This is a genomic window from Bradyrhizobium sp. Gha (assembly GCF_900113735.1).
Taxonomy (GTDB): Bacteria; Pseudomonadota; Alphaproteobacteria; order Rhizobiales; family Xanthobacteraceae; genus Bradyrhizobium.
In genome coordinates, this window is sequence record NZ_FOQM01000008.1 from 109,444 (window position 1) to 165,972 (window position 56,529).

Sequence of the window (56,529 nt, forward strand, 5' to 3'; positions counted from 1 at the left end):
TCTTCCGGACCATCTTCATGCCATCTGGACGCTTCCAGGCGACGACTCTGACTTTTCCGTGCGGTGGAGACTGATCAAGACGCGCTTTGCCAAAACCTTGCCGAAGACGGAGCCGTTGAGCGTCGTGCAGATTGCAGGGAAACAGCGCGGTGTTTGGCAGAACCGGTTCTGGGAGCACCTCATTCGTGATGAGGCCGACTACGCACGCCATGTTGAGTATTGCTACATCAACCCCGTGAAGCACGGACATGTCACGCGCGTGCTGGATTGGCCGCATTCGTCATTTCATCGAGATGTGCGGGCGGGATTGTTCCCTGAGGATTGGGCGGGAGATAGTGGTGCAGAGGGAGAATTTGGCGAGCGTGGGTGATTGGCGAGAGCGTTTGGCGGATTACGCCTTCGGCTAATCCGCCCTACGATCGCACACAACAAAAGGGCGCCCCGAGGGGCGCCCTTCGCGTGTTCTGATCGTTCGAGCCACTTAGCCCGAATAATACATGTCGAACTCGACCGGGTGTGGGGTCATTTCGAAGCGGGCGACTTCGGTCATCTTCAGCTCGATGTAAGCATCGATGAAGTCATCGTCGAACACGCCGCCGGCCTTGAGGAAGCCGCGGTCCTTGTCGAGATTTTCGAGCGCCTCGCGCAAGCTGCCGCAGACGGTCGGGATCTGCTTCAGCTCTTCCTTCGGCAGATCGTAGAGGTCCTTGTCCATCGCCGGACCCGGATCGATCTTGTTCTTGATGCCGTCGAGGCCCGCCATCAGCATCGCGGCGAAGCCGAGATAGGGATTGGCGAGCGGATCGGGGAAGCGCACCTCGACGCGCTTGGCCTTCGGCGAAGCGGTGTAGGGGATGCGGCAGGAGGCCGAGCGGTTGCGCGCGGAGTAGGCGAGCAGCACGGGGGCCTCATAGCCCGGGACCAGGCGCTTGTAGGAGTTGGTCGAGGGGTTGGTGAAGGCGTTGATCGCCTTGGCATGCTTGATGATGCCGCCGATGTAATGGAGGCAGGTCTCCGACAGGTCGGCGTACTTGTTGCCGGCGAACACCGGCTTGCCGTCCTTCCAGATCGACTGGTGCACATGCATGCCCGAGCCGTTGTCCCCATAAACAGGCTTCGGCATGAAGGTGGCGGTCTTGCCGTAGATGTGCGCGACCTGATGGATGCAGTATTTGTAGATCTGCATGTGGTCGGCCATCAGCGTCAGCGTGTCGAATTTCATGCCGAGCTCGTGCTGGGCGGAAGCAACCTCGTGGTGATGCTTCTCGACCTTGACGCCCATCTTGGCCATGGCGCCGAGCATCTCGGAGCGCATGTCCTGCACCGAGTCCTGCGGCGGGACGGGGAAGTAGCCGCCCTTGGTGCGGATACGGTGGCCGAGATTGCCGCCTTCATATTCGGTGTCGGAGTTGGTCGGCAGCTCGGAGGAATCGACGCGGAAGCCGGTGTTGTAGGGGCCGGAGGAGAAACGGACGTCGTCGAACACGAAGAACTCGGCTTCGGGGCCGACGAACACGCTGTCGCCCACGCCCATCGACTTCACCATGGCCTCGGCCTTTTTGGCGATGCCGCGGGGGTCGCGGTTGTAAGGTTCGCCGGTGGTCGGCTCGAGCACGTCGCAGGTGATGACCATGGTGGTTTCGGCAAAGAACGGATCGATCGTCGCGGTCACCGGATCGGGCATCAGGCACATGTCGGACTCGTTGATCGCCTTCCAGCCGGCGATCGAGGAGCCGTCGAACATGGTTCCTTCGGCGAAAATGTCCTCGTCGATCATGCTGACGTCGAACGTCACGTGCTGCCACTTGCCGCGCGGATCGGTGAAGCGCAGGTCGACGTACTTAACGTCGTTGTCCTTGATCGATTTCAGGACGTCTTTGGCGGTCTTCATGCATACCCCTTTTGGCTCTGCGGGTCGGTTTCCAGATGAGCAGATTCGTTCTCGCTTTCGGCGAGTTTGCGCAACCGCACAAACGAAATCAGGCCGCCGAAGCAGCCTTTTTTCTTTCAGAGTGTCGCAAAATTCGGGATAGCACCCGGCTCATATAGCGTCCAGCCCGGATTCGCCGGTTCGGATGCGGATCGCCTCTTCGATATTGGAGACGAAAATCTTGCCGTCGCCGATGCGGCCAGTTTGCGCGGCGCGGCGGATCGCGTCTATCGCACGCTCGACCAAATCGTCGCCGATCACGATCTCGATCTTCACCTTGGGCAGGAAGTCGACGATGTATTCTGCGCCGCGATACAGCTCGGCGTGGCCCTTCTGACGGCCGAACCCCTTGGCCTCGGTCACGGTGATGCCCTGAAGGCCGACTTCCTGAAGCGCTTCCTTCACCTCGTCGAGCTTGAACGGCTTGATGATGGCTTCGATTTTCTTCACTGCGCGCCTCCCGGCCTTTCGATCAAATAGCAACGTCTTCGTCAGGATGCGCTTTTCTTAACGCACGAGCTTGTCTTCGTAATGCCGGGACCTGACCAGCCCGGCAACACCGGCCTGCCACACCCAGGAGATGTCAGTGAGCACGACGAACCGAAGCGGCTTCCTCGAAAGCAGGGTCTATGCCAAGTTGCAAATGCCCTGATTATTGGAGCGTTATCAGCCTTTTAACGAGCATCTCTGATAGGTGGAGCCGGACGGCTCAAAATACCGCAGACTACGAAATAGGCAAACGGTTCAATATCTGTGCAAACAGTCGTTCCGGAAGCCGAATCGGCACGGCAGGTGCTTGTTCAAGAGGCGTTTGGACCAGGGAAGTGGCATGGAAGTTCTGACCACCGCCGAGATGCAACGGGCTGATCAACTCAGCATCACGGCTGGCACGCCCGGCTTCAAGCTGATGCTGAGCGCCGGCCAGGCGGTCGCGGAAGCCGCCCAAGCGCTGGTCGAGGAGGGGCCGATCCTGATCGTCGCAGGGCCCGGCAACAATGGCGGTGATGGTTTTGTCGCAGCCGCCGAGCTCGCCGCGCAAGGCCGCGAGGTCTCGGTCATCCTGATGTGCGAGCGCGACCAGCTCCAGGGCGATGCGGCCTCGGCCGCGCGTGGCTGGAAGCATCCCGTGCTGCCGTTCAATCCGCAGGCGATCGGACGACCGGCGCTGATCATCGATGCGCTGTTCGGCGCGGGGCTCAACCGTTCCGTCCACGACGAGGCGCGCGCGATGATCGAGGCGATCAATGCCAATGGCGCGCCGGTGTTGGCCGTCGATCTGCCGAGCGGCATCAACGGCACCAGCGCGGCCGTGCTGGGCGCTGCTGTGAACGCTACCGAGACGGTCACCTTCTTCCGCAAGAAGCCCGCGCATCTGCTGCTGCCGGGCCGCATGCATTGCGGCCGCGTGCGCGTCGCCGACATCGGCATCGACGCGCAGGTGCTGGATGAGATTGCGCCGAAGACATTTGAGAACGATCCGGACTTCTGGGGCGCCGCCTTTCCGGTGCCGCGCATCGACGGCCACAAATATGCCCGCGGCCATGTGCTGGCCCTCTCGGGCGATGCGGCCGCAACCGGCGCTGCGCGATTGGCCGCCCGGGGCGCCTTGCGCGCCGGGGCGGGTCTCGTGACACTTGCGAGCCCGCGCGATGCGCTGGCCATCAATGCGAGCGCGCTCACGGCCGTAATGGTGCGTCCCGTCGACACCGTGGTCGAGTTCGGCGAGCTACTCGAGGACGTTCGCTACAACACCTGCATGATCGGCCCCGGCGCCGGGGTCGGTGAGCGCACAGCCGATATGGTTCACACCGCAATCACGGCACAGCGTAACGTCGTGCTCGATGCCGATGCGCTGACGAGCTTTGCGGCCTATCCCGAGCGGCTGTTTGAATCGATCAAGTCGTCGTCAGGGGGTCAGGTGGTGCTGACGCCGCATGAGGGCGAGTTTCCGCGGCTGTTCTCCGATCTCAGCAACAAGACTCCGGGCCGCTCGAAGCTCAAGCGCGTGCGGGCCGCCGCTGAACGATCCGGGGCCGTCGTGCTGTTGAAGGGCCCTGACACCACGATCGCCGCGCCCGACGGCCGCGCCACCATCGCCGCCAATGCGCCGCCCTGGCTCGCCACCGCCGGCGCCGGCGACGTGCTCGCGGGCATCATCGCAGGCCTCCTGGCGCAGGGCGTGCCGGCGTTCGAGGCCGCCAGCATCGGCGTCTGGATGCATGGCGAGGCGGCAAGCGAAGCGGGGCCGGGCCTGATCGCCGAAGATCTGACCGAGACGCTGCCCGCCGTGCACCGGCGGATCTATGGCGCGCTCGGGATCGAGTACTGATGCTGCGGCCGCTCGCGCTCACCGACATGGGCGCGGCGGCGCAACAACGAGGAGAAGGAGCCCGACGCGCGGTACCTATGGGTGCGAACGCGCCGGTAGCCTCACTCCACCCCGTACCACCGCACAAGCCGCGGCGCGGCCCAGTCGGTCAGGACGGATTCGATCAGCCATCGTCCCGGTGAAGTTGCGGCGAAGGCGATGCGCTGGGTCTGGCCGGGCTCGATGGCGAGCGTGTCGAGCCAATAGGGCTTCCAGCCATCGTCGAGCCGGTCGAGCAGGCGGAAATGGTGGCCGTGCAGGTGGAAGACGCTGGTGACGGGAGCGGGGTTTTTCACAGCCAGCACGACGGTCCGGCCGATCTTGGCGCGGAAGGCGGGCGCGGAGGCGGTGGAAAAATTGGCCGTCCGGGCCCAGCCTGTGTCGGCCGCGCCGAGCGCGACATCGCACCGCAGGGCGTCCTTCAGGTCGAGCTTCTCCGGAAGGTCGTTGGAGGGGAGCGGTTGCGGTGGCGGCAGAGGTGCGCGCCGCCCCGGCTTGCCGGACACCGCGAGGCGGCCGATCGGGCGCGCCTCTTTGCCGTCATGCAGCAGGAACGCGGCCGATGTGGCGGCATCCACGAAGGCATCGGCGCGAGCACCGGGAGCCAGTACCAGGGCGCCGTTGCGGGCCGGAAAGGGCTCGGCCGGCTGGCCGTCCAGGGCCACGACCTGGACCTCGTGGCCTTCCAATTTGATCGCCAGAACAGACCGTTGCGAGCCATTGATGAAGCGCAGCCGTAGCCGGTCGCCGACCGAGGCTGAGAGTTCGAATGAAGTCCGCCCATTCAGCGTGTAGATGGGGGTGGTGTCCTTGGGATCGCGGCCCGGTGGAATTGCGATGCCGTCCGGCCCGATGCGCCATTCTTCGAGCAGCAGGACCTCGTCAAGATCGACGGTGATGGGGCTGGTTTCGTCCGCGATGATCGGAAGCGGGCGCGCGGGCTGCTTCAGCCGGTCCTCAAACAGCCTGAAGTCGGCTACCAGGGTTCCGGCGCTGGGTATTGAAATGATTGATATTTCCGTCGCGTCCGGCGCGGTAGGCGCGCGGCCCCGCAAGGGATCGGCTATCGCCGCGCCGTTGAGCCCGGACCAGGCGGGCGCAAGCGGCACGGGCAGGGCGTTCCGGAAAGTCACCTCGCAGCGGTCGCCGCGCCTGAGATGGACGTTGCCGAGGTGGCTTACGGCAGCCAGTTCCCAGATCGGTGCAGGGGGCTGATCCGGCCTCAAAGCCAGCGTCGCAGGGCGGGCCTGGAGGGCGAGCTGCGTGGTCGTAACCGGTGTTGCGCCCCCGCCCAGCAGGCCTGCGGCCGAGCCGGCGAGGCCAGCCAATAGCTCGCGCCTGTTCAGGTCAAATATCCGCGGTTTCATGCAGCGATCCGGACCACGCGGCGCTGGATAAGTCCAGCCATCGTGCCTACTTGGAGACTGTCTCTATCAGGCCATTTTTTTGCTGCGAACAGTCAGGCACATGTTATAAGCCCGGCCGCCCGCGGCATCGCGGCCGGTCTAGATGCAAATTCACGCGGGCGTGGCGGAACTGGTAGACGCGCTGGATTTAGGTTCCAGTGACGAAAGTTGTGGGGGTTCGAGTCCCTCCGCCCGCACCAAGCGCTTTCAGCGTTTGCACGGATTACTGAGGAGCCTTGCTCCGCGCGGAAGCTTTTCCGTCCGGGGCCGGGCTCGATGAACCACCGGCGTTGAGGCGTTTTGCCTCGCGCTGGATCGATTAATGACAGCGTCCCGACGCGGGTAGCGGGCCGGGACCGAACGGGAAGAAGATTGGACGCCATGCAGGTCACAGAAACCCTCTCGGAAGGTTTGAAGCGCGAGTTCAAGATCAGCGTTCCCGCGTCTGATCTCGACGCCAAGGCTGGCGCCAAGCTCGTCGACCTCAAGGACAAGGTCCGCCTCAACGGCTTCCGCCCCGGCAAGGTGCCGGTCACTCACCTCAAGAAGGTCTATGGCCGGTCGGTGATGGCCGAGACCATCGACCAGACCATCCGCGACACCAACACCCAGCTGTTCTCCGAGCGCGGCTTCAAGCTCGCGACCGAGCCGAAGATCACGATGCCGACCGAGCAGGCCGAGGTCGAGGAGTTGCTGAACGGCAAGACCGACCTGACCTACACGGTTGCGATTGAAGTGGTGCCGGCCATCGCGCTCGCCGACTTCAAGACCTTCCAGGTCGAGAAGCCCGTTGCCGACGTGTCCGATTCGGATGTCGACGAGGCGATCAAGCGCATCGCCGACAGCAACCGGACCTATGCCGCCAAGGCCGAGGGCGAGAAGGCCGCCTCCGGCGACCGCGTCACCATCAACTTCAAGGGCACCATCAACGGTGAAGCTTTTGAGGGCGGCACCGGCGACGGCATCCAGGTCGTGATCGGCTCCAACACCTTCATTCCCGGCTTCGAGGAGCAGCTGATCGGCATCGGCGCGAACGAGACGCGCACGCTGAAAGTGACGTTCCCCAAGAACTACATGAGCGAGAAGCTCGCCGGCCAGCCGGCCGAGTTCGAAACCACTGCGACCCTGATCGAGGCGCCGCAGGATGTCGCCATCGACGACGCGTTCGCCAAGACGCTTGGCCTGGAATCGCTTGACAAGCTCAAGGAAGCCGCGCGCGAGCGGCTCACGGCCGAGTACGCCGGTGCAACGCGCCAGCGCGTCAAGCGCGCGCTGCTCGATCGTCTCGACGAGGCCCATCGCTTCGAGGCACCGCCCTCGCTGGTCGACGAGGAGTTCAATCTGATGTGGAACTCGGTCAAGGCCGAGATGGATTCGGCCGGCAAGACCTTTGCCGACGAGGACACCACCGAGGACAAGGCGAAGGAAGAATACCGCAAGATCGCCGACCGCCGCGTGCGTCTCGGTCTCGTGCTCTCCGAGATCGGCGAGAAGAACAAGATCACCGTGACCGACGACGAAGTCGGCCGCGCCGTGATCGAGCGTGCGCGCCAGATGCCGGGCCGCGAGAAGGAAGTCTGGGACTTTTACCGCAACAATGCCCAGGCGCTGGCCCAGCTTCGTGCACCGATCTACGAAGACAAGGTCGTCGACTTCATCCTCGAGCTCGCCAACGTGACCGAGAAGAAGGTCTCGCGCGAGGACCTGTACAAGGACGACGAGGAAAAGACTGCAGCCTGAGCGCCTTGAGCAGCTCTCTTTGAGAAAGTCCTCTATTAAGGATGATCAGCGAACAGGCCCAGCTAGCCAGATGGCCGGCTGGGCCTTTTTGCCAGAATCAGCTTCAAGTCCCCCAAAGGGCCAGGTGGATTCAGCCTTAATTCGCTCCGTACTTGTCTGGCGCGAATTGCGCTATATCTCTCGGTACCTACGCGTTCTACTTCTACCAACTTCCTGCATCACGGGACGTCCATCGGCCGACCGGCACATCCAGTCCGACTTGCAGGCAAGAACTGCAGCCAAGACTGGCGATGTCCGCCTCTTAAACCCTAGGTGACTCATGCGCGATCCGGTTGAAACCTACATGAACCTCGTGCCCATGGTGGTCGAGCAGACCAACCGTGGCGAGCGCGCCTACGACATTTTCTCGCGCCTGTTGAAAGAGCGCATCATCTTCGTGACCGGACCGGTCGAGGACGGCATGTCGACGCTGATCGTCGCGCAGTTGTTGTTCCTTGAGGCGGAAAACCCGAAGAAGGAAATCTCGATGTACATCAACTCGCCGGGTGGCGTGGTGACCTCGGGCCTTGCGATCTATGACACCATGCAGTTCATCCGCCCGCCAGTCTCGACGTTGTGCACCGGCCAGGCCGCCTCGATGGGCTCGCTGCTGCTTTGCGCCGGTGAGAAGGATATGCGCTTCTCGCTGCCGAACGCGCGCATCATGGTGCACCAGCCCTCCGGCGGCTTCCAGGGCCAGGCCACCGACATCATGCTGCACGCGCAGGAAATCCTGAACCTGAAGAAGCGGCTCAACGAGATCTACGTGAAGCACACTGGCCAGACTTACAAGACGATCGAGGACGCGCTGGAACGCGACAAGTTCCTGACCGCCAACGACGCCAAGGAATTCGGTCTGGTCGACAAGGTCATCGACAAGCGCGCCGAAGAGGCTGCGCCCGCGAAGCCCCAGTAGTATTTCCGGGACTGCAGCCTTGATCCCAGCGATGCGTGGGATCGTCAGCACGGCGTTCTTCTCGTCAAGGATGCGTTCGCGACGGCGCAAAAAACCCATTTTGCGCCCTGCGGCAGGCAGAAAGTTCCGCTTTCGTGCTGGTTCTTTCGTGGTAATCCAGCAACGCCGGGGTGATTTCGGTCACTTCGCCCGTGCCAAGACGTGAAATCACGGTATTGTCACGGGTAGCCAGCGAGCCCCCGATTAGCGAATTCTTGATAGTCGGGTGACAGCATGGTTGGCTACGAATGATGGGCTATGATCGCGGAGTATCGAGTGACCGTGATTCGCACGGGATGTAACGCGTAGGGTCTTTTTTGGTACGGAATTTGCTCTATTTGAATCCCTTACCCGCCAACGTTTCGGGATGGGACGATCGAGCGGACGGGATCGAACCGCGGACGGAGACATGAATGAGTAAGGTCGGCACGAGCGACTCCAAGAACACGCTATATTGCTCGTTCTGCGGCAAGAGCCAGCACGAAGTCCGCAAACTGATCGCGGGTCCCACGGTCTTCATCTGCGACGAGTGCGTCGAGCTCTGCATGGACATCATCCGCGAGGAGAACAAGTCCTCGCTGGTCAAATCGCGCGACGGAATTCCGACGCCGAAGGAAATCTGCAAGGTGCTGGATGATTACGTCATCGGCCAGAGCCATGCGAAGAAGGTCCTGTCGGTCGCGGTGCACAATCACTACAAGCGCCTCAACCACCAGACCAAGCACAACGACGTCGAGCTCGCGAAGTCGAACATCCTGCTGATCGGTCCGACCGGTTCGGGCAAGACGCTGCTTGCGCAGACGCTCGCCCGCATCCTGGACGTTCCGTTCACGATGGCGGATGCGACCACGCTGACCGAAGCCGGCTATGTCGGTGAGGACGTGGAGAACATCATCCTGAAGCTGCTCCAGGCCGCCGACTACAACGTCGAGCGCGCCCAGCGCGGCATCGTCTATATCGACGAAATCGACAAGATCAGCCGCAAGTCCGACAATCCCTCGATCACGCGCGACGTGTCGGGCGAGGGCGTGCAGCAGGCGCTGCTCAAGATCATGGAAGGCACGGTGGCTTCGGTCCCGCCGCAGGGCGGCCGCAAGCATCCGCAGCAGGAATTCCTGCAGGTGGACACCACCAACATCCTGTTCATCTGCGGCGGTGCCTTCGCCGGTCTCGAGAAGATCATCTCGGCGCGCGGCCGCTCCACCTCGATCGGGTTCGCCGCGCAGGTGATGGCGCCGGAAGACCGCCGCACCGGCGAGATCTTCCGTCACGTCGAGCCTGAGGATCTCCTGAAGTACGGCCTCATCCCCGAGTTCGTGGGTCGTCTGCCGGTCGTCGCGACGCTCGAGGATCTGGACGAGACCTCGTTGAAGAAGATTCTCACCGAGCCGAAGAACGCGCTGGTGAAGCAGTACCAGCGGCTGTTCGAGATGGAGAACATCGAGCTGACCTTCGCCGACGAGGCGCTCGGCGCGGTTGCCCGCAAGGCGATCGAGCGCAAGACCGGCGCGCGTGGTCTGCGTTCGATCCTCGAAGCAATCCTGCTCGAGACCATGTTCGACCTGCCGGGCCTCGAGGGTGTGGAAGAGGTCGTGATTTCCCGCGAAGTTGTGGAAGGCACGGCGCGTCCGCTCTACATCTATGCCGATCGCTCCGATCGTGCCGTCGAGAATGCCAGCGCCTGATTTTGCGGCGCTGGAACGCTCCTGTCGTCTGTCATGGTAGCGGCTGCGGATATGTTTCCGCAGCCGGATTTGCGTCGCTCATCCCAGTGCGTAAGCGCCTGATGGCGCGTGTTTTTCAATGACTTGACACCCCCCCGGTCGATAGCCACCTAATGTCGGCGGCGAGCAAGAATTCTGTTCAAGATTCGCCTCAGTTCCGATCCGGCAAGCCCGGTCCTACCTTCGAATGGTCGGCCGGATGTGTGGATCAAGTCGGCACCTTGTGGCGGTTGCGCATGAGAGAAGCGGACTGCGTGCGAGGGGGCAAAGCAAAAGGAAAAGGCCATGACTAGTCCAAAACCCAGGCCAACCATCGTTCATGGCGAGGCGCACGCCTATCCCGTGTTGCCGCTGCGCGATATCGTCGTCTTCCCGCATATGATCGTTCCGCTCTTCGTCGGTCGCGAGAAGTCGATCCGTGCCCTCGAAGAGGTGATGAAGAACGACGCGCTGATCATGCTCGCGACGCAGAAGAATGCGTCGGACGATGATCCGGCACCCAATGCCATTTACGAGACCGGTACGCTTGCCAGCGTCCTGCAGCTCCTGAAGCTCCCCGACGGCACCGTGAAGGTGCTGGTCGAAGGGCTTGAGCGTGCGCGCGTGGAGAAGTACACCGAGCGCGCCGACTATTATGAAGCGACCGCAATTGCGCTCGCCGACACCGATGCGAAATCGGTCGAGGCCGAGGCGCTGTCGCGCTCGGTCGTGTCCGACTTCGAGAGCTATGTGAAGCTCAACAAGAAGATCTCGGCCGAGGTGGTCGGCGTCGTGCAGGCGATCACCGATTTCGCCAAGCTCGCCGATACCGTTGCCTCGCATCTCGCCGTCAAGATCGCGGATCGGCAGGGAATCCTGGAGACACTGTCCGTCACCGGGCGCCTGGAGAAGGTGCTGGGCCTGATGGAGAGCGAGATCTCGGTGCTGCAAGTCGAGAAGCGCATCCGCTCGCGCGTCAAGCGCCAGATGGAGAAGACCCAGCGCGAGTATTATCTCAACGAGCAGATGAAGGCGATCCAGAAGGAGCTCGGCGACGACGACGGTCGCGACGAGCTCGCCGATCTCGAAGAGAAGATCTCCAAGACCAAGCTCTCCAAGGAAGCGCGCGACAAGGCGCAGCATGAATTGAAGAAGCTGCGCCAGATGTCGCCGATGTCCGCGGAAGCAACCGTCGTGCGCAACTATCTGGACTGGCTGCTGTCGATCCCGTGGAACAAGAAGTCCAAGGTGAAGAAGGATCTGGAGCAGGCGCAAGCCATCCTGGACTCCGATCACTACGGACTGGAAAAGGTCAAGGAACGCATCGTTGAGTATCTCGCGGTGCAGTCGCGCGCCAACAAGCTGACGGGTCCCATCCTGTGTCTCGTCGGTCCTCCCGGCGTCGGCAAGACCTCGCTCGGCAAGTCGATCGCGAAGGCGACCGGCCGCGAGTTCGTCCGCGTCTCGCTCGGCGGCGTGCGCGACGAGGCCGAGATCCGCGGTCATCGCCGCACCTATATCGGCTCGATGCCCGGCAAGATCATCCAGTCGATGCGGAAGGCGAAGTCGTCCAATCCGCTGTTCCTGCTGGACGAGATCGACAAGATGGGCGCCGATTTCCGCGGCGATCCGTCCTCGGCCTTGCTCGAGGTCCTCGACCCCGAGCAGAACGGCACGTTTGCCGACCACTATTTGGAGGTCGACTACGATCTGTCGAACGTCATGTTCATCACGACCGCGAATACGCTCAATATTCCGGGGCCGCTGATGGACCGCATGGAGATCATCCGGATCGCGGGCTACACCGAGAACGAGAAGGTCGAGATCGCGCGCAAGCATCTGATCCCGAACGCCGTATCCAAGCACGGCCTCGACTCCAAGGAGTTCTCGATCGACGATGACGCGCTGCTGCTGTTGATCCGCCGCTACACCCGCGAGGCGGGCGTGCGTAATCTGGAGCGTGAGCTCTCCACGCTCGCCCGCAAGGCGGTGAAGGAGCTGATGATCTCGAAGAAGAAGTCGGTCAAGGTCACCGAGAAGACTCTGGAAGAGTTGCTCGGCGTGCCGAAATTCCGCTTCGGCGAGATCGAGAGCGAGCCGCAGGTCGGCATCGTCACCGGCCTGGCCTGGACCGATGTCGGCGGCGAGCTCCTGACCATCGAAGGCGTCATGATGCCCGGCAAGGGCAAGATGACGGTCACCGGAAACTTGCGCGACGTCATGAAGGAGTCGATCTCGGCGGCGGCGTCCTACGTCCGCTCGCGCGCGATCACCTACGGCATCGAGCCGCCGCTGTTCGACCGCCGCGACATCCACGTGCACGTGCCTGAGGGCGCGACGCCGAAGGATGGACCGTCGGCGGGCGTGGCGATGGCCACCGCGATCATCTCGGTCATGACCGGCATTCCGGTCCGCCACGACGTCGCGATGACCGGTGAGATCACGCTGCGCGGCCGTGTGCTACCGATCGGCGGTCTGAAGGAAAAGCTGCTGGCTGCGGCCCGAGGCGGCATCAAGACGGTGCTGATCCCCGAGGACAACGCCAAGGATCTCACGGAGATTTCCGATGCGATCAAGGGCGGCATGGAGATCATCCCGGTCTCCCGTCTCGACGACGTCGTCGCCAAGGCGCTGGTGAAGACGCCGGTGCCGATCGTCTGGGAAGAGGACACCAAGGTGACGGTGAAGCCGGAAGGCGACGAAGCCGCCGGCGGCCTGACCGCTCATTGAGATCGCAACCCGGAAAGATGATAAAACGGCGCCTTAGGGCGCCGTTTTTGTTGGGAGGACGCGATGCAAGTCGACGGGCAATGCCATTGCGGACAGATCACCTTCAGGGCCGACATCGAGCCCGAGGCGGTCTCGGTCTGTCATTGCCGCGACTGTCAGGCCCTGACGGGCTCGCCGTTCCGTGTGACGGCGGTCTGCAACGCTGGTGATGTCAAGCTCACCGGCGGTACGCCCAAGGTCTACGGCAAGCGCGGCGATAACGGCCGGATGCGTTTCCAGCATTTTTGCGGCAACTGCGGCTCCCCGGTGTTCACCAGCGGCGAAGGCGACCAGGCCGACGATTGGGGCATTCGCTGGGGCTCGATCCGCCAGCGCGACAAATTGCGCCCGGTCAGGCAGATTTGGTGCCAGTCGGCCGCGGTCTGGATCGACGCAGTGCCGCTGCTGCCGGGCCGGCCGGGGGATTGAGAGCCTGAGGACCCTCGTTCCGGACTTGCCCGTACAGGGCGGGTAGGGATAAAGAAGCGCCGTGGGGCGGTTAGCTCAGCTGGTTAGAGCATCTCGTTTACACCGAGAGGGTCCGCGGTTCGAATCCGTGACCGCCCACCAGCCTTCGCTCGCTTCGCGAGCTTCGGCTTGGCAGGCCAGCCTCACCCATCGTGGCGCGAAGCGAGCGAAAGCGGGCGATATCGAGAGAAAGAGGCCTGCATGCAACAGCCCAGCGGACACGAGCAGAACGCCGATCAGATCGCCTATTGGAACGGCCCGAGCGGGCAGCGCTGGGCCGACCGCCACAGCGCGCAGGAAGCCCTGCTTGGGCCCATTGCCGACGTGCTGATCGACCGCGCCAGGCCGAAGCCGGGCGAGCGCGTACTCGACGTCGGCTGCGGCTCGGGAGGGACGACTTTCGCATTCGCGAAGGCGGTGGCGCCGGCTGGCTTTGCGCTCGGCCTCGATGTCTCCGGTCCGATGCTGTCGCAGGCGCGCGCATTCGCGCCCAAGGGCCTGCCGCTCGATTTCGTGCTGGCGGACGCGACGGTGCATCCGTTCGAGCCTGCCAGCTTTGATCTGCTGGCCTCGCGCTTTGGCGTGATGTTCTTCGCCGATCCCATCGCATCCTTCACCAACCTTCGTCGCGCGCTGAAGCCATCCGGGCGGCTCGCGTTCGTCTGCTGGCGCGAGCCGAAGCAAAATCCGTGGATGATGGCGCCGCTGATGGCGGTCTACAAACACGTGCCGAAGATGCCGCCGGTCGGACCGGAGGAGCCGGGCCCATTCGCGTTTGCGTCCGAGGAACGCGTGAAGCGGATCCTCGAGGGGGCAGGCTTCGCCGACATGGCGATGGAGCCGCATGATCTGCCGATGGACATCGCCATCGGCGGTGGCCTCGATGCGGCCGTCGACGGCTCGCTCCAGATCGGCCCCGCCAGCCGCGCACTGCAGGGCCATCCGCCGGAGACGGTCACGGCTGCCAAGGCCTCGATCCGCGAAACGCTCGCGCCGTTTCTGCAAGGGCAGAGCGTGGCGCTGCCGGGCGCGATCTGGATCGTCACGGCGAAGGCGGCGTAAGCGCGGCGGCTACGTCGCCATTTCCGGCGAGGCGGTTCTAATCCTCATTAACCACGGAGAAGTAGCCGCGCCCTGAACAACGCGCTGGACGGGGCAGGGAACTCCGGCGACACTGCTGTCTTGTCTGGTATTGTTCTGCGAGTTTGATTGCGCGTTCGATGCTGCATTTGCGTGAGGTTGATCTTTCAGAGAGTTTTTGCCCCCCGGCACCGCGTCCGCCGGACCAGCGGCTTGGGCTGTTCAAGCTGCTTGCCACGCTGAAACGCAATCCGCTGGAGTGCTGGAGCGCCGAATTCTTTCGCGAACCGATCGCGAGGGTCAGGCTGCCATTCACCGACGCGATCCTCGTCCACGACCCGGCGGCCATCAAGCACGTGCTGGTCGACAATGCCGGCAACTACCGCAAGGACCCGATCCAGCGCCGCATTCTCGCCAGCGGTCTCGCCGATGGGCTGTTGAGCGTCGAGGGCGAGCGCTGGGAGGTGCAGCGGCGGACGCTGGCCCCGCTGTTTGCGAAGCGTACGGTGACGTCCTTCACCTCCGCAATGCTGCAAGCGGCCGATCAGATGGCGCAGAGATGGTACAGCCTGGGACCGCGGGCAAGCATCGACGTCGCGGCGGAGATGACCCTGATCACGCTGAATGTGCTCGCCCTGACCATTTTTTCGGACGGCATCGGCGGCGACTACGATGAGTTTCGCGCCGCCATGAGCGCCTACTTCGCGGGGATCGGCCGTATCGGTGCGTTCGACCTGCTCGGCCTGCCTCAGTCCGCCCCGCGGCTGGGGCGTCGCCGCTTGCGCCGGACGATGGCTTATTTCGAGGGGGTCATCGACCAGATTATCGCGACACGGCAACGGAGATTGGCCGGCGTTGCGGCGGACGAGGGATCTCCCGATCTGCTGACGCTGCTGTTGCGCGCGCTCGATCCGGCGACCGGGGAAGCAATGTCGCTCGCGGACGTCAGGTCGAACGTCCTGACCTTCCTGTCGGCCGGCCATGAAACCACGGCCAACACCCTCGCCTGGTCGATGTTCCTGCTGAGCCAAGCGCGGGAATGGCGCGCGCGGGTGCGGGAGGAGGCGAGGCGCGAGCTTGCGGGGCCGGTCGAGGGTCTCGCCGACCGGCTGGTCGTGACCCGTGCGGTGGTCGAGGAGGCGTTGCGCCTCTATCCCCCGATCGCGGCGCTGAGCCGGACGGCGCAGGGGCCCGACAGGCTCGCGGGCGTCGCGATCAAGCCGCGCGCGCTGATCGTGATTGCCCCTTACGTGCTGCACCGCCACCGCCTGCTGTGGCAGCGGCCGGACATGTTCGATCCGGCGCGGTTTCTTCCCGATGTCCGCGGCACGATCCCGCGTTTTGCGTACCTTCCGTTTGGCAGCGGGCCGCGCACCTGCATCGGCGCCGCTTTCGCATTGCAGGAAGCGACGATCGTGCTCGCCGCGCTGGTACATCGCTTCGACATGGAGCTGCTGCCGGATGCCCGGGTCTGGCCGTCGCAGAAAATCACCTTGCGTCCGGCTTACGGACTGCCGATGCGCGTCACGGCGTACGATCGCTAGGCGGTCGCCGTTCAAGACATTCGCCGCGCTCGCAACGGAGACGGACGTGCAAGTCCTAAACGACGTCATCCCGTGCCAACGCGCAGCCATTGTCCGGATGCGTTTCGACCTGGAGTGTGGTGTGCCCGATGCGAAACGACGCCCTGAGCATCTCCGCGGTTTCCATCAGGAACGCGTCGACGGTGCCCGCGGGCATCACCAGATGACATGTCAGCGCCGTCTCGGTCGTCGAGATCGGCCAGACGTGGAGATCGTGGATCGCTGACACCCCCGGGCGCGCGAGCAGGAATGCCCTGATCGCAACGAGGTCCGTGCCCTTGGGCGCTGCGGCCATCGACATGTCGATGGAGCCGCGGAGCAGGCTGGTCGTGCCCCACAAAATGCTGGCGCAGATGACGAGGCTGGTGAGGGGATCGAGCCAGAGCCAGCCGGTCCAGATGATCAGCGCCGCCGAGACCACGACGCCGAGCGAGACCGCGGCATCGGCCGCCATGTGCAGGTAGGCGCCCTCGATGTTGATATCGTCCTTGCGGCCGCTCGCAAACAGCATCGCGGTGGACCCGTTGATGAGGATACCGATGCCGGCGACCACCATGACGGTGACGCCCGCGACCGGCTCCGGCTCGCGCAGCCGCAGGATCGCCTCCCAGCCGATCGCGCCGGTTGCGGTCAGCAGGAACACCGCATTGGCGAGCGCGGCCAGTATCGTGGAGGCACGGAAGCCATAGGTGAAGCGGCCGCTCGGCGCCCGCTTCGCCGCGATCGAGGCGCCCCAGGCCACGACCAGGCCGAGGACGTCTGATAGATTGTGCCCGGCATCGGCGAGCAGGGCGGTGGAGTTGCCGAGATAGCCGTAGATCGCTTCGGCAACGACCAGCGCGGTGTTGAGCGTAATGCCGATCGCGAACGCCTTGCCGAAATTGACGGGCGCGTGAACATGTGCGTGACCGAGGCCGTGCGAGTGGTCGTGATCATGATCATGCGCGTGGTTGTGGTCATGCTGGTGATGACCGTGATGGTCGTGGCCGCCCAAACCTAGCGCTCCTCAGCTTCAGCCAGATGAGGCCTCATTCTAGGCGTTTCGCCCGTTGGGTCACGCCGGAACAACACATAGAGCGCCGGCAGCACCAGCACCGTCAGCACGGTCGAGGAGATGATGCCGCCGATGACGACGGTCGCAAGCGGCCGCTGCACCTCGGCGCCGCGGGGCCCGTCGCGAGCGCCATCGGCACGAAGCCGAGCGAGGCGACCAGGGCCGTCATCAGCACCGGGCGCAGCCGCGTCAGCGCGCCCTCATGCACGGCCTCGGCAACGGATCGCCCCTCGCTGCGCAGCCGCTCGTCACGAAGTCACTCAGGTCCTGATGTGCCTGCGGTAGCATGGCCGCCAGAACAGTGTCGACCCGCAACAATGTTACGTGTGGGGAACGCGATGTCGCACCGCAAAGACGAAAAGGCCCCAGCCGGGGCTGACCGGCTGAGGCCTTGTGCTCACAATCTTCATCCGTTGGGACTTGCCCGGATAATTCGCGTCTCTTCGATTCGTTCCCGCGGTTCGCCAAAAAAAAGCGGGCGCGGCGGGACGAGCCGAGGCGGCCTACGCCTTCTCTTCCCAGATCATCGCGAGATGCACGATGGTCTGCACCGCCTTCTCCATGTCCTGCCGGCTGACCCATTCCAGACGCGAATGAAACGCGTGCTCGCCGGCAAAGATGTTGGGGCAGGGCAGGCCCATGAAGGAGAGGCGCGAGCCGTCGGTGCCGCCGCGGATCGCGGTCCGCATCGGACGCAGGCCTGCACGACGGATCGCCTCGATGGCGTATTCGAGGATGTGCGGGTGCCGGTCGATCACCTGCTTCATGTTGCGGTACTGCTCCCGCACCTCGAACTTGTAGGTCGAGCGCGGATAGTCCTTCATCACGTCCTTGACGATGGTCTCGAGCAGGACCTCCTTCTCCTGCAGCCCTTCCTCGGTGAAGTCGCGCACGATGAAGGAGAGGGTCGCCTGCTCCAGCGCGCCCTCGATCCCGACCGGGTGCAGGAAGCCCTGCTTGCCCGACGTGGTCTCGGGCGAGCAGCCTTCTTTCGGCAGACGCTCGACGATGGCGGCCGCGATCTTGATCGCGTGCTCCATCTTGCCCTTGGCATAACCGGGGTGGGCGCTGACGCCGTTGATGATGATGGTGGCACCGTCGGCCGAGAACGTCTCGTCCTCGACGCTGCCGGCGCTCTCGCCGTCCATGGTGTAACCGAAATCGGCACCGAGCTTCTGGATGTCGACATTGTCGACGCCGCGGCCGATCTCCTCGTCGGGCGTGAACAGGATCTTGATGGTGCCGTGCTTCACATCGGGATTGTTGATGAAGAAGTGCGCGGCATCCATGATCTCGGCGACGCCGGCCTTGTTGTCGGCACCCAGCAGCGTCTTTCCGTCAGTGGTGATGATGTCGTTGCCGATCTGGTTCTTCAGCGCGGGATGCTCCGCAAACCGGATCACCTGGCTGGTATCGCCCGGTAGTGTGATGTCGCCGCCGCGATAGTTCGTCACGACCTGCGGCTTCACGTCCTTGCCGGTGACGTCGGGCGAGGTATCCATGTGTGAGCAGAAGCAGATCACCGGTACCTTCTTGGTCGTATTGGCCGGGATGGTCGCATAGACATAGCCGTAATCGTCGAGATGGGCGTCGGCGACGCCCATGGCCTTCAACTCGGCCACGAGAACACGGCCGAGATCCTTCTGCTTCTCGGTCGATGGGGAGGCCGGGGAATTCGGATCGGATTGGGTGTCGATGGTGACGTAGCGCAGGAAGCGCTCGGTCACCGTATGCGCGAAGGTCAGGGACATGTCTGTTCAAACCGCCGGGTCTCTTGGGGAAGACGGGGACTATATCAGAAAAGCGGGCCAGTTGCGGCCGGACCGGCCGCCGATCAGGCTTAACGAAAAATGACCGGTTAAATTGCTTCTTTGAGTTCCTTGACCGGTCGGAACGCCACCTTCTTGCTGGCCTTGATGTGGATGGCCTCGCCGGTCGCGGGATTGCGGCCGGTGCGAGCAGCGCGCTTGCGGACCTGGAGGATGCCAAGCCCGACGATGCGGACGCGGTCGCCTTTCTTGAGGTGCTTGGTGATCAGCTCGACCATGTCGGTCAGGACCGCCTCGGCGCGCTTCTTCGAGAGGTCCTGGCTTTCGGCGATGTGGGCCGCCAGGTGCTTGAGCGTGATCGTGGCCGGAGCAGCTGCCTTCTTAGCCGGATCCTTCATTGCCATGTCCTGCCTCCTCGATTCTTGCCGGATCGTGGGAAAGAACCCGTGGAACCTCACAAGTTGAGAAAGGCGTAGACGATTCGGGACCGGACTGACTACGTCGCGGGACGCGGAGGAGCCGCTCCCTGCGAGCCGGCAGCGCGATACGGGACTATTCCGGCTTTGGACGCCAACGTCCTTGACTTCACCATGTCCCCCCTTTAAGTCCCCCCTCGTTCCGCGCGGACACATACGCGTCACGCGGGAGTAGCTCAGTTGGTTAGAGCGCCGGCCTGTCACGCCGGAGGTCGCGGGTTCGAGCCCCGTCTCTCGCGCCATTTTTGGCAACATCCCCTTCAGAATCTCCACCACGCTGCGGCGGCGACCCTGGCCGGTCGGGCGATGAATTTACTCGTTCCGTCAAAGTCTTGGGCGTTGATCTTCGGTCGATGCCAAAAGCAAAAGGCCACCCGAAGGCGGCCATGCGTCTCAAACCGGACCTTTTTCGCGCGCTTAGCGAATCGCAGAGGTGCCGGAGTTGGTGATCGCCACCGGCTTGCCCGCCTTGATCACGTGGGTGGACAGGGCGGTCTGGCTGTAATCGGCGTTGGTGCGGGCTGCAATCGCGAAGGCGGCCACTGCGATGCCGGCCACCAGCGCCACCACCACGATCTTCAGGTGGGTACCCCGATCTGCAGAGTGAATTGAGTGGTTCATCGAAGCCTCCCGACGGGCTTTGGCGCCGTCTGTAGGCCGATGTCTTAGGGAGCATCTGTTTCCGGATCGTTTCGCGGGTTCCGCAAAATGGTTTCATCTCGCGATTTCGCCGCTTCACCTTGCGCAGTCTTACCTGCCGCGTAATCGCGCAGCCCCAATCCCATCGTCCATGATCGCCTCCATCGGCCGCGAACAACGCGGCAAGGGAGAAGCACCATGAACCGTCCAACCATCCAAGCCTCCTTGCTCGAGACCGCCCAGCCGGCTGCGCGGTCACCCTATGTGACCGCCAAGGACGGCACGAAGCTGTTCGTACAGGACTGGGGCAACGGAAAGCCCGTGCTGCTGCTGGCAGCCTGGACATTCGACTCCAGCACCTGGGGCAGCCACATTGCAGCCCTCGACGCAAAAGGCTTCCGCTGTATTGCGCCCGACAGACGCGGCCACGGCCGCTCCGAGATGCCGTCATCGGGCTACGACCTGGAGACGCTGACCGATGACGTCGCTGATATCATCGAGGCGCGCGATCTGCGCGACGTCACCCTGGTCGGTTTCTCGATGGGGACAGTGGAGGCGGTCAACTATCTCGGACGATACGGCTCGGGCCGGATCGCAAGGCTGGTGCTGGTCGCGCCGACGACGCCGTTCCTGGTCCAGACCGAGGACAATCCGGATGCGGTTCCGAAGGCGATGATCGAAGCCGACAACGCGGCCGTCGCCCGCGACTTCGCCAAATGGATCGCCGCGAATGAAGCGCCGTTCTTCCTGCCCGAGACGCCGGAGATCACGCGGACCTGGATCCGCGAAATGATGCTGCGCGTGCCGCTGCCAGTGGCGCTGGCCTGCCGCAAGTCCAACTCCTTCGCCGATGTGCGCGCCGCTGCGGCAGGCATAGATTGCCCGACATTGATCCTTCACGGCGACAAGGACGCCAGCGCGCCGTTGCCCCTGACCGGGGCCAAGACTGCAAAGCTGATCAAGGGCAGCAAGCTCGTTGTCTACGAAGGCGGGCCGCATCCGCTGCCGCTGACCCATGGCGAGCGGCTGATTGCGGACATGCTCGCCTTCATGAGCCCTTAGCTGGCGCGCTTGATGCCGGCGCGGATGGTCCGCACCGCCGACGCCCTGGCCGAAGCAGGTCGCGGTGAGCGCGACGAGACGGGGCCGGCGAGGCCTGAGGTGATCGCCGGCGGTCGTCGGCGGATGTTGGCCACCACGAAGCCGCCGAGGATGAAGATCGTGCGGTCGATGAAGTTCAGTCCGTAGATGATGGTGAGCAGGCCCAGCACGTAATAGGCGCCGTGCCCCGGCTATCGTCGTTGGTCGAGCCCGGACTCGGAGCTGGCATATCAGCCTTCTCGGATGTAGTTCCCCGCTTCGAATTCCACCGGCGGCGCGCTTGCGTCGAACGATACGCCGATTGGATCGCGACCTGCTTCCATCGCTTCCAGCTGCTCCGTCAGCATGCGTCGGATCAACAAGATGCCGCGGTCGCTCTGGCCGAGATGCTCCTCGGAATGCACCGTGACCTCGCCTTGCCCGACCTGGGCCTCGTAATCTCCAGGGAATTTCTGGTGCTCTTGCTCCGTCATGTCCCACCAGAACTTGCCGTTGAACTTCGAGCGCATGCGGCCGATGTCGCCGGAATTCTTCACGCGGCCGGCGACGTAGATGCGGAACGAGGTGTCGTCGATCGGCAGCGTCCAGCCGATCGACTCGACCCGGGCGAACTGTGCCACGCGCGGGTTCGGCACAACGCGCAAGGTGGGCAGCGCCGCTTCGGTGACGCGGTAAAACTCGCGGCCGCCGTCCTGCTTGCGGATCGAGCGCACGGCGATCCCGCGCGGCGTCTTGTCGAACGTCACCTCCGGCATCGAGGCCATCATGTCGGTGAATTGCGGACCCGAGAACGAGCCATGCAGCACGGGCACGTGATAGGGATCGACCACGTTCTCGAAATGCTGCAGCCAGTTGCAGGGGATGACGGCCGGGCCGCCGCCGCCGATCGAGGAATCGTCGGCCTCGACGAATTCGCCGTCGTCCATGTTTTCAAGGCACTCGTAGCGCGGCAGCACCGGGCGTTTCTCCGCCGGACCCATATAGGCGAAGATCAGGCCGTAGCGTTCCTCGACCGGATACCAGGGCTGGCGCACCTTGTCCTTGAACTGGCCGCCGTCGGGCTCGCACGGCTGCTCGAGGCAATGACCTTCGGTGTCGAACTTCCAGCCGTGGTAGCAGCAGCGGATGCCGTCCTCCTCGACCTTGCCATAATAAAGCGTGGTGCCGCGGTGGCAGCAGCGGGCGTGCAGCAGGCCGGCTCGGCCATGCTTGTCGCGGAACAGCACCAGATCCTCAGCCAGCGCGCGCACTTTCTTCGGCGTCTCGGTGGCGTCACCGGTGAGGCCGACCGGATGCCAGTAGCGGCGGAGGAGTTCGCCCATCGGCGTGCCGCGCACGACGGAGGTGAGCTCGGTGCGCGTGTTCGCCGGCTTCATCGCATAAGCCGTGCCGAGATCGCGATCCCGCTGGGTGATCGTCATGCTCGTTCCTCCCGCAGGCGTTTGGATGGCCAGACCGTTCTTGTGTGTTGACCTAATGAAGATAATTCGATGACAATGTCAACGACATTTCGTGGTGCCTGTTGGCGCATTCCGATCACCGTGGGACGGTTGCGCTACCGGTACTTGGCACGTGTCGGCTTTCTTGGCAGAGGTGGACCATGAGCCAGACATCGAGCAGGGACGGGCGCGAGTCGTCCGCTACGGACGACGATCATTCGCCGGCGCCGATCACAGTGATGCTGTCGTCGCGGCTGATGGTGCTGGCCAATTTGCTCAAGCGCAGTGCGATCCTTCGCTACAAGCGTCTTGCCGGATTGTCCTCGGTCGAGTTCGGCTTGGTCGCCTCCCTCGGCCGGCGAGCGCCGATGAGCGTGGCTCGGCTCGCCGAGGCTGTCGGCCAGGATAAAGGCCAGATCAGCCGCGCGCTGGCCGAACTGGTCTCGCGCAAGCTGATCGCGAAGTCGGAAAATCCCAAGGACAGCCGTGAGGTGCTGGTGTCGCTGACGGCTGCCGGGCTCGCGGCGCATGACGCGATCGTCGAAGGCGCGCGGGAACGCAACCGGATGCTGCTCGAGCAATTGAGCAAGGACGAGTTGCAGGTCTTGCTCGCACAGATTGATCGTCTCACCGCGACCGCAGAAGCCATGCTCGAAGCCGAGAAGATCTCGCGCTGATGGCCAGGACGTCTTCCGAAAGCATCTTCGGAAATCATCTTACGTGCCAAAGCCGACGCATTCGCCAGACGAGCCCCGGTCCTGCCATGATGCATGGCTCCTCCTGTGAGCGCGCTGTGGATACGTGTCTTTGCTGCGCCTCGTCTGCTCGCCGCCGCGACCATCAAGGGCCTCCTGGCTACGGCTGCCCTGGGCTGGGAGCGGCCAGTATGTCGCTTGGGTGACAGTCGGGGCCCCAGGGCGGTCGCTGGCTGGGGTCTGGGCGAGCCGCCGCAGCGAAAAAAACTGGGCCCTTTTCACCGACGATCCCCAGCAATAGCTGATACGGTCGGTGCGCGGCGATGTCGGTACCGCTGCCCTGGAAACGGTGGGCCGCCCTTGTCGCGTCAGGCGATCTGCTCCATACCAGCCGCGGGGTGATTCCGGGATTCCCACCGGTCTGGGAGCAGCAAAGGGCCTGAAAAGAGCGTGTCTTGCGCCCATTGGTGCACTGCGCTAAGGCTCAGAATAATTCCAAATCGGACGAATCCGTGGCTGTCCCGAGGCTGCGGGAAAAAGGGCTCGTCAATGAGCGGCATTCTACAGAACTATCTTCCACTCGTCGTCTTTATAGGGGTAGCGGGCCTCATCGGCCTGGTGCTGCTGATCGCTCCGTTCATCGTCGCGTTCCAGCAGCCGGACCCGGAAAAGCTTTCGGCGTACGAGTGCGGTTTCAACGCCTTCGACGACGCCCGCATGAAGTTCGACGTCCGCTTCTACCTGGTCGCCATCCTCTTCATCATCTTCGATCTCGAGGTGGCGTTCCTGTTTCCGTGGGCAGTGGCGTTCGGCAAGCTAGGCGCGACGGGCTTCTGGTCCATGCTGGTGTTCCTCGCCGTGCTGACGGTGGGCTTCGCCTATGAATGGAAGAAAGGCGCACTCGAATGGGATTGAACCCTGCACCTTCAGCCGGTCCGGTCGTCGCGCCGGCCCCCAAGGGCATCCTGGATCCGTCGACCGGCCGTCCGGTCGGAGCCAATGATCCGTTCTTCCTCGAGGTCAATCACGAGCTGTCCGACAAGGGCTTCTTCGTGGCCGCGACAGACGACCTCATCACCTGGGCCCGGACCGGCTCGCTGATGTGGATGACCTTCGGTCTCGCCTGCTGCGCGGTCGAGATGATGCAGGTGTCGATGCCGCGCTACGACGTCGAGCGCTTCGGCTTCGCGCCGCGTGCCTCGCCGCGCCAGTCCGACGTGATGATCGTCGCCGGCACGCTCACCAACAAGATGGCGCCCGCGCTGCGCAAGGTCTACGACCAGATGCCCGAGCCGCGCTACGTCATCTCGATGGGGTCCTGCGCCAATGGCGGGGGCTATTATCACTATTCCTACTCGGTCGTGCGCGGCTGCGACCGCATCGTGCCGATCGACATCTACGTGCCGGGCTGCCCGCCCACGGCGGAAGCGCTGCTCTACGGCGTGCTGCTGCTGCAAAAGAAGATCCGCCGCACCGGCACCATCGAACGCTAAGGTTTTACGTCATGGACGACGCCAAGCTCGACGCCCTGGGGCAGACGATCGTGAGCGCGCTTCCGGGCGCCGCCACCGGTTATCAGGTGGCCTTCAACCAGCTCACGGTTGATGTCGAGGTCAGCAAGATCGTCGAGGTGGTCAAGTACCTCCGCGACGATCCGAACTGCCGTTTCGTGAATTTCACCGACATCACGGCTGCCGACTATCCGTCGCGCGATAAGCGCTTCGACGTGATCTATCACTTCCTGTCACCGAGCCTGAACGCCCGCATCCGTCTCAAGGCCCAGGCCGACGAGACCACGCAGGTGCCGTCGCTGATCGAGGTGTTCCCCGGCGCCGACTGGTTCGAGCGCGAGGCCTACGACCTCTACGGCGTGTTCTTCGTCGGTCATCCCGACATGCGCCGCATCCTCACCGATTACGGTTTCGAGGGGCATCCGCTGCGCAAGGACTTCCCGCTGACCGGCTTCCTCGAGGTCCGCTATGACGACCAGGAGAAGCGCGTGGTGTACGAGCCGGTCCGGCTCAACCAGGAATTCCGCAAGTTCGATTTCCTCTCGCCATGGGAAGGGGCGGACTATCCGCTTCCCGGTGACGAGAAGGCGAAGCAGTGAGTAGCGCGTCATGAACGAGCAACCTGAAAACCTTCGCAATTTTACCATCAACTTCGGGCCGCAGCATCCGGCCGCGCACGGCGTGCTGCGCCTCGTGCTGGAGCTTGACGGCGAAGTCGTCGCGCGCGTCGATCCGCACATCGGGCTTCTGCATCGTGGCACCGAGAAGCTGATCGAGCAGAAGACGTACTTGCAGGCGATCCCTTATTTCGACCGGCTCGACTACGTCGCGCCGATGAACCAGGAGCACGCCTTCTGCCTCGCCGCCGAGAAGCTGCTCGGCATCGAGGTGCCGCGCCGCGGCCAGTTGATCCGCGTGCTCTATTGCGAGATCGGCCGCATTCTCTCGCACCTTCTCAACGTCACCACGCAGGCGATGGACGTCGGCGCGCTGACCCCGCCGCTGTGGGGTTTTGAAGAGCGCGAGAAGCTGATGGTGTTCTACGAGCGCGCCTCGGGCAGCCGTATGCATGCAGCTTACTTCCGCGTGGGCGGCGTGCATCAGGACCTGCCGCAGAAGCTGATCGACGATATCGAGGCCTGGTGCGACCCATTCCTGAATGTCGTCGACGACCTCGATCGCCTGCTCACCGCCAACCGCATCTTCAAGCAGCGCAACGTCGATATCGGCGTGGTGCCGCTGAAGGAAGCCTGGGAGTGGGGTTTCTCCGGAGTGATGGTGCGCGGCTCGGGCGCGGCCTGGGACCTGCGCAAGTCGCAGCCCTATGAGTGCTACGCCGAGATGGATTTCGACATTCCGATCGGCAAGAACGGCGACTGCTACGATCGCTATCTGATCCGCATGGAAGAGATGCGCCAGTCCGTGCGCATCATGAAGCAGTGCATCCAGAAGCTGAACGCGCCTGACGGCAAGGGCCCCGTCGTCGTCGAAGACAACAAGGTCGCGCCGCCTCGCCGTGGCGAGATGAAGCGCTCGATGGAAGCGCTGATCCACCACTTCAAGCTCTACACCGAAGGCGTTCACGTGCCGGAAGGCGAAGTCTATGCCGCGGTCGAGGCGCCCAAGGGCGAGTTCGGCGTCTATCTGATCTCCGACGGCACCAACAAGCCCTACAAGTGCAAGATCCGCGCGCCGGGCTTTGCCCATCTCCAGGCGATGGACCACATCTGCCGCGGCCATCTGCTCGCCGACGTCTCCGCCATTCTCGGTTCGCTCGACATCGTGTTCGGAGAGGTCGACCGGTGATGGCGCAGGCGCCAATCCAGTTTGACCGCGCCTCGGGGGCCCTCGAAGGGGCCAACCTGTGGGAGCGGACGGCTGCCTTGGCGCTGGTGACGGGATCGAAGATCTCCTCGCACTTCTCGCATATGGGCTACATCGCCTGCGCCAATCTGCTGCGGAAAACGCTGCCGGAGCGCAACATCGCGATCAAGCTCAATCCGGACGCCGTGTTCGAATTCCCTTATGGCGACGGTTACTGGAGCAAGCTGCTCAACCGGTCCTATTGCTACGAGGACGAGCTGGAGCTGCTGTTCACCGACTCCATCGACGTCGACTACACGCTGCTCGATTGCGGCGCCAATTACGGCTACTGGTCCGTGCTGGTGTCGAGCGAGCCGTTCGGCGCGCACAAGGCGATCGCGATCGAGCCGTCGGGCCAGAACTATCCGAAGCTCGCCAACAATGCCCGCGTCAACGGCAATCGCTTCGAGACCATGAAGTGTGCGATCGGTGCCTCGCGCGGTACCGCGCGTCTGTCCGGCACCAAGCACGAGGCCTTCAGCATCGCCGGCGCCGCGTCGGCCGGTGGTGAAGAGGTGCCTGTGCTCGCGCTGGACGACCTGATCGACGACGGCAAGGTCGCAAGCACCGGCAAGTACCTGATCAAGCTCGATGTCGAAGGCGTCGAGATCGACGCGATCAAGGGCGGCGCCCGGCTGCTGCAGACCGACAGCGTCATCATGTGCGAGGAGCACGGCAGCGACCGCTCTCACGCCGTGTCGCGCTACATTCTCGAGCAGACGCCGCTGAAGCTGATCGTGCTCGATCCGCGCACCAACCGGCTGGAGACCGTCACCGAGCTGTCGATCCTCGACCGCATCAAGGTCTCGACCCACGTCGGCTACAACGTTTTCGGTACCGCAAGCGCATTCTGGCAGGACAGGATCAATGCCCTGAATGCGAAAACCGCGCGCCGCATGCAGTGAGAGATAAGACATGTCCGTTCGCCGATTAGCACCGAAGGAAGTCCAGCCCGCGAGCTTTGCGTTCACGGACGAAAACCTCGCCTTCGCCAAGCAGCAGATCGCGAAATACCCGGCCGGACGCCAGGCCTCGGCCGTCATCGCCATCCTCTGGCGCGTCCAGGAGCAGCATGAGGGCTGGGTGTCGGAGGCCGCGATCCGCGCCGTCGCCGATCTGCTCGACATGCCCTATATCCGCGTGCTCGAGGTCGCGACCTTCTACACGATGTTCCAGCTCGCCCCCGTCGGCAAGAAGGCCCACGTCCAGGTCTGCGGGACCACGCCGTGCCGGCTGCGCGGCGCCGAAGACCTCATCCACGTCTGCGAGAGCCGGATCCATCACGATCCTTTCCATCTCTCCAAGGACGGCAATTTCAGCTGGGAAGAGGTGGAGTGCCTGGGCGCCTGCGTGAACGCGCCGATGGTGCTGATCGGCAAGGACACCTATGAGGACCTGACCAAGGAGACCTTCGGCAAGGTGCTCGACGGCTTCGCCTCGGGCAATCCGCCGAAGCCCGGTCCGCAGAACGGCCGCCAGTTCTCCGCACCGATGGGCGGGCCGACCACGCTGAAGGAGACCTCCTGATGGGTCTTCCGTCTGACGCGAACCTGGGGAGCGAAGCCGTGCAGAAATGGGGCTTCGTCGCCATGCATGCCGCGCTTGCGGCCGCCTTCATGTTCCTGCTGCAGCGCTTCGTGATGAACGCGACGCAGGAAACCAGTCTGCTCTGGGCGCTGACCTTTGCCGTCTGCGCCGCCGGGCTTGCCTACAAGCAAGCCAACCGTTGATCGGAAAGCGCTGATATGCTCGAGGACAAGGATCGCATCTTCAAGAACCTCTACGGCCTCCATGATTGGGGGCTCGAGGGCGCGCGACGCCGCGGCGCCTGGGATGGTACCAAGACTATCATCGACAAGGGCCGCGACTGGATCATCAACGAGATGAAGGCGTCTGGCCTGCGCGGCCGTGGCGGCGCCGGCTTCCCGACCGGTCTGAAGTGGTCCTTCATGCCGAAGGAATCGACCGACGGAAGGCCGAGCTATCTCGTCGTCAACGCCGACGAATCCGAGCCCGGCACCTGCAAGGATCGCGAGATCATGCGGCACGATCCGCATCTGCTGATCGAGGGCTGCCTGATCGCGAGCTGCGCGATGAACGCGCACACCTGCTACATCTATGTCCGCGGCGAGTTCATTCGCGAGCGCGAGCACCTTCAGGCCGCGATCGACCAGGCCTATGATGCCAAGCTGGTCGGCAAGGACAACGTCAACGGCTGGCCGTTCGACATCTACGTCGCGCACGGCGCCGGCGCTTACATCTGCGGTGAAGAGACCGCGTTGCTCGAAAGTCTCGAAGGCAAGAAGGGCCAGCCGCGGCTGAAGCCGCCGTTCCCGGCCAATGTCGGCCTGTTCGGCTGCCCGACCACCGTCAACAACGTCGAGTCGATCGCCGTTGCACCCGACATCCTGCGCCGTGGCGCCGCCTGGTTCGCCGGCATCGGGCGTCCGAACAATGTCGGCACCAAGCTGTTCTGCGTCTCCGGCCATGTGGAGCGGCCCTGCAATGTCGAGGAAGCCATGGGAATTCCGTTCCGTGAGCTGATCGAGAAGCATTGCGGCGGCATCCGCGGCGGCTGGGACAACCTGAAGGCCGTGATCCCCGGCGGCTCCTCCGTGCGCATGGTGCCGGCCGAGCAGATCATCGACACGCCGATGGATTTCGATAGCTTGAGCAAGCTGCGCTCGGGCCTCGGCACTGCGGCCGTGATCGTGATGGACAAGTCGACCGATTTGATCCGCGCCATCGCCCGCATCTCCTATTTCTACAAGCACGAGAGCTGCGGCCAGTGCACGCCCTGCCGCGAGGGCACGGGGTGGATGTGGCGCGTGCTCACCCGCATGGCCGAGGGCCGCGCCCACAAGCGCGAAATCGACATGCTGCTCGAGGTGACCAAGCAGGTCGAAGGCCACACCATCTGCGCGCTCGGCGACGCGGCTGCCTGGCCGATCCAGGGCCTGATCGCGCATTTCCGTCATGAGATCGAAGCGCGCATCGACGAATATTCGCACAAGGCCGACATCGACGATGCCGGCGTCCGCGATCCCGTGAACATGGTCGCGGCGGAGTAGACAGAATGACCAAGCTCATCATCGACGGCAAAGAGATCGATGTCCCCGCCGAGTACACGCTGCTTCAGGCGTGCGAGGCGGCCGGCGCCGAGATTCCGCGCTTCTGCTATCATGAACGGCTGTCGATCGCCGGCAATTGCCGGATGTGCCTCGTCGAGGTGAAGGGTGGCCCGAAGCCGGTCGCGAGCTGCGCCTGGGGCGTGCGCGACTGCCGTCCCGGCCCCAAGGGTGAGCCGCCGGAAATCTCCACGCGTTCACCGATGGTGAAGAAGGCGCGCGAAGGCGTGATGGAATTCCTTCTGATCAACCATCCGCTGGACTGCCCGATCTGCGACCAGGGCGGCGAGTGCGACCTGCAGGACCAGGCGATGGGCTATGGTGTCGACACCAGCCGCTTCGCCGAGAACAAGCGCGCGGTCGAGGACAAGTACCTCGGCGCGCTGGTCAAGACCTCGATGAATCGCTGCATCCAGTGCACGCGCTGCGTCCGCTTCTCGGCCGAAGTCGCGGGCGCGCCTGAAATGGGCGCGACGGGGCGCGGCGAGGACATGGAGATCACAACCTATCTCGAGCACGCGCTGACCTCCGAGCTGCAGGGCAATCTCGTCGACATCTGCCCGGTCGGTGCGCTGACCTCAAAACCCTATGCTTTCGCGGCGCGGCCGTGGGAGCTCGGCAAGACCCAGTCGATCGACGTGATGGACGGCGTTGGCTCTGCGATCCGCGTCGACACCCGCGGCCGTGAAGTCATGCGCGTGCTACCGCGGATCAACGAGGCCGTGAACGAGGAGTGGATCTCCGACAAGACGCGCCACATCGTCGATGGCCTGCGCACCCAGCGCCTGGACCGGCCCTATATCCGGGAAGCCGGCAAGCTGCGCGCGGCGAGCTGGCCTGAAGCCTTCGCAGCGATCGCGGCCAAGGCGGCGCGCACCGATGGCAAGCGCATCGGCGCGATCGCGGGCGATCTCGCCGGCGTCGAAGAGATGTTCGCGTTGAAGGATCTGCTCGCCAAGTTCGGCTCGGCCAATCTGGCGGTGCAGGGTGGCGACGCCTTCGATCCCGCGCTCGGCCGCGGCTCCTACATCTTCAATCCGACGCTTGCAGGCGTCGAGCAGGCCGATGCGCTGCTCATCCTCGGCGCCAATCCGCGGAAAGAGGCGGCGGTGTTCAACGCCCGGATCCGCAAGCGCTGGCGCACCGGCGGCTTCAAGGTCGGCGTGATCGGCGCCAAAGCCGATCTGACCTACGATTATGACCATCTCGGCGCGGGCACCGACACGCTCGCTGAGCTCGCGTCCGGCAAGCACTCCTTCATCGACGTGCTGAAGAACGCCAAGAATCCGATCATCCTGGTCGGCGCAGGCGCGGCCTCCCGTCACGATGGCGCCGCCATTCTGGCCGCCGCCGCCAAGCTCGCGCTCGATGTCGGCGCGGTGAAGGACGGCTGGAACGGCTTCGGCGTGCTGCACGAGACCGCCTCGCGCGTGGGTGCGCTCGACATCGGCTTCGCCGCAGGTCAGGGCGGGCTGAACGCCGCGCAGATGACGACCTTCGGCACGCTCGACCTCTTGTTTCTGCTCGGCGCCGACGAGATCAAGGCGCCTGATGGCACCTTCGTCGTGTACATCGGCACCCATGGTGATCGCGGCGCGCATCGTGCCGACGTGATCCTGCCGGCGGCCGCCTACACCGAGAAGTCCGCGATCTACGTCAACACCGAGGGCCGCGTGCAGATGACCGGCCGCGCCGCGTTCCCGCCGGGCGAGGCCCGCGAGGACTGGGCGATCGTTCGCGCGCTGTCAGAAGCACTCGGCAAGAAGCTCGGCTACGACTCGCTTGCCGCGCTGCGCCAGGTGATCTTCAAGGCCGTGCCGCATCTGATCCGTCTCGACCAGATCGAGGCAGGCACGGCCGACCAGATCAAGACGCTGGCAGGGAAGGGCGGCTCGCCGGAGAAGGCGCCGTTCAAGGCCGTCATCGAGGACTTCTATTTGACCAACCCAATCGCGCGTGCGTCGGCCGTGATGGCGGAATGCTCGCGGCTTGCCTCCGGGCAGATGCTGAGCGCAGCGGAGTAAGCTAGATGGAATTCTTCGAAAGCGCAGTCTGGACCGGCTTCCTCTGGCCGCTGATCCTGATGGTTCTGGAGAGCCTGCTGGTGCTCGTCGTCCTGCTGGTCGCGATCGCCTACATCCTGCTCGCCGACCGCAAGATCTGGGCGGCGGTGCAGATCCGCCGCGGCCCGAACGTGGTCGGGCCCTGGGGCCTGTTCCAGTCCTTCGCCGATCTGCTCAAATTCGTGCTGAAGGAGCCGATCATTCCGGCCGGCGCCAACAAGGGCGTCTTCCTGCTTGCTCCCTTGGTCTCCTGCGTGCTCGCGCTCGCGGCATGGGCGGTGATCCCGACCAATCTCGGCTGGGTGATCTCCGACATCAATGTCGGCATCCTCTTCATCTTCGCGATCTCGTCGCTGTCGATCTACGGCATCATCATGGCCGGCTGGTCGTCGAACTCGAAGTACCCGTTCCTGGCCGCGCTGCGTTCGGCGGCGCAGATGGTGTCTTATGAAGTCTCGATCGGCTTCGTCATCATCACGGTGCTGCTCTGCGCCGGCACGCTGAACCTCTCGGCCGTCGTCGAGGCCCAGCATGTGCGCGGTCTCGCCGGCCTGATCGGGCTGCCGCAGCTGACCATCCTGAACTGGTACGTCTGGCCGCTGTTCCCGATGTTCGTGGTGTTCTACGTCTCGGCGCTCGCTGAAACCAACCGGCCGCCCTTCGACCTCGTCGAGGCGGAATCCGAGCTCGTCGCCGGCTTCATGGTCGAATACGGCTCGACGCCGTATCTGCTGTTCATGCTCGGCGAATACGTCGCGATCGTCACGATGTGCGCGATGGCGACCATCCTGTTCCTCGGAGGCTGGCTGCCGCCGGTGGACCTGCCGCCCTTCAACTGGGTGCCGGGGATCATCTGGTTCTCGCTCAAAGTCTTCTTCATGTTCTTCCTGTTCGCGATGGCAAAGGCGATCGTGCCGCGCTACCGCTACGACCAACTGATGCGCCTCGGCTGGAAGGTGTTCCTGCCGCTGTCGCTGGTGATGGTGGTCGTGGTGGCAGGCGTGCTGCAATTCGCCGGCATCGCGCCGAAGTGAGGGCCGTCATGGGTATCAACATCAACGCCACTGCACGCTCGCTTCTGCTGTCGGAATTCGTCTCGGCGTTCTTCCTCGCCATGCGCTATTTCTTCCAGCCGAAGCCGACGCTGAACTATCCGTTCGAGAAGGGCCCCATCTCGCCGCGCTTCCGCGGCGAGCATGCGCTGCGCCGCTATCCGAACGGCGAAGAGCGCTGCATCGCCTGCAAGCTGTGCGAAGCGGTCTGCCCCGCGCAGGCCATCACCATCGAAGCCGGCCCGCGCCGCAACGACGGTACCCGCCGCACCGTGCGCTACGACATCGACATGGTGAAGTGCATCTATTGCGGCCTGTGCCAGGAGGCCTGTCCGGTCGACGCCATCGTCGAAGGTCCGAACTTCGAGTTCGCGACCGAGACCCGCGAGGAACTGTTCTATGACAAGGCCAAGCTGCTCGCCAATGGCGACCGCTGGGAACGCGAGATCGCGAAGGCGATCGAGCTCGACGCGCCTTACCGGTGAGATGAGAACATGATCCTTCCCGCCAACCTCTCGTCATTCCGGGGCGCGCGAAGCGCGAAGCCGGAACCTCGCGCCACATCCTCTGGATTCCGGGTTCACGGACTTCGTCCGCGCCCCGGAATGACGGGAGTTTCTCGATGATCCTTCCCGCGCTGTTCTTCTATCTCTTCGCCGGCGTCTGCGTCGCCTCGGCGGTGATGGTGATTGTCTCGCGCAATCCCGTGCACTCCGTGCTGTTCCTGATCCTGGCCTTCGTCAACGCCTCCGGCCTGTTCGTGCTGATGGGCGCCGAATTCCTCGCGATGATCCTGATCGTCGTCTATGTCGGCGCGGTCGCGGTGCTGTTCCTGTTCGTCATCATGATGCTCGATGTCGACTTCCTCGAGCTGCGCGAAGGCTTCATCCAGTACCTGCCGGTGGGTGTCGTGATCGGCGGCATCTTCCTGTTCGAGCTGCTCCTGACCGTCGGTGCCTGGGTGATCAACCCCACCGTGAGCAAGACCATCACGGCGCCGATCCCGGCCAACGTCTCGAACACCGAGGCGCTCGGTCTCGTGCTCTATACGAAGTACGTCCACTACTTCCAGCTTTCGGGCATGGTCCTCCTGGTCGCCATGATCGGCGCCATCGTTCTGACGCTGCGTCACAAGGCCAGCGTGAAGCGGCAGGACATCAACGTTCAGAACGCACGCACGCCCGAGATGGCGATGGCGATGCGCAAGGTGGCGCCGGGGCAGGGGCTCTCGGATGCCGACGCTGCGGAGTGGGTGAAATGACGATCGGGCTCGGACATTATCTGGCGGTCGGCGCGATCCTGTTCACGCTCGGGATCCTCGGCATCTTCCTCAACCGCAAGAACATCATCGTCATCCTGATGTCGATCGAGCTGATCCTGCTCTCGGTCAACGTCAACCTGGTGGCATTCTCGACCTTCCTCGGCGACATCGTCGGTCAGGTCTTCGCGCTGCTTGTCTTGACCGTGGCGGCCGCCGAAGCCGCGATCGGTCTTGCCATCCTGGTGGTCTATTTCCGCAACCGTGGCTCGATCGCGGTTGAGGACGTCAATCTGATGAAGGGCTGAGCTCTCAAATGGTTCAGGCAATCGTTTTCCTGCCGCTGCTGGGCGCCATTCTGGCCGGCCTGATTTCGCTCGTCGGCGCACATGGCCGCAACCCCTCGGGCGACGAGGTCGAGCATCATGGCGATCACGGTCATGATCACGCCCCTGGCGCCCACGCCCATGCGTCCGACGAGATCGACGAGGATGCGTCCGTCATCCACGAGACGCACCACGAGCCCGGCGACGGGCATGACGACCACGGCCACGGCCCGGTCGAGCCGCCGGCCGCCGGCTCGCGTGGCGCCGAGCTGATCACCACGGCGCTGCTGTTCGTCTCGGCCGCGCTGTCCTGGATGACGCTGGTCGATGTCGGCTTCAACGGCCATGACCTCAGGATCCAGCTCCTGCCCTGGATTTTCTCCGGCGATCTCGAGGTCTGGTGGACGCTGCGCGTCGACACGCTGACCGCCGTGATGCTGGTCGTGGTGACGACCGTGTCCTCGCTCGTGCACCTCTATTCCATCGGCTACATGGACGAGGATCCGAACCGGCCGCGCTTCTTCGGCTATCTGAGCCTGTTCACCTTCGCCATGCTGATGCTGGTGACGGCCGACAATCTCGTGCAGCTGTTCTTCGGCTGGGAAGGCGTGGGTCTGGCGAGCTATCTCTTGATCGGCTTCTGGTACCAGAAGCCGTCGGCGAACGCCGCCGCCATCAAGGCCTTCGTGGTCAACCGCGTCGGCGATTTCGGTTTCGCGCTCGGCATCTTCTCGATCTTCATGCTGACGAACTCGACCGATTTCGAGACGATCTTCCATGCCGCGCCCGGCCTGACCGGCAAGACCATCGACTTCCTCGGCTGGCATGCCGATGCGCTGACCCTGACCTGCCTCCTGCTGTTCATGGGCGCGATGGGCAAGTCGGCGCAGTTCCTGCTGCACACCTGGTTGCCGGACGCGATGGAAGGCCCGACGCCGGTGTCGGCGCTGATCCATGCCGCGACCATGGTGACCGCCGGCGTGTTCATGGTGGCGCGCCTGTCGCCGCTGTTCGAGCTCGCACCGAATGCCCAGGCCGTCGTGATGTTCTTCGGTGCGACCACCGCGTTCTTCGCGGCGACCATCGGTCTGGTCCAGAACGACATCAAGCGCATCGTGGCGTATTCGACTTGTTCGCAGCTCGGCTACATGTTCGTGGCGATGGGAGCAGGGGCCTATTCGGTCGGCATGTTCCATCTGTTCACGCACGCCTTCTTCAAGGCGCTGCTGTTCCTTGGTTCCGGCTCGGTGATCTACGCGATGCACCACGAGCAGGACATCCGCAACATGGGTGGTCTCTGGAAGAAGATCCCGTACACGTTCGCGGTGATGACCGTGGGCACCTTGGCGCTGACCGGCTTCCCGCTGTTCGCCGGCTATTTCTCCAAGGACGCGATCATCGAGGCGGCCTACGCCTCGCACAATCCGTTCTCGACCTATGCCTATCTGCTGACGGTCGCAGCGGCCGGCCTGACCTCGTTCTACTCCTGGCGTCTGGTGTTCAAGACCTTCTTCGGCGAGCCCCACGACCAGGAGCACTACGAGGCCGCGCATGAGAGCCCGATCTGGATGCTGATCCCGATCGGCGTGCTGGCCGTCGGATCGGTCCTTGCCGGCTTCCCGTTCAGGGAGATCTTCGTCAGTCCTCACGGCGTGGAGGAATTCTTCCGCGAGTCCGTGAAGATGAACCCGCATATCCTCGAGGATATGGAGAACATGCCGCATCTGCTGGGCTGGCTGCCCTTCGTGATGATGGTCGGCGGCTTCCTGGTCTCCTACACCTTCTACATCCGCAAACCGTACCTTCCGGTCGAGCTCGCGAACACGCAGCCGATGCTCTACAAGTTCCTGCTCAACAAATGGTACTTCGACGAGCTCTACGATTACATCTTCGTCCGTCCGGCGAAGTGGATCGGCTACCAGCTCTGGAAGAAGGGCGACGGCTTCATCATCGACGGCTTCGGCCCCGACGGCATTTCGGCCCGCGTGCTGGATGTCACCCGCAATGTCGTCAAGATCCAGACCGGTTATCTCTATCACTACGCATTCGCCATGCTGATCGGCGCCGCCGGCCTGATCACCTGGTTCATGTTCGGCTTTGGAGGCCAGTAAATGACAACCTGGCCCATCCTTTCGGTCACGACCTTCCTGCCGCTGGTCGGCGCGCTGATCGTTTACCTGAGCCGCGGTGATGACGAGGCGGCCAAGCGCAATTCGCGCTGGATCGCGCTATGGACCACGCTGATCACCTTCGCGGTGTCGGTGCTCCTGGTCATGCGCTTCGACCCTTCGAATGCCGACTTCCAGTTCGTCGAGAAGGCAAGCTGGCTCGCCACCGGCATCACTTACCACATGGGCGTCGACGGCATCTCGCTGCCGCTGGTGATCCTGACCACCGCGATCATGCCGTTCTGCATCATCGCGAGCTGGAAGGCGATTTCGAACCGCGTCCGCGAATACATGATGGCGTTCCTGATCCTGGAAACGCTGATGATCGGCACCTTCTCGGCGCTCGATCTCGTGCTGTTCTACTTGTTCTTCGAGGGCGGCCTGATCCCGATGTTCCTGATCATCGGTGTCTGGGGCGGTCCGCGCCGGGTCTACGCGTCGTTCAAGTTCTTCCTCTACACGCTGCTCGGCTCGGTCCTGATGCTGCTCGCCATCATGGCGCTGTACTGGAACGGCGGCACCACCGACATCCCGACCCTGATGCACACCGCCGTGCCGCGGTCGTTGCAGACCTGGGCTTGGCTGGCCTTCTTCGCCTCGTTCGCGGTGAAGATGCCGATGTGGCCGGTGCACACCTGGCTCCCCGACGCGCACGTCGAGGCGCCGACGGCAGGCTCCGTGGTCCTCGCCGCAATCCTCTTGAAGATGGGCGGCTACGGCTTCCTGCGCTTCTCGTTGCCGATGTTCCCGCTGGCCTCGCACGACTTCGCGCCGCTGATCTTCACCATGTCCGCGATTGCCATCATCTACACCTCGCTGGTGGCGCTGATGCAGGAGGACATGAAGAAGCTGATCGCATACTCGTCGGTTGCCCACATGGGATTCGTCACCATGGGCATCTTCGCCGGCACCATGCAGGGCGTCGCCGGCGGCGTGTTCCAGATGATCTCGCACGGCATCGTCTCGGGCGCGCTGTTCCTCTGCGTCGGCGTCGTCTACGACCGCCTGCACACCCGCGAGATCGCGGCCTATGGCGGCCTCGTCAACCGGATGCCGCTCTACGCGCTGACCTTCATGGTCTTCACCATGGCCAATGTCGGTCTGCCCGGCACGTCAGGCTTCGTCGGCGAGTTCATGACGTTGCTCGGCACCTTCAAGGTCTCGATCCCGACCGCGTTCTTCGCCACCTTTGGCGTCATCCTCTCGGCTGGCTACGCGCTCTGGCTCTACCGCAAGGTCGTGTTCGGTGCGCTGGTCAAGCCGACGCTGATGAGCATGAAGGATCTCACGCTGCGTGAGTGCGTGACGCTGTTTCCGCTGATCGCGCTGACGATCCTGTTCGGCGTCTATCCGAAGCCGGTGCTCGACATGTCGGCCGCTTCGGTCCAGCAACTCGTCAACAACTACAACACCGCTGTGACGGCCGTGAAGGCCGCCGCACTGCTCCAGTGATCGGGCAGGTCAGGACATCGCCATGAGCTTTACGACTGCAGGTTATCAACTGGCGCCGGTGCTGCCCGAGCTCGTGCTCGCGATCGGCGCCATGGCGCTTCTGATGCTCGGCGCTTATCGCGGGCAGGGGACCACCAGCGGGGTCACCGCGCTCGCGGTGCTGCTGCTCATCATGGTCGGCGTGCTCGAATACATGCTGCCGCCGGGCAAGCAGGTCACGTTCGGCGGCAGCTTCATCGTCGATGATTTTGCCCGCTTCATGAAGATCCTGGCGCTGATCGGTTCGGCGGTGACGCTGATCCTGTCGACCGAATTCCTGGCCGATCCGTCGCGGCGCATCTTCGAATACGCGATCCTGGTGCTGCTCTCGACGCTCGGCATGATGGTGCTGATCTCGGCCGGCGATTTGATCTCGCTCTATCTCGGCCTCGAATTGATGTCGCTCGCGCTCTACGTCGTGGCGGCCTCGAACCGCGACAACGCCAAGTCGACTGAAGCCGGCCTGAAGTATTTCGTGCTGGGCGCGCTCTCGTCGGGCATGCTGCTCTACGGCGCCTCGTTGGTTTACGGCTTCACCGGCACCGTCAGCTTCGCCGGGATCGCGGCGGCCGCGACCGCCGCGAATGTCGGGCTGGTGTTCGGCCTGGTGTTCCTGCTCGCCGGCCTCTGCTTCAAGGTCTCGGCCGTGCCGTTCCATATGTGGACACCCGACGTCTATGAGGGCGCGCCGACGCCGGTGACCGCCTTCTTCGCGTCCGCCCCGAAGGTCGCCGCGCTCGCCGTGTTCACGCGCGTCACGCTGACGGCATTCCCGGGCATCGTCTCGCAGTGGCAGCAGATCCTGGTGTTCGTGGCGATTGCCTCGATGGCGCTGGGCTCGTTCGCCGCGATCGGCCAGAGCAACATCAAGCGCCTGATGGCGTACTCCTCGATCGGCCATATGGGCTTTGCCCTGGTCGGCCTTGCCTCCGGCACGGTCGAGGGCGCGCAGGGCGTGCTGATGTACATCGTGATCTATGTCGCGATGACGCTCGGCTCGTTCTCGATCATCCTCGCGATGAAGCGCAACGGCCAGGCCGTCGAACAGATCAGCGACTTCGCAGGTCTGTCGCGCACCAATCCGCTGCTGGCCTTCATGTTCGCGATGCTGCTGTTCTCGCTCGCCGGCATTCCGCCGCTCGCCGGCTTCTTCGCCAAATGGTACGTGTTCGTCGCCGCCATCAAGGCGAACTTGTTCACGCTCGCGGTGATCGGCGTGCTGTCCAGCGTCGTGGGCGCCTACTACTACCTCACCATCGTCAAGACGATGTATTTCGACGAGCCAGCCGGCCAGGTCGATCCCGTCAGGGTCGAGGTCAAGACGGTGCTGGCGGTCGCGGGCCTGTTCAACATCCTGTTCGCATTGTTTGCGGGGCCGGTGGTGAGCGTCGCCTCCGCCGCCGCCAAGTCGCTGTTCTAGGATGGGGTTCGCGCTCGGTCCTCGCGCAGTCGCGGCGGGCTACAAGCTCGCCGCGATGGAGCGGACCGGCTCGACGAACGCCGACGCGATCGAAAGAGCCCGGGCCGGCGAGCCCGGCCCGATCTGGTTCGTCACATCAGAGCAGACGGCCGGCCGCGGCCGCCGCCAGCGCCCCTGGATCGCGCCGAAGGGCAATCTGGCGGCCAGCGTTCTCGAAGTCCTCGACGTCGCACCTGCAGTGGCCGCCACGATCGGTTTCGCCGCGGGGCTGGCCGAAGAGGCGGCGCTGGAGAAAGTCAGCCTCGAGGCTGCGCTACGGCTCGGCCCTGACAGGCCGCGCTACGCCCTGAAATGGCCGAATGACGTCCTGGCCAACGGCAGGAAGCTGGTCGGGATCGGCCTGGAAGCCGAAGCCATCGGCGATCGCCTGGCCATCGTCGTCGGCATCGGCACCAACATCGTGGCCGCGCCCGAGGGCACGCCCACGCCGGCGGTATCGCTGGCAACCCTCGGTGTCCAGATCAGCGCGGAGGAGTTGTTCTCGGCGCTGTCGGACGCCTGGGTGGAATTCCGCGGCATCTGGGATAACGGCCGGGGCTTTGCCGAGATCCGCAAACTCTGGCTGGAGCGTGCCGCCGGCCTTGGTGAACCGGTCGCGATCCACACGGGAACGATGGTGCTGGAAGGCATTTTTGACACGATCGACGACACCGGCTGCCTGATCGTCCGCACCGCGGAGGGCCGGCTTGTGCCTGTGACCGCGGGCGAGGTGTTCTTCGGCCCGGTCCGTTCGGTAGGAGCTGCGTGATGGCGAGGCCCGACGAACTGGTATTTGCGCCGCTCGGCGGTGTCGGCGAGATCGGCATGAATTTGTCGGTCTATGGCCTCGGCAACCGCCAGCAGCGTGCGTGGTTGGCGGTCGATCTCGGCGTCTCCTTCGGCGACGAGGAGCATCTGCCCGGCATTGACCTGATCATGCCCGACATCAGCTTCCTGGAGAAAGAGCGCAAGAACCTGATGGGGCTGGTGTTGACCCACGCCCATGAGGATCATTTCGGCGCCATCATCGACCTCTGGCCACGGTTGAAATGCCCGATCTACGCGACGCCATTCAGCGCAGCGCTGTTCGAAGCCAAATGCGCCGCCGAGCGCAATGCGCCCAACATCCCCGTCACCGTGGTCCCCTCTGGGGGCCGCATCGATGTCGGCCCGTTCAATGTCGAGTTCATCCCGGTCGCGCATTCGATTCCGGAAGCGCACGCACTGGCGATTCACACCGATGCCGGGGTGGTGCTGCACACCGGCGACTGGAAGATCGATCCGACGCCGACGCTCGGCCGCCCGACCGACGAGAAGCGGCTGCGCGAGCTCGGCGAGGAGGGCGTGCTCGCCTTGATCGGCGATTCCACCAACGCGGTGCGCGACGGCCGCTCGCCTTCGGAGGCCGAGGTCGCCCGCACTATCATCGATCTTGTGAAGGCCGCAAAGGGCCGCGTCGCGGTCACGACCTTCGCCTCCAACGTCGCGCGCATCAAGGCCGTCGCCGACGCCGCAAAGGCGGCCGACCGCGAGGTCGTGGTGGTCGGCCGCGCCATGGAGCGCGTGGTGCAGGTCGCGCGCGAGACCGGCTATCTCGACGGCGTGCAGAACTTCCGCTCGCCCGAGGTCTACGGCCATCTGCCGCAGGACAAGGTGCTGGCGCTGTGCACCGGCAGCCAGGGCGAGCCCCGCGCGGCACTGGCCCGCATCGCCAATGACGACCATCCCGAGATCACGCTCAACCGCGGCGACAGCGTGATCTTCTCCTCGCGCACCATCCCGGGCAACGAGAAGGCGGTCGGCTCGATCATCAACAATCTCGTGCTGCAGGGCGTCGAGGTCCTCACCGACCGCGACCATCTCGTCCACGTCTCCGGCCATCCGCGCCGCGACGAGCTGCGCGACATGATCTCCTGGGTGAAGCCGCAGCTGCTGATCCCCGTCCATGGCGAGGCGCTGCACCTGAACGAGCACGCCAAGCTCGCGCGCGCCGCCGGCGTGCCGCGAGTCCTCGTCATTCGCAACGGCGACCTCGTCAAGCTCGGCCCCGGCGATCCCGGCGTGGTCGGCGAGGTGCCGTCGGGCCGGCTCTACAAGGACGGCAACATCCTCGAGGACGCCAAATCCCGCGCCGTGGTCGAGCGCCGCCGCATGGCATTCTCCGGCTGTGCCTTTGTCGCCGTCGCCATGACCGCGCAGGGCGAGCTGGCCGACGAGCCCGAGGTCGATCTGGTCGGCATTCCCGAGAAGAACCGGGCGGGCGAGCCGTTTGACGACATCGTCTTCGATGCCGTGATGTCCACCATCGAAGGCCTGCCGAAGGCGCGCCGCAGGGATCCGGATGCGCTGGCTGAATCGGTGCGACGCGCCGTCCGGGCCGTCATCAACGAACATTGGGGCAAAAAGCCCCCCTGTCTGGTCCACGTCCTGACGGTGTAACGGGGAGAGAAACATGCTGGGTCGCCTCAACCACGTCGCGATCGCGACAAGGAATGCCGTCAAGTCCGCCAGGATCTACGGCGCGGCGTTCGGGGCGCAGATTTCGGAGGCCGTTCCGCTGCCCGAGCATGGCGTCACCACCGTGTTCGCGACGCTCCCCAACACCAAGATCGAGTTCATCGAGCCGCTCGGCGAGGCCTCGCCGATCGCAAAATTTCTCGAGCGCAATGCCGACGGCGGCATCCATCACATCTGCTACGAGGTCGTCGACATCATCGCTTCGCGCGACACGCTGGTGAAGGAGGGCGCGCGGGTGCTCGGCGACGGCGTGCCGAAGATCGGCGCGCACGGCAAGCCGGTCCTGTTCCTGCATCCGAAGGACTTTTCCGGCGCGCTGGTCGAAATCGAGCAGGCTTAGGACCGGACCATGGCTGCGCAGATCTCAACCGCGCTCGCGATCTACTTTGTCATCTGGTGGCTCGCGCTGTTCCTGACGCTGCCGTTCGGCGTCCGCAGCCAGCACGAGGACGGCGGCGGCGCCCCGGGCACGGATCCCGGCGCCCCTGTTCTGACAGGCATGAAGGTCAAGCTGATCTGGACCACGATCATCTCGGCGATCATCTATGGCGTTGGAGTCAGCGCCTATCACGCCGGCTATCTCTCGCTCGAGCGGCTGACGAAATTGATGGGAATGCCGTTCTAGGAGAGTAAGGAACGAGGGATGTCGACCAAGCTCGTCATTGCGAGCGCAGCGAAGCAATCCAGAATCCCTCCGCGGCAAGACTCTGGATTGCTGCGCTGCGCTCGCAGACGGCGGAGATAGTTCGTATATTGGGGGATAAATGACTTTTCAACGGATCGTCGTCGCGCTTCTGGTGCTTGTGATCGCCGGCCTTGGCGGCATCGGCTATGTCCAGTGGAAGATGGCTGTGCAGGTGCGAACGCTGAAAGCGTTCGTCGAGGGCTCCGTCTTCAACGACGCGGTGATGGCCTGCGAGCAGGCCAGGAGCTCGACGCCGTTCAAATGGAACGGCGGCAAGAGCACGTCGGTGATCGGCCTGAACTCGGTCAAGCTTGATAAATACACCGTCAGCGCCAGCTACACGCTGGTGGCGGACAACGTCTATTGTGACTACGATCCCATCAAAAGAAAGGCCCAGATCGGCTCGAGCTTCCTGGAGCGGGAGTAACGATCCGGCCCAAACATATGGGATGGTATCGTCATGACCGGAAGCCAGGCGGGGGATTATCGGATTCTTCAGGAGGCCGCCTTGCGGGACTACCTCGCAGGCCTGCCTGACATCGCGGCGCTGCTCGGCGGCACGCCGGCCTCCTGGGGCATCACGGAGGTCGGCGACGGCAATCTCAACCTCGTCTTCATCGTGAAGGGCGCGCAAGGCGGCATCGCCGTGAAGCAGGCGCTGCCCTATGTCCGCCTCGTCGGCGAGAGCTGGCCGCTGCCGTTGTCGCGGGCCCATTACGAATATCTGTCGCTGTCCCGGCAGGCCCAGCTCGCGCCCGGCCTCGTGCCGGCCTTGCTGCATCACAGCGAAAGGCTGGCGCTCACCGTGATGGAGCTGCTCGAGCCTCACATCATCATGCGCAAGGGGCTGGTCGCCGGGACGTGCTATCCGCGCTTCGTCGACGACATCACCACCTTCATGGCGCGGACGCTGTTCTTCACCTCCGACCTCGCACTCCCAGCTGCCGAGAAGAAGGAAGCCATAGCGGCCTTCGCCGGCAATCACGCCTTGTGCAAGATCACCGAGGATCTGATCTTCACCGATCCCTACCGGATCGCCGAGCAGAACCGCTGGACGGCGCCCTATCTCGACGCGCTCGCGGCGGCCTTGCGTGAGGACATGGAGCTGCATGTCGCGATTAGCAGGCTGAAGTTGAAATTCATGGCGAGCCCGGAGGCGTTGCTGCACGGCGATCTTCACACCGGCTCGATCATGGTGACGGTGTCGGAGACGCGGGTGATCGACCCCGAATTCGCCTTCTACGGCCCGATGGGTTTCGACGTCGGCGCGGTGCTGGCCAATCTGCTGATGGCCTATTTCGCCTCCGCCGGCCATGAGCGTACGCCCGGCGAGCGGCAGGCATTCGAAAGCTGGGTGCTGGAGACAGTCGAGAAAGTCTGGAACGAGTTTTCGCGAAAATTTCTCGATCTCTGGCGCGCCAACGCGACGGGCGATGCCTATCCGGTCTCACTCTTTGCAGGCGAGAAGGGCGCCATGCGCCTCGAGGCCGAGCGGCAAGCCTACATGCAGCGCCTCTTCAACGACACGGTCGGCTTCGCCGCCGCAAAAACCATCCGGCGCATCTTCGGTCTCGCCCACAACATCGATTTCGAGCTGATCGAAGACCCGCAGAAGCGCGCGGTGAGCGAGGCGCGTGCCGTCAGGCTCGCGCGCGCGATGATGGTCGAGGCGGCGGCGTTCCGGACCATCGCCGACGTCACTGGCGCCGCGCGGAAACTGCGGGACTGGCAGCCGGAGCTGTCAGGCTGAGGGACGCAGCGGGCAGGGTCGATGACGCCCGGGTTTCGGAACCCTCACCCGCAAAACGAAGCTTGCATTCAATAGGCTGTGAATGATCAAATCCCTGATCAGAATACCTGCATTGTTGGGGGACCACATGATGTTCAGGATGATTGCGATCGTCGCCGGGATGGCGCTGGCGCTTGGCGGATCGGCGGAGGCCCAGACGCCGCGCAAGGGCGGAACCATCCGCATGACCGCGCCTTACGGCTCGAGTTTCACCAGCCTGGACATTCACACCACGCCGCGTTCCCAGGACGAGATCTACGCCAAGGCCCTGCATCGCTCGCTTTACATCTGGGATTCCGAGCTGGGAAAGCCGGTGCTGGAACTCGCCAAGGAGCACGTCGTTTCGGGCGGGGGTTTCGTTCACACCTTCAAGCTGCGCGACGACGCCTATTTCCACAATGGCCGCAAGATGACGGCCGACGACATCATCTGGTCCTATAATCGCATCATGGACGGCACCAAGGCCTATCCCGGCGCACGCTACGTCCGCATCATCGAGGGCGCCGCCGCAGTCGAGAAGGGCCAGGCCAAGGAGATCTCGGGCCTGAAGAAGATCGACGATTTCACCGTCGAGATGAAGCTGACCGAGAAGGTCGATCCAGGCTTCTACTTCTTCACCGCGCTGACCTCGATCTATCCAGCCGACGAGGCCGTCAAGGACAGCTTCATCCAGCATCCGGTCGGGCTCGGGCCGTTCAAGTTCGTCGAGCACGTGCCGGGCTCGCGCATCGTCATGGAGCGCTGGGACAGGTTCTACAAGCCTGGCAAGCCCTATGCCGACAAGGTCATCGTGTCGGTCATGGGCGAGGCAGCGGCGCGCGACGTCGCATTCCGCAACAAGGAGATCGACACCTCCGTGCTCGGGCCGGCGCAATATGTCGCCTATCAGGCCGACCCCAACCTCAAGGGCACCATCGCCGAAGTCGCCGAGGTCTTCACGCGTTACATGGGGATGAATCCTGCGTTCAAGCCATTCGCCGACAAGCGCGTCCGGCAGGCGATCAATTATGCGATCGACGCTGATTTGATCATCAACAAGCTGGTCAAGGGCAAGGCCTATCGCGCCACGAGCTGGCTGCCGCTGACCTCGTCCGCCTACGACAAGACGATGAAGCCGTATCCGTATGATCCCGCCAAGGCGAAGCAGCTGCTCGCCGAGGCCGGTTATCCCTCCGGCTTCGAGTTCGAATGGACCACGAGCCAGAATGAAAGCTGGGGCCTGCCGATCGTCTCAGCCGTCATCCCGATGCTGGACAAGGTCGGCATCAAGGCCAAGGTCAAGCAGGTCGAGGTCGCGGTGCTGGCCGAGGTGGTTCGCACCGGTGACTACCAGGCCTTCATCTATTCCCAGCAGACCGGCCCGGACCCCCAGGCTGCGCTGAAATGCTTCCACTCGTCGACGCCGCCCTCGGCTTGCAACTACACGAACTTCAAGAACGCCGAGTTCGACAAGATCATGGATGACGCAGGGCAGGCCGACGACGACGCCAGGCGAACCGAGCTTCTGAAGCAGGCCAACGCGCTGCTCTATGAGGAGGCGCCGGTCTGGTTCTTCAATTACAACAAGGCTGTCATGGCCGTACAGCCCTGGCTCCACGGTGTTCAGCTCAATGCGACGGAGATGACCCATCAGAACGTCGAGGACCTCTGGGTCGACGAGACCTCGCCGGCGAAGTGATACGCGTTCTCGTGCTTCGTCCATCGCCGTGAGTGATGGGGAGAGAAGAAAGTGCCGATGCTCTCCTTCCTGGTCCGTCGTCTCCTGCAAACCATTCCGACCGTGCTCGCCGTCGTGCTGCTGGTCTTCGTGCTGTTCAGCGTGGTGCCCGGCAGCATCGCATCCAGCATGAGCGACGACGTCGATCCCCAGGTCGAGCTGCGCCTGAAGCAGCAGCTCGGCCTGAACGATCCTGTTTACACGCGCTTCGGCAATTACATCGCCAAACTCGCGGTGGGTGACTTCGGGACGTCGTTCCGGACCCGGGAGCCCGTGACGAGCATGATCGCCAAACGGGCGTGGCCGACGCTGGAGCTGATCGTCACGGCGATGGCGTTTTCGGTGCTGCTCGGTGTGCCACTCGGCTTCATTGCCGCATTACGGCCCGGCGGAATCGTCGACACGCTTGCGATGGTCGTCGCGGTTTCGGGGCTGTCCATTGCGAAATTCTGGCTCGGGCTGGTGCTGATGTATGCGTTCGCGTTGAAGCTCGGCTGGCTGCCGAGTTTCGGTTACGGTGATGGCGGCCTCAACTACCTGCTGCTGCCGGCCGTGACGCTCGGCGTTTCGCCAATGGCGCTGTTTGCCAGGACGACGCGCGCAGCCGTGCTCGAGATCATGACCGCCGATTTCGTCCGCACCGCGCGCTCCAAGGGCATGAACGAGACCCGCGTGGTGAAGTGGCACGTGATGCGCAACGCGCTCGTTATCATTCTCACCACCGTCGGCCTCCAGTTCGGCGGGCTGATGGGGCAGGCCGTCGTGGTTGAGAAACTGTTCTCCTGGCCGGGCATCGGCTCGCTGCTTGTGGACAGCGTGCTGCAGCGCGACATTCCGGCGGTCCAGGGCTCCATTCTCGTGGTGGTCCTGGCCTTTCTCGCGATCAATCTGCTGATCGATCTGCTCTACGGCGTGATCGATCCCAGGATCAGATACGGATGAAGCTCCGGGCCAATCTCATCATCGGTGGCCTCCTGTTCGCGCTCGCGATCCTGGTCGCTGTGCTCGCGCCATGGCTGGCGCACACCGATCCCGTCCTCGACGCCAATCTCATGAACGCCGAGGAGCCGCCGGGCTGGACCTGGTGGTTCGGCACCGACGACCAGGGACGCGACATCTACTCGCGCGTCGTCTACGGCGCGCGCGTCTCGCTCACGGTCGGCATCGTCTCGCAGCTCATCAACAGCGTCATCGGCGTCGCCTTGGGGCTGAGCGCCGGCTATTGGGGCGGGTGGTGGGACGACGTCGTCAACGCCCTGACCAACGTCATGCTCGCGATCCCCTCGCTGATCTTCGCGCTCGCCATCATGGCGGTGCTGGGACCGGGCCTGACCAGCCTCCTGATCGCGCTAGGGCTCACCAACTGGTCCTTCACCTGCCGCATTGCGCGTGCCTCGGCGCTGTCGCTGCGGAACCAGGGCTACGTGCAGGCCGCCACCGTGCTCGGCTATGGTGATCTGCGCATCATGATCACGCAGCTCTTGCCGAACATGCTCGGCCCGATCGTCGTCATCGGCACGCTCGGCATGGGCAGCGCGGTCCTTTCCGAGGCCGCCTTGTCGTTCCTCGGCCTCGGCGTCCGTCCGCCGTTTCCGAGCTGGGGCAGCATGCTGTCGGATGCGCGCGACCAGATCACCACGGCGCCATGGCTCTCGGTATTTCCGGGCCTTGCCATCTTCCTGACGGTGCTCGGCCTCAACCTGCTCGGAGACGGCCTGCGCGACATTCTCGATCCGCAATCGCGGAGCCGGCGGACATGACGAGCACGCCGCTCATCGAGGTCGAGGACCTCCGCATCGAGCTCGACGACGGATCGGCGCGCGTTGCGGCGGCCGAGGGCATTTCCTTCCGCATCGAGCGCGGCGAGACGTTCGGCCTGGTCGGCGAATCCGGCTGCGGCAAGAGCATCACCGCGCTTGCGTTGATTGGCTTGTTGCGACAGCCGCTGTCGATCGGCGGCGGCGTCATCCGCTTTGACGGACGCGAGATCCAGCATCTGTCCGCAGCCGCCCAGCGCGATCTGCGCGGCAACCGCATCGCCATGATCTTCCAGGAGCCGATGACGGCGCTCAATCCGGTCTCGCCGGTCGGGCGGCAGATCGCGGAAATGTTCGTGCTGCACAAGGGCAAGAGCTGGCGCGAGGCCAACCAGCTCGCGGTCGAGGCACTCACGAGCGTCCGCGTTCCCGCGCCGGAGCGGCGCGTGAACGACTATCCGCACCAGCTCTCCGGCGGCATGCGTCAGCGCGTGATGATCGCCATCGCGCTGGCCTGCGGCCCGGATCTCCTGATCGCCGACGAACCGACGACGGCGCTCGACGTCACCGTGCAAGCCGAGATCATCGAGCTGATGCGCAATCTCTGCGCCGAGCGCGGCACCGCGATCCTGATGATCAGCCACGATCTCGGCCTGGTCGCCAATGTCTGCCGCCGCGTCGCCGTGATGTATGCCGGCCGCATCGTCGAGGAGCGCGGCTCGGGCGACATTTTTCGCACCCCCTCACATCCCTATACGCAAGGTCTGGTCGACTCGCTGCCGCGGCTGGGCAGCCGCGCAGCCCTCGGCCGCAGCAGGCTCAAGGAGATCGCGGGCGTGGTCCCCGCGATCACCAGTTTTCCTGATGGTTGCAGGTTCAACCCGCGCTGCGCCCATGCAACGGACATTTGCAGGACCGTTGCGCCGACGGCGGATTTTCTGGAGGCTGGCGGCTTGGTGAGGTGTCATCACCATGCATGAGCCACAAAACGGTTTGGGTGGAGCGAGGCTGGACGACCATCTCCTTCTCAGTGTCGAGGATCTCGCGGTTCATTATCCTGTTGGAGGCGGCCTCCTGGGCCGCAAGCGGCGGCTGCTCCGTGCCGTGGATGGTGTCGATCTCACGCTGAAACGCGGCGAGTGCCTCGGCCTCGTCGGCGAGTCCGGTTCCGGCAAATCGACGGTGGCCTTGTCGATCCTCGGGCTGCTGGCGCCGACGCGCGGCCGCATCGTGCTGGACGGGCAGGTGGTGACATCAAGGCCTGCAGGCGATCGCAAGTCGCTGGCTCGCGCTGTCCAGATCGTGTTCCAGGATCCCTATGCCTCGCTCAATCCGCGCCAGACCGTGCGCCGCACGCTGGAAGATCCGCTGCGCGTGCATGGCGTGACCGCTCGAAGCGAGATCGAGGACCGCGTCGCGACCATGCTGAAGCATGTCGGCCTTCGGCCCGAGCAGGCCGACCGCTATCCCCATGAATTCTCCGGCGGCCAGCGCCAGCGCATCGGCATCGCCCGCGCGTTGATCCTCAATCCCAAGATCGTCATTTGCGACGAGCCCGTGTCGGCGCTCGACGTGTCGATCCGCGCCCAGATCATCAATCTGCTGCTGGAATTGAAGGACACGCTCGGTCTCTCCTACATCATGATCAGCCACGACCTCGGCGTCGTCGAGCACATGAGTGACCGCGTCGCCGTGATGTATCTCGGCCGCATCGTCGAGAGCGGCGACTGGCGCGAGATTTTCGAGCGGCCCGCGCACCCCTATACGCAAGCGCTGATTGCTGCGATCCCCGATCCGCTGCGTCATGCGCCGCTCGCGACCACGGGCGGCGATCTGCCCAACCCGCTCAATCCGCCGAACGGTTGCGCCTTCAGCCCGCGCTGCCGCTACGCGCAGGACGTGTGCCGTCACGAGCCGGGGCCGGTGCTGGAGACGCGGCCTGATGGGCATGCGGTGAGGTGCTGGCGGAGTGAGGAGGTGACGAGGCAGCTGGCTTTGACCTCGATCCAAGGCGCTCGTCCCTAGACCAAGCGGCAAGCAACGGTTCGCTGCGGCCTCGGCAGCTTGGCCGAAACAGACACCGCGAGTTTCAGGCCATGCTTCCGGGCAGGAAGCAGCGTACGACTGGATGGCCGTCAAGGTAAAACGGCCACACCATGGTGCGCCCGGCGCGGTTCGGCCCGGTGATGACAGCCTCGTCGGGTACATCGACCCACTCGCCGCTGATGCGAACGCGATAGTGGCCGCCCGCGGTGTCCCAATCCACGTCAGAGATTGCAATGCCGTCCACGTCGGCACAGCATTGCTCGCCGCGCTTGCTGTGCAGGCTATCGAACCACGATTTCAGCGGCGAGTTCGCATATCGGCCGTCGTCGCGGGCTTCGGCAAGCCCCACGGCGAGCGCGGTGCAGCTCGCCAACGTGCTGGTCATCAGAATGCGACCAAATGATTTTTCATTTACCCCATCGATCTCTCGCAAATGGACGGGCGGTCCGACAAGGCGATACGACCCGCATCTCAGCCTCGGGTGGAACGGAGGCGGGTCCCAAAGTTAAGCTATTGCAAAATCGTATCAGCGCGTGAGGCTGATACCAGATGAGCGAAAGGGTTACTCCGCATGTCGCGCGTCTATTTCGCTGAGAAGCCAACGGTGCTTGAGTCCGTGGGTGCAGCCCCTTGAGCCACCTTTAGGCGCGGAGTCAAAACGGTCACCTGATGGGGCGACGCCGGCATGCCGGCAAACGTCAACGTCGCGCCAGGCGATTGCTCCTCAACACCGGAGCTCCCCAACACCGCAACCTGGAGCCTGGTGATTGGAAAGCCCGTGACTTCATAGGTTGGCAATTCTCCAGCAAGGGCAGCGTTTCCGTACACTATGAGGCCTGCGGCGGCGATGATCGGCAATAAGTTCTTCATGATGATCCTCTCCTCGTCCAGAGGTTTCAAATGCGGCTTCCGTGTCCTCACGCCTGTTCTTGTTTGTGGGGTTCTCTGCCATCCGAGGAGCTTACGGTAGCAGCATGGCCTGCATGGTTCTTGGCCGATGACGAACAGCGGAGCGAAGGCTCGGTTCGCAAATTGCCCACAATTTCCGAATGTAGTACCAACCATGCCGCACGGCGGGCTGATGCGATACCTGCCGCGGCAATCGGAAGCATTGCAGCTGCTCCGAGGTTACATCCAGACGCTTGAGAACAGTAAGATTCGCCCCTGTGGTGAAGCAGGCGAGACGATCTGCCGACACGTCATCGACCTCGTTGCGCTCGCTGTTGCCTCGGATAGAGCCATTGGCGAGAGCAGCTTGAGCGCGGTCGCAGCCGCCCATCTCAACGCCGCGCTCGATCATGTTGCCGCACGCTTCTGGGATCCCAAACTCAGCGTCGCGGCGGTCGCACGGGAGGTGGGAATCTCACCGCGCTATCTGCAGCGGCTACTCGTGACGACTGGACCATCCTTCACAGCCCGCGTCACCGAGTTGCGCCTGCAACGGGCTCTTACGCTGTTGACGGGACCATGCGACAACAAGCGTACGATTTCGGATATCGCCTTGGAGGCCGGCTTTACCGATATTTCGCACTTCAACCGCCTGTTCCGCTCTCGCTTTGGCGACACGCCCCGTGGTGTCCGCGGACCGGGTTGATCGTAGGACCGCCGAAAGCCTCGTCTATTCCGCAGACGCCGTTCGCGACAGCTCACCGAGCTCACAGGATGGGTCGAGCTCTGCGCTTGCCCTCAAGAGAAAATCCGTGGGGCCGCAAACTCGAGGGCCATTAGGCCTCCGCACCATGCCGGAGGTCGTCCATCGTTTTCGCGTTCCCGGTGGAATAGGATTCGGTGGCGACCACAAGAACGGGTGCGGAAAACGCAAAGCCCTCAGGGCAAACCGGCCTCTCAGACGATAATGTCGTGATGCGGCGCCGGGAGAGGCAGGCCGCCGTGGACGGCGCCGTCGAATTGCCCGGCGAGATGCCAGAGGTCCGACCCGGGTTCGGTCGGATGCGGCGCGGGCGGCTCCGCCTGCGCGGCCGGCGGGACCGGATCCGGCGGTGCGGCGGCAGCGCTCGCTGGAGCGAGGGGGGCCGCGTCCTCCTTGAAATGGAAGGACTGGTCGTGCGGATCGTCGGCGCCCTGGATCGCCACCGTCACGACCTTGGGCGTGCCGTCGATGGTCGTCACCGTGAAGCAGTCGATCAACGTGTCGCAGGGTCGCAGGGCCTCGACCGCCGGATTGGTCGGATCGAGCGTATAGGTCCAGACGCCTCCGGCGGTCATGGTGAAACTGCCGTAGCCATGCTCGCTGGCCTGCGGGCACGTCGTCGCCGTGAAGGTGTCGTCCGGATTGTCCACGTCTTTGTCGGTCAGGGTGCCGCAGGCGCTCGGCGGCGGGGCGCAGGGGTTGCTCGGCTCGATCACGCGTCCGCAGGCCTGGCCGCAGATCGTCGCCGCGTCGTTGCTGCCCTCGATCGTGACCGTCACCAATTGCGCGGTCCCGTCCGCGGTCTTCACCGTGAAGCTGTCGCTAAGGCTGTCGCCGACGTTGAGCGCCTGGACCGCGCAATTGCCGTTGTCGAGCACGTAGGTCCAGTGGCCGTCGTCCGTCATCGTGAAACTGCCGTAGCCGTGATCGCTCCTTTCGGGACACGGTACCGCTTCGAAGTCGTCCGGAGGTCCGTCGACGTCAGTGGCCGTCAGCACGCCGACCGCGACCGGGACCCCGTGATCCGAATTGTGGACCCCGCCGGCCTCGACCACGCAACCATGCGTGTCTCCGGATACGACGGACGGGTCGTCGGCGCCCTGGATCGTCACCGTGATCGTCTGCGGCGTTCCGCCGATCGTGGTCACGGTGAAGGTATCGGTCGCCGTGTCGCAAGCCTTCAGCGCCAGCACCGCCGGATTCGCGTCGTCCAGCGTGTAGGTCCAGTGTCCGTCGGTCGTCATGGTGAACGTGCCGTAGCCGTGGTCGCTGGCGTGCGGCGTGCTCACCGCCGTGAACGTGTTGGCGGGATCGTCGACGTCGGTGTCGGTCAGCGTGCCGCTCGCGGCCGGCGCGGCAGGGGCATCGTGACTGGCGAAGGTCTCGGCGACAGTCATCGGGACCGCAGCGACCGATCCGGCCGTGGCGCCGGCGATCACGGACGCGTCGTCCGCACCGTTGATGTGGATGCTGAAGGTCTGGTCCGCGGATGCGAAGCCGTCGGAGGCCGTGATCGTGAAGTTGTCGGTGGTCGGCGCCTTCAGCGCATTGATGGCGTCGTTGTTCGGAACGTAGGTGTAAGCGCCGGTATGGCTGTTCACGTAGAGGACGCCGAACGAGCCGGGCTTCTCGACGTCGAAGCTCGCGCCGGCAATCGTGAAGGGGCCGTCGATCCCGCCGGCGATGCCGAAGGTCGGCGCGGAGCCGGAGCTGAAGCTCGTGGCCGAGAAGCTGCCGCTGCTCGCGGAGAACTCGTCGAATCTGAAGGTGTCCACCTCGACCACCCCCGCGCCGAGCGTCAGCGTCGGCGGCGAATGGATGAGCGGCGCGTCCGGAATGAAGCTCGCCGGGATCACGAGTGGGGACAGCGCGTGCTGCAAACTCGGGCCGTCCGGCTCGATCAGATTGATCGGCTGCGGCGAGTGGTCGCCCGTCTCCCCCGGCGGCGTGCTGGATCCGGGCGGCCCATGCTCCTTCGAATAGTTCGCCAGCACATCCTGCTGCTGGCTCTGCAGATCCTCCATCCGCGAGGCGGTGTTCGCAACCTGGGTGAGGCCGACCGACGACCCGTGTCTTTCGAGCACAACCGTCTGGCCGGGGTCGTCGACGATGACGTGGCGTGGCACGGCCTCCTTCGTGACGAGCTCGAAGGAGCCGTGCGCGAAATCCTTGTAGGTGATGTCCCCGCGGTCGAACAGCGCGAGATCGGGGTCGGCGCCCCAGGCCTCCTTCAGCCCCGACAGGATCAGCGCCACGAATGACATGCCGCCGGTCAGCGCGGCCACCCCCGATCGGCTACCGGGCGGGGGCGCGCGTCGGTCGGGCCGGCGGCGGAGATCGTCAAGGATCCGAGCGGGCGACATTCCGAGGCCTCGCATGTTGTCGTCTTGACCGTGTCGACGCCGTGGCATCCGCCCCCGATACCGCGCCTGGGAATACTCCATTTCGGCAACGTCATTCGCACCGAAAGCCAAGCCCATCTCGACTATTAAGGGGTACTCCGAGGGACTGCGCTGGTCCGCCGTCCGGCGCTCTGCCATCATTCGATGGGGCTCTCTCGCGCAAGGGAGCGGATGCATGAACGCACGACGGACGATGGCGGGACTCGCGGGCCTGTGGCTCGTCCTCGCGGGGTCTCAATCCGTGCTGGCGCAGAGCAGATCCACCGACCTCAAGCCGATCGGCAAGATCGTGACCGCCGTCGGCAAGGTGACGGTCGAACATGTCTCCGCGACGGTCGCGCAGGCCGTCCTCTCCGACGACAAGGCTGGCGCGAAGGTCGGCGATCCCGTCTACCGGGGCGACGTGGTCAAGACCGGCGCCGACGGCAAGCTCGGCATTAATTTCGCCGACGGCAGCTCGTTCAACCTGTCCAGCAACGCCAGCATGGAGCTGAACGAATTCGTCTACGACCCTGACGCGAAATCGAACGCGAGTCTCTTCAACCTGACCAGGGGGACCGCCACCTTCGTCGCCGGCGCCGTGGCCAAGAGCGGCGACATGAAGGTCGATACCCCCGTGGCGACCATGGGAATCCGAGGCACCACGCCGCATATCGAGGTCGCTGACGACGGCAGCGTCAGGTTCTCCACGCTGATCGAGGAGGGCAAGGACCGCGTGCTCGACAAGAGCGGCGTTCCGAAGCGGCGTGCGGCGGTCCCGACGGCCCCCGGCTGGGAGCGCAGGGCCGACCGCGGCTCCGGCGTCTGCCGGGGATGCTGAGCGCGCGCCTCGCGGCCGCGGCCTTCCTGATTCTGGCGCTGACGCCGGCCGGGGCGCAGAAGCCGAACGAGTCGCAGTTCCGGAACGTTGAGCTGTGCAACAGCGCCGCTGCGCCGCAGACGAGGATCGAGGCCTGCTCGGCCTTCATTGAGGCCGGCCGCGGCGGATCGGCCTCGCTGGCCACGGCCTACGACAACCGCGGCATCGCCTATGCCGAGAAGGCCGACTACGACCGCGCCATCGCCGACTTCGAGAGCGCCGTCGCCATCGACCCGCGCTCCGCCAGGTCCCTCAACAACCGCGGCGCGGCCAGACTTAGAAGGGGCGACTACGACGCCGCGATCGAGGACCTCGACCGGGCCATCGGCCTGCAGCCGGACTACGCCAGGGCGCTCGCCAACCGCGCCGAGGCCTGGCTGAAAAAGGACGATCCGGGGCGCGCGGAGCGCGACTACGCCGAGGCGGTGCGCCTGAACGCCGACCTGGAGGGAGCATGGAGCGGACTTTGCTGGATCCGCGCGACCATTGGTGATCCGCAAGCCGCGGTGACCGCCTGCGACAGGGCCGTCGCAGGCGGCGCCCACACGGCCGCGACCTACGATTCTCGCGCGCTGGCCTATCTGAGGTCGGGACGCCTGGAGGCCGCGATCGCCGACTACGACGCGGCCCTGCGCATCGATCCGAAGCTCGCCCTCGCGCTATACGGCCGCGGGCTCGCGAAGATCAGGGGCGGCAAAACCGCATCCGGTGACGCCGACATCGCAGCCGCGAAGGTCGCAAGGCCTGACGTCGTCGAGCAGTTCGCCCGCTACGGCGTGCGCTAGATTTCATCGCAAGATCTCTATGAATCGAAATCGTGCGAAGCTGGCCGGCCAATGTCGGCTTCGACATTCGTTGCGGACATCGCGCCGGTTACGATCGAGGACCGCTGGCGACCCTGAACAGACGTCGCTGCGGGAATGCGTTAACTGGAATCCAAAGAAGATACTTCAACAGGCGTTCTGTAGCTCCGCTGATGAGTATGGTGCGGCGATCAGGTCAAGCTCGCAGCGCGTGGGAATCCAATGCATATTCGCCAGGTTGTTTTCGCCGTCGTGATGCTCGGCGCTTTGGTTCGGTTCGGGCCTGCCACGGCTGAAGACGGCTTCCCGGCAGCGGAGTGGGAGCGCGTCAACCCTGCAGAATTGGGCTGGTCGGAGTCCGTATTGGCGCAAGCGCGATCCTTCTCGGATCAGATCCGCTCGAGCGCGCTTGTGATCGTTCAGCACGGAAAGGTGGTGGCCGAGTGGGGCAACACGACGAAGCCAATGGAAGTCGCTTCAATCCGCAAGAGCCTGCTCAGCGCCCTGATCGGCATCGCCGTGTCTGATCACCTGATCAACCTCGACAGCACGCTTGGCGAACTCGGCATCGACGATAATCCGCCTGGCTTGACCGGGAGCGAGAAGGGCGCGACGGTGCGCGAACTCCTCGAAGCGCGTTCCGGGGTCTACCACGCGGCGCTCTATGAGACGCCGGACATGGCCAAGATGAGACCGCCGCGCGGCAGCCACCCGCCGGGCACCTTCTGGTATTACAACAATTGGGATTTCAACGCGCTCGGCACGATCTA

The 56,529-nt window shown here is 64.1% G+C and carries 54 protein-coding genes, 3 tRNA genes and 1 pseudogene (2 of these 58 cut by a window edge); 45 read left to right on the plus strand and 13 right to left on the minus strand.

The window, feature by feature from the left end:
• A protein-coding gene (locus tag BM222_RS13600; protein WP_092228755.1) for an REP-associated tyrosine transposase crosses the window boundary here: on the plus strand, nt 1-370 show its 3' portion. 164 nt of this gene lie to the left of the window's left edge; 370 of the gene's 534 nt are visible here — the last part of the coding sequence; its start codon lies beyond the left edge, outside the window; its stop codon occupies nt 368-370.
• A gap of 111 nt (nt 371-481) precedes the next feature.
• Here the strand turns inward: BM222_RS13600 and glnA are convergent, their stop codons facing one another.
• Nucleotides 482-1,891 (minus strand): type I glutamate--ammonia ligase, encoded by a 1,410-nt coding sequence (gene glnA, locus BM222_RS13605; RefSeq protein WP_092228756.1) that lies wholly within the window; start codon nt 1,889-1,891, stop codon nt 482-484.
• Nucleotides 1,892-2,041: 150 nt separating this feature from the next.
• On the minus strand, nt 2,042-2,380 hold the full coding sequence (locus BM222_RS13610) for a P-II family nitrogen regulator (protein ID WP_007603495.1): 339 nt from the start codon (nt 2,378-2,380) through the stop codon (nt 2,042-2,044).
• A gap of 379 nt (nt 2,381-2,759) precedes the next feature.
• Here BM222_RS13610 and BM222_RS13615 point away from each other — a divergent pair, with 379 nt between their 5' ends.
• Entirely contained in the window at nt 2,760-4,259 is a 1,500-nt protein-coding gene (locus BM222_RS13615; RefSeq protein ID WP_092228757.1) for an NAD(P)H-hydrate dehydratase, read from the plus strand.
• A 101-nt stretch (nt 4,260-4,360) separates the two neighbouring features.
• Here BM222_RS13615 and BM222_RS13620 read toward each other — a convergent pair whose 3' ends face one another.
• A complete protein-coding gene (locus tag BM222_RS13620; protein ID WP_092228758.1) occupies nt 4,361-5,665 on the minus strand; it encodes a multicopper oxidase family protein in 1,305 nt (434 codons plus the stop codon).
• 154 nt (nt 5,666-5,819) lie between these two features.
• Between BM222_RS13620 and BM222_RS13625 the strand changes: the two genes are divergently transcribed.
• The 9 genes from BM222_RS13625 (at nt 5,820) to BM222_RS13665 (ending at nt 16,002) form a co-directional block, all read left to right on the plus strand.
• Nucleotides 5,820-5,904 (plus strand) — tRNA-Leu (locus tag BM222_RS13625).
• Nucleotides 5,905-6,085: 181 nt separating this feature from the next.
• Nucleotides 6,086-7,444, plus strand: coding sequence for a trigger factor (gene tig, locus BM222_RS13630; protein ID WP_092228759.1), 1,359 nt, complete (start codon nt 6,086-6,088; stop codon nt 7,442-7,444).
• Between the two features lie 319 nt (nt 7,445-7,763).
• The gene (locus BM222_RS13635; protein WP_092228760.1) at nt 7,764-8,399 is read left to right on the plus strand and encodes an ATP-dependent Clp protease proteolytic subunit; all 636 of its coding nucleotides are present in this window, start codon (nt 7,764-7,766) and stop codon (nt 8,397-8,399) included.
• Nucleotides 8,400-8,851: 452 nt separating this feature from the next.
• Entirely contained in the window at nt 8,852-10,123 is a 1,272-nt protein-coding gene (clpX, locus tag BM222_RS13640) for an ATP-dependent Clp protease ATP-binding subunit ClpX (protein WP_018320118.1), read from the plus strand.
• Nucleotides 10,124-10,447: 324 nt separating this feature from the next.
• On the plus strand, nt 10,448-12,871 hold the full coding sequence (gene lon, locus BM222_RS13645) for an endopeptidase La (RefSeq protein WP_092228761.1): 2,424 nt from the start codon (nt 10,448-10,450) through the stop codon (nt 12,869-12,871).
• A gap of 63 nt (nt 12,872-12,934) precedes the next feature.
• Nucleotides 12,935-13,339, plus strand: a complete 405-nt coding sequence (locus tag BM222_RS13650) for a GFA family protein (RefSeq protein WP_092228762.1) — start codon at nt 12,935-12,937, stop codon at nt 13,337-13,339.
• A 64-nt stretch (nt 13,340-13,403) separates the two neighbouring features.
• A tRNA-Val gene (locus BM222_RS13655) sits at nt 13,404-13,480 on the plus strand.
• A gap of 99 nt (nt 13,481-13,579) precedes the next feature.
• Nucleotides 13,580-14,440 carry a class I SAM-dependent methyltransferase gene (locus BM222_RS13660; protein WP_092228763.1) on the plus strand — a complete coding sequence of 287 codons (861 nt, stop codon included), beginning with the start codon at nt 13,580-13,582 and terminating at the stop codon, nt 14,438-14,440.
• Between the two features lie 158 nt (nt 14,441-14,598).
• Complete coding sequence (locus tag BM222_RS13665; protein WP_092228764.1) at nt 14,599-16,002, plus strand: cytochrome P450; 1,404 nt, start codon at nt 14,599-14,601, stop codon at nt 16,000-16,002.
• A 55-nt stretch (nt 16,003-16,057) separates the two neighbouring features.
• Here BM222_RS13665 and BM222_RS13670 read toward each other — a convergent pair whose 3' ends face one another.
• The 4 genes and pseudogenes from BM222_RS13670 to BM222_RS39995 form a co-directional block, all read right to left on the minus strand.
• The gene (locus tag BM222_RS13670; protein ID WP_177243198.1) at nt 16,058-17,035 is read right to left on the minus strand and encodes a cation diffusion facilitator family transporter; all 978 of its coding nucleotides are present in this window, start codon (nt 17,033-17,035) and stop codon (nt 16,058-16,060) included.
• 2 nt (nt 17,036-17,037) lie between these two features.
• A pseudogene (locus BM222_RS13675) lies at nt 17,038-17,342 on the minus strand (efflux RND transporter permease subunit); the annotation flags it as partial.
• 256 nt (nt 17,343-17,598) lie between these two features.
• Complete coding sequence (pepT, locus tag BM222_RS13680) at nt 17,599-18,846, minus strand: peptidase T (RefSeq protein WP_092228765.1); 1,248 nt, start codon at nt 18,844-18,846, stop codon at nt 17,599-17,601.
• Nucleotides 18,847-18,953: 107 nt separating this feature from the next.
• Entirely contained in the window at nt 18,954-19,268 is a 315-nt protein-coding gene (locus BM222_RS39995; RefSeq protein ID WP_177243199.1) for an HU family DNA-binding protein, read from the minus strand.
• Nucleotides 19,269-19,505: 237 nt separating this feature from the next.
• Between BM222_RS39995 and BM222_RS13690 the strand changes: the two genes are divergently transcribed.
• A tRNA-Asp gene (locus BM222_RS13690) sits at nt 19,506-19,582 on the plus strand.
• 175 nt (nt 19,583-19,757) lie between these two features.
• On the opposite strand, the gene BM222_RS41030 is transcribed toward BM222_RS13690, so the two are convergent.
• On the minus strand, nt 19,758-19,961 hold the full coding sequence (locus BM222_RS41030) for a hypothetical protein (protein WP_092228767.1): 204 nt from the start codon (nt 19,959-19,961) through the stop codon (nt 19,758-19,760).
• Between the two features lie 216 nt (nt 19,962-20,177).
• Between BM222_RS41030 and BM222_RS13700 the strand changes: the two genes are divergently transcribed.
• The gene (locus BM222_RS13700; RefSeq protein ID WP_092228768.1) at nt 20,178-21,041 is read left to right on the plus strand and encodes an alpha/beta fold hydrolase; all 864 of its coding nucleotides are present in this window, start codon (nt 20,178-20,180) and stop codon (nt 21,039-21,041) included.
• Here the strand turns inward: BM222_RS13700 and BM222_RS13705 are convergent.
• Nucleotides 21,038-21,250, minus strand: coding sequence for a hypothetical protein (locus BM222_RS13705; RefSeq protein ID WP_092228769.1), 213 nt, complete (start codon nt 21,248-21,250; stop codon nt 21,038-21,040). The genes BM222_RS13700 and BM222_RS13705 overlap by 4 nt on opposite strands.
• Before the next feature lie 60 nt (nt 21,251-21,310).
• Nucleotides 21,311-22,501 (minus strand): aromatic ring-hydroxylating dioxygenase subunit alpha, encoded by a 1,191-nt coding sequence (locus BM222_RS13710; RefSeq protein ID WP_092228770.1) that lies wholly within the window; start codon nt 22,499-22,501, stop codon nt 21,311-21,313.
• A gap of 179 nt (nt 22,502-22,680) precedes the next feature.
• On the opposite strand from BM222_RS13710, the gene BM222_RS13715 reads away from it, so the two are divergent.
• From BM222_RS13715 to BM222_RS13855, 28 genes are all read left to right on the plus strand, one after another.
• Nucleotides 22,681-23,196 carry a MarR family winged helix-turn-helix transcriptional regulator gene (locus BM222_RS13715; RefSeq protein ID WP_092228771.1) on the plus strand — a complete coding sequence of 172 codons (516 nt, stop codon included), beginning with the start codon at nt 22,681-22,683 and terminating at the stop codon, nt 23,194-23,196.
• Between the two features lie 567 nt (nt 23,197-23,763).
• Nucleotides 23,764-24,129 (plus strand): NADH-quinone oxidoreductase subunit A, encoded by a 366-nt coding sequence (locus BM222_RS13725; RefSeq protein WP_027550614.1) that lies wholly within the window; start codon nt 23,764-23,766, stop codon nt 24,127-24,129.
• The gene (locus BM222_RS13730; protein WP_456705302.1) at nt 24,126-24,707 is read left to right on the plus strand and encodes a NuoB/complex I 20 kDa subunit family protein; all 582 of its coding nucleotides are present in this window, start codon (nt 24,126-24,128) and stop codon (nt 24,705-24,707) included. The genes BM222_RS13725 and BM222_RS13730 overlap by 4 nt, the downstream gene beginning before the upstream one ends.
• A gap of 11 nt (nt 24,708-24,718) precedes the next feature.
• A complete protein-coding gene (locus BM222_RS13735) occupies nt 24,719-25,324 on the plus strand; it encodes an NADH-quinone oxidoreductase subunit C (protein ID WP_092228774.1) in 606 nt (201 codons plus the stop codon).
• A 10-nt stretch (nt 25,325-25,334) separates the two neighbouring features.
• Nucleotides 25,335-26,531: an NADH-quinone oxidoreductase subunit D gene (locus BM222_RS13740; protein ID WP_092228775.1), complete on the plus strand. Its 1,197-nt coding sequence runs from the start codon at nt 25,335-25,337 to the stop codon at nt 26,529-26,531.
• A complete protein-coding gene (locus tag BM222_RS13745) occupies nt 26,531-27,493 on the plus strand; it encodes an FkbM family methyltransferase (protein ID WP_177243200.1) in 963 nt (320 codons plus the stop codon). Before BM222_RS13740 ends, BM222_RS13745 begins: the two co-directional genes overlap by 1 nt.
• Nucleotides 27,494-27,503: 10 nt before the next feature.
• Nucleotides 27,504-28,115: an NADH-quinone oxidoreductase subunit NuoE gene (gene nuoE / locus BM222_RS13750; RefSeq protein WP_092228777.1), complete on the plus strand. Its 612-nt coding sequence runs from the start codon at nt 27,504-27,506 to the stop codon at nt 28,113-28,115.
• Nucleotides 28,115-28,318 carry a hypothetical protein gene (locus BM222_RS13755; protein ID WP_092228778.1) on the plus strand — a complete coding sequence of 68 codons (204 nt, stop codon included), beginning with the start codon at nt 28,115-28,117 and terminating at the stop codon, nt 28,316-28,318. Before nuoE ends, BM222_RS13755 begins: the two co-directional genes overlap by 1 nt.
• Before the next feature lie 15 nt (nt 28,319-28,333).
• Nucleotides 28,334-29,659, plus strand: a complete 1,326-nt coding sequence (gene nuoF, locus BM222_RS13760; RefSeq protein ID WP_092228779.1) for an NADH-quinone oxidoreductase subunit NuoF — start codon at nt 28,334-28,336, stop codon at nt 29,657-29,659.
• 5 nt (nt 29,660-29,664) lie between these two features.
• Complete coding sequence (gene nuoG / locus BM222_RS13765) at nt 29,665-31,740, plus strand: NADH-quinone oxidoreductase subunit NuoG (RefSeq protein ID WP_092228780.1); 2,076 nt, start codon at nt 29,665-29,667, stop codon at nt 31,738-31,740.
• Nucleotides 31,741-31,745: 5 nt separating this feature from the next.
• The gene (nuoH, locus tag BM222_RS13770) at nt 31,746-32,813 is read left to right on the plus strand and encodes an NADH-quinone oxidoreductase subunit NuoH (RefSeq protein ID WP_092228781.1); all 1,068 of its coding nucleotides are present in this window, start codon (nt 31,746-31,748) and stop codon (nt 32,811-32,813) included.
• Nucleotides 32,814-32,827: 14 nt separating this feature from the next.
• Nucleotides 32,828-33,316, plus strand: coding sequence for an NADH-quinone oxidoreductase subunit NuoI (gene nuoI / locus BM222_RS13775; protein ID WP_026232873.1), 489 nt, complete (start codon nt 32,828-32,830; stop codon nt 33,314-33,316).
• Between the two features lie 137 nt (nt 33,317-33,453).
• Complete coding sequence (locus BM222_RS13780) at nt 33,454-34,092, plus strand: NADH-quinone oxidoreductase subunit J (protein ID WP_092228782.1); 639 nt, start codon at nt 33,454-33,456, stop codon at nt 34,090-34,092.
• A complete protein-coding gene (nuoK, locus tag BM222_RS13785) occupies nt 34,089-34,397 on the plus strand; it encodes an NADH-quinone oxidoreductase subunit NuoK (protein ID WP_008136131.1) in 309 nt (102 codons plus the stop codon). The genes BM222_RS13780 and nuoK overlap by 4 nt, the downstream gene beginning before the upstream one ends.
• 8 nt (nt 34,398-34,405) lie before the next feature.
• Nucleotides 34,406-36,526, plus strand: a complete 2,121-nt coding sequence (gene nuoL, locus BM222_RS13790) for an NADH-quinone oxidoreductase subunit L (RefSeq protein ID WP_092228783.1) — start codon at nt 34,406-34,408, stop codon at nt 36,524-36,526.
• Nucleotides 36,527-38,035 (plus strand): NADH-quinone oxidoreductase subunit M, encoded by a 1,509-nt coding sequence (locus tag BM222_RS13795; protein ID WP_092228784.1) that lies wholly within the window; start codon nt 36,527-36,529, stop codon nt 38,033-38,035.
• Between the two features lie 22 nt (nt 38,036-38,057).
• Nucleotides 38,058-39,494 carry an NADH-quinone oxidoreductase subunit NuoN gene (nuoN, locus tag BM222_RS13800; RefSeq protein WP_092228785.1) on the plus strand — a complete coding sequence of 479 codons (1,437 nt, stop codon included), beginning with the start codon at nt 38,058-38,060 and terminating at the stop codon, nt 39,492-39,494.
• Between the two features lies 1 nt (nt 39,495).
• Nucleotides 39,496-40,302, plus strand: coding sequence for a biotin--[acetyl-CoA-carboxylase] ligase (locus tag BM222_RS13805; protein WP_092228786.1), 807 nt, complete (start codon nt 39,496-39,498; stop codon nt 40,300-40,302).
• The gene (locus BM222_RS13810; RefSeq protein ID WP_092228787.1) at nt 40,302-41,972 is read left to right on the plus strand and encodes a ribonuclease J; all 1,671 of its coding nucleotides are present in this window, start codon (nt 40,302-40,304) and stop codon (nt 41,970-41,972) included. The genes BM222_RS13805 and BM222_RS13810 overlap by 1 nt, the downstream gene beginning before the upstream one ends.
• Before the next feature lie 13 nt (nt 41,973-41,985).
• Nucleotides 41,986-42,390, plus strand: coding sequence for a methylmalonyl-CoA epimerase (mce, locus tag BM222_RS13815; protein WP_092228788.1), 405 nt, complete (start codon nt 41,986-41,988; stop codon nt 42,388-42,390).
• Between the two features lie 9 nt (nt 42,391-42,399).
• Nucleotides 42,400-42,675 (plus strand): DUF1467 family protein, encoded by a 276-nt coding sequence (locus BM222_RS13820; RefSeq protein ID WP_092228789.1) that lies wholly within the window; start codon nt 42,400-42,402, stop codon nt 42,673-42,675.
• A 139-nt stretch (nt 42,676-42,814) separates the two neighbouring features.
• The gene (locus tag BM222_RS13825; RefSeq protein WP_092228790.1) at nt 42,815-43,162 is read left to right on the plus strand and encodes a hypothetical protein; all 348 of its coding nucleotides are present in this window, start codon (nt 42,815-42,817) and stop codon (nt 43,160-43,162) included.
• Between the two features lie 33 nt (nt 43,163-43,195).
• Nucleotides 43,196-44,485, plus strand: a complete 1,290-nt coding sequence (mtnK, locus tag BM222_RS13830; RefSeq protein WP_092228791.1) for an S-methyl-5-thioribose kinase — start codon at nt 43,196-43,198, stop codon at nt 44,483-44,485.
• A 127-nt stretch (nt 44,486-44,612) separates the two neighbouring features.
• A complete protein-coding gene (locus BM222_RS13835) occupies nt 44,613-46,202 on the plus strand; it encodes an ABC transporter substrate-binding protein (protein WP_092228792.1) in 1,590 nt (529 codons plus the stop codon).
• A 57-nt stretch (nt 46,203-46,259) separates the two neighbouring features.
• On the plus strand, nt 46,260-47,183 hold the full coding sequence (locus BM222_RS13840; protein ID WP_092228793.1) for an ABC transporter permease: 924 nt from the start codon (nt 46,260-46,262) through the stop codon (nt 47,181-47,183).
• Nucleotides 47,180-48,001 carry an ABC transporter permease gene (locus BM222_RS13845; RefSeq protein ID WP_092228794.1) on the plus strand — a complete coding sequence of 274 codons (822 nt, stop codon included), beginning with the start codon at nt 47,180-47,182 and terminating at the stop codon, nt 47,999-48,001. The genes BM222_RS13840 and BM222_RS13845 overlap by 4 nt, the downstream gene beginning before the upstream one ends.
• A complete protein-coding gene (locus BM222_RS13850) occupies nt 47,998-48,978 on the plus strand; it encodes an ABC transporter ATP-binding protein (protein ID WP_092228795.1) in 981 nt (326 codons plus the stop codon). The genes BM222_RS13845 and BM222_RS13850 overlap by 4 nt, the downstream gene beginning before the upstream one ends.
• Entirely contained in the window at nt 48,971-50,023 is a 1,053-nt protein-coding gene (locus tag BM222_RS13855) for an ABC transporter ATP-binding protein (RefSeq protein WP_092228796.1), read from the plus strand. The genes BM222_RS13850 and BM222_RS13855 overlap by 8 nt, the downstream gene beginning before the upstream one ends.
• Before the next feature lie 64 nt (nt 50,024-50,087).
• Here the strand turns inward: BM222_RS13855 and BM222_RS13860 are convergent, their stop codons facing one another.
• Together BM222_RS13860 and BM222_RS13865 are read right to left on the minus strand one after the other, a co-directional pair.
• A complete protein-coding gene (locus BM222_RS13860; RefSeq protein WP_092228797.1) occupies nt 50,088-50,429 on the minus strand; it encodes a hypothetical protein in 342 nt (113 codons plus the stop codon).
• 197 nt (nt 50,430-50,626) lie between these two features.
• Entirely contained in the window at nt 50,627-50,914 is a 288-nt protein-coding gene (locus BM222_RS13865) for a hypothetical protein (RefSeq protein ID WP_092228798.1), read from the minus strand.
• A gap of 385 nt (nt 50,915-51,299) precedes the next feature.
• Here BM222_RS13865 and BM222_RS41035 point away from each other — a divergent pair, with 385 nt between their 5' ends.
• On the plus strand, nt 51,300-51,638 hold the full coding sequence (locus BM222_RS41035) for a helix-turn-helix transcriptional regulator (protein WP_177243201.1): 339 nt from the start codon (nt 51,300-51,302) through the stop codon (nt 51,636-51,638).
• 251 nt (nt 51,639-51,889) lie between these two features.
• Here the strand turns inward: BM222_RS41035 and BM222_RS13875 are convergent, their stop codons facing one another.
• The gene (locus BM222_RS13875; RefSeq protein ID WP_244547118.1) at nt 51,890-54,058 is read right to left on the minus strand and encodes a VCBS domain-containing protein; all 2,169 of its coding nucleotides are present in this window, start codon (nt 54,056-54,058) and stop codon (nt 51,890-51,892) included.
• 214 nt (nt 54,059-54,272) lie between these two features.
• Between BM222_RS13875 and BM222_RS13880 the strand changes: the two genes are divergently transcribed.
• From BM222_RS13880 to BM222_RS13890, 3 genes are all read left to right on the plus strand, one after another.
• Nucleotides 54,273-54,917: a FecR family protein gene (locus tag BM222_RS13880; protein ID WP_092228801.1), complete on the plus strand. Its 645-nt coding sequence runs from the start codon at nt 54,273-54,275 to the stop codon at nt 54,915-54,917.
• Complete coding sequence (locus BM222_RS13885; RefSeq protein ID WP_092228802.1) at nt 54,911-55,741, plus strand: tetratricopeptide repeat protein; 831 nt, start codon at nt 54,911-54,913, stop codon at nt 55,739-55,741. The genes BM222_RS13880 and BM222_RS13885 overlap by 7 nt, the downstream gene beginning before the upstream one ends.
• Nucleotides 55,742-56,014: 273 nt before the next feature.
• Nucleotides 56,015-56,529, plus strand: partial view of a serine hydrolase domain-containing protein gene (locus tag BM222_RS13890; protein WP_244547122.1) — the 5' end (the start) only. 844 nt of this gene lie beyond the right edge of the window; the window shows 515 of its 1,359 coding nt (coding positions 1-515); the start codon lies at nt 56,015-56,017; its stop codon lies off the right edge, out of view.

Excerpts from the sequence above, each read along its gene's own strand:
- glnA (WP_092228756.1), bottom strand. The coding sequence starts at position 1,891 with ATGAAGACCGCCAAAGACGTCCTGAAATCGATCAAGGACAACGACGTT.
- BM222_RS13615 (WP_092228757.1), top strand. The coding sequence starts at position 2,760 with ATGGAAGTTCTGACCACCGCCGAGATGCAACGGGCTGATCAACTCAGC.
- BM222_RS13620 (WP_092228758.1), bottom strand. The coding sequence starts at position 5,665 with ATGAAACCGCGGATATTTGACCTGAACAGGCGCGAGCTATTGGCTGGC.
- tig (WP_092228759.1), top strand. The coding sequence starts at position 6,086 with ATGCAGGTCACAGAAACCCTCTCGGAAGGTTTGAAGCGCGAGTTCAAG.
- BM222_RS13635 (WP_092228760.1), top strand. The coding sequence starts at position 7,764 with ATGCGCGATCCGGTTGAAACCTACATGAACCTCGTGCCCATGGTGGTC.
- clpX (WP_018320118.1), top strand. The coding sequence starts at position 8,852 with ATGAGTAAGGTCGGCACGAGCGACTCCAAGAACACGCTATATTGCTCG.
- lon (WP_092228761.1), top strand. The coding sequence starts at position 10,448 with ATGACTAGTCCAAAACCCAGGCCAACCATCGTTCATGGCGAGGCGCAC.
- BM222_RS13650 (WP_092228762.1), top strand. The coding sequence starts at position 12,935 with ATGCAAGTCGACGGGCAATGCCATTGCGGACAGATCACCTTCAGGGCC.
- BM222_RS13660 (WP_092228763.1), top strand. The coding sequence starts at position 13,580 with ATGCAACAGCCCAGCGGACACGAGCAGAACGCCGATCAGATCGCCTAT.
- BM222_RS13665 (WP_092228764.1), top strand. The coding sequence starts at position 14,599 with ATGCTGCATTTGCGTGAGGTTGATCTTTCAGAGAGTTTTTGCCCCCCG.
- pepT (WP_092228765.1), bottom strand. The coding sequence starts at position 18,846 with ATGTCCCTGACCTTCGCGCATACGGTGACCGAGCGCTTCCTGCGCTAC.
- BM222_RS39995 (WP_177243199.1), bottom strand. The coding sequence starts at position 19,268 with ATGGCAATGAAGGATCCGGCTAAGAAGGCAGCTGCTCCGGCCACGATC.
- BM222_RS41030 (WP_092228767.1), bottom strand. The coding sequence starts at position 19,961 with ATGAACCACTCAATTCACTCTGCAGATCGGGGTACCCACCTGAAGATC.
- BM222_RS13700 (WP_092228768.1), top strand. The coding sequence starts at position 20,178 with ATGAACCGTCCAACCATCCAAGCCTCCTTGCTCGAGACCGCCCAGCCG.
- BM222_RS13710 (WP_092228770.1), bottom strand. The coding sequence starts at position 22,501 with ATGACGATCACCCAGCGGGATCGCGATCTCGGCACGGCTTATGCGATG.
- BM222_RS13715 (WP_092228771.1), top strand. The coding sequence starts at position 22,681 with ATGAGCCAGACATCGAGCAGGGACGGGCGCGAGTCGTCCGCTACGGAC.
- BM222_RS13725 (WP_027550614.1), top strand. The coding sequence starts at position 23,764 with ATGAGCGGCATTCTACAGAACTATCTTCCACTCGTCGTCTTTATAGGG.
- BM222_RS13735 (WP_092228774.1), top strand. The coding sequence starts at position 24,719 with ATGGACGACGCCAAGCTCGACGCCCTGGGGCAGACGATCGTGAGCGCG.
- BM222_RS13740 (WP_092228775.1), top strand. The coding sequence starts at position 25,335 with ATGAACGAGCAACCTGAAAACCTTCGCAATTTTACCATCAACTTCGGG.
- BM222_RS13745 (WP_177243200.1), top strand. The coding sequence starts at position 26,531 with ATGGCGCAGGCGCCAATCCAGTTTGACCGCGCCTCGGGGGCCCTCGAA.
- nuoE (WP_092228777.1), top strand. The coding sequence starts at position 27,504 with ATGTCCGTTCGCCGATTAGCACCGAAGGAAGTCCAGCCCGCGAGCTTT.
- BM222_RS13755 (WP_092228778.1), top strand. The coding sequence starts at position 28,115 with ATGGGTCTTCCGTCTGACGCGAACCTGGGGAGCGAAGCCGTGCAGAAA.
- nuoF (WP_092228779.1), top strand. The coding sequence starts at position 28,334 with ATGCTCGAGGACAAGGATCGCATCTTCAAGAACCTCTACGGCCTCCAT.
- nuoG (WP_092228780.1), top strand. The coding sequence starts at position 29,665 with ATGACCAAGCTCATCATCGACGGCAAAGAGATCGATGTCCCCGCCGAG.
- nuoH (WP_092228781.1), top strand. The coding sequence starts at position 31,746 with ATGGAATTCTTCGAAAGCGCAGTCTGGACCGGCTTCCTCTGGCCGCTG.
- BM222_RS13780 (WP_092228782.1), top strand. The coding sequence starts at position 33,454 with ATGATCCTTCCCGCGCTGTTCTTCTATCTCTTCGCCGGCGTCTGCGTC.
- nuoK (WP_008136131.1), top strand. The coding sequence starts at position 34,089 with ATGACGATCGGGCTCGGACATTATCTGGCGGTCGGCGCGATCCTGTTC.
- nuoL (WP_092228783.1), top strand. The coding sequence starts at position 34,406 with ATGGTTCAGGCAATCGTTTTCCTGCCGCTGCTGGGCGCCATTCTGGCC.
- BM222_RS13795 (WP_092228784.1), top strand. The coding sequence starts at position 36,527 with ATGACAACCTGGCCCATCCTTTCGGTCACGACCTTCCTGCCGCTGGTC.
- nuoN (WP_092228785.1), top strand. The coding sequence starts at position 38,058 with ATGAGCTTTACGACTGCAGGTTATCAACTGGCGCCGGTGCTGCCCGAG.
- BM222_RS13805 (WP_092228786.1), top strand. The coding sequence starts at position 39,496 with ATGGGGTTCGCGCTCGGTCCTCGCGCAGTCGCGGCGGGCTACAAGCTC.
- BM222_RS13810 (WP_092228787.1), top strand. The coding sequence starts at position 40,302 with ATGGCGAGGCCCGACGAACTGGTATTTGCGCCGCTCGGCGGTGTCGGC.
- mce (WP_092228788.1), top strand. The coding sequence starts at position 41,986 with ATGCTGGGTCGCCTCAACCACGTCGCGATCGCGACAAGGAATGCCGTC.
- BM222_RS13820 (WP_092228789.1), top strand. The coding sequence starts at position 42,400 with ATGGCTGCGCAGATCTCAACCGCGCTCGCGATCTACTTTGTCATCTGG.
- BM222_RS13825 (WP_092228790.1), top strand. The coding sequence starts at position 42,815 with ATGACTTTTCAACGGATCGTCGTCGCGCTTCTGGTGCTTGTGATCGCC.
- mtnK (WP_092228791.1), top strand. The coding sequence starts at position 43,196 with ATGACCGGAAGCCAGGCGGGGGATTATCGGATTCTTCAGGAGGCCGCC.
- BM222_RS13835 (WP_092228792.1), top strand. The coding sequence starts at position 44,613 with ATGATGTTCAGGATGATTGCGATCGTCGCCGGGATGGCGCTGGCGCTT.
- BM222_RS13840 (WP_092228793.1), top strand. The coding sequence starts at position 46,260 with ATGCTCTCCTTCCTGGTCCGTCGTCTCCTGCAAACCATTCCGACCGTG.
- BM222_RS13845 (WP_092228794.1), top strand. The coding sequence starts at position 47,180 with ATGAAGCTCCGGGCCAATCTCATCATCGGTGGCCTCCTGTTCGCGCTC.
- BM222_RS13850 (WP_092228795.1), top strand. The coding sequence starts at position 47,998 with ATGACGAGCACGCCGCTCATCGAGGTCGAGGACCTCCGCATCGAGCTC.
- BM222_RS13855 (WP_092228796.1), top strand. The coding sequence starts at position 48,971 with ATGCATGAGCCACAAAACGGTTTGGGTGGAGCGAGGCTGGACGACCAT.
- BM222_RS13860 (WP_092228797.1), bottom strand. The coding sequence starts at position 50,429 with ATGACCAGCACGTTGGCGAGCTGCACCGCGCTCGCCGTGGGGCTTGCC.
- BM222_RS13865 (WP_092228798.1), bottom strand. The coding sequence starts at position 50,914 with ATGAAGAACTTATTGCCGATCATCGCCGCCGCAGGCCTCATAGTGTAC.
- BM222_RS13875 (WP_244547118.1), bottom strand. The coding sequence starts at position 54,058 with ATGTCGCCCGCTCGGATCCTTGACGATCTCCGCCGCCGGCCCGACCGA.
- BM222_RS13880 (WP_092228801.1), top strand. The coding sequence starts at position 54,273 with ATGAACGCACGACGGACGATGGCGGGACTCGCGGGCCTGTGGCTCGTC.
- BM222_RS13885 (WP_092228802.1), top strand. The coding sequence starts at position 54,911 with ATGCTGAGCGCGCGCCTCGCGGCCGCGGCCTTCCTGATTCTGGCGCTG.